This is a genomic window from Kitasatospora sp. NPDC001175 (assembly GCF_053598215.1).
In genome coordinates, this window is record NZ_JBSFJU010000031.1 from 1 (window position 1) to 57671 (window position 57671).

46 protein-coding genes and 1 pseudogene (1 of these 47 running past the window's edge) are annotated in these 57671 nt (G+C 71.3%); 24 read left to right on the plus strand and 23 right to left on the minus strand.

Features of this window, described 5'->3' with window-relative positions; genetic code table 11:
• The 4 genes from ACWDAK_RS22175 to ACWDAK_RS22190 form a co-directional block, all read left to right on the plus strand.
• Positions 1–6740, plus strand: a 6740-nt coding sequence (locus ACWDAK_RS22175; RefSeq protein WP_427394839.1) for an amino acid adenylation domain-containing protein, incomplete at its 5' end; no start/stop codon positions are given.
• A complete protein-coding gene (locus ACWDAK_RS22180; protein WP_427394840.1) occupies positions 6737–10651 on the plus strand; it encodes an amino acid adenylation domain-containing protein in 3915 nt (1304 codons plus the stop codon). The genes ACWDAK_RS22175 and ACWDAK_RS22180, both read left to right, overlap by 4 nt.
• 18 nt (positions 10652–10669) lie before the next feature.
• A complete protein-coding gene (locus tag ACWDAK_RS22185; RefSeq protein ID WP_344639874.1) occupies positions 10670–10891 on the plus strand; it encodes an MbtH family protein in 222 nt (73 codons plus the stop codon).
• Positions 10892–10915: 24 nt separating this feature from the next.
• Positions 10916–12262 (plus strand): tryptophan 2,3-dioxygenase, encoded by a 1347-nt coding sequence (locus tag ACWDAK_RS22190; protein ID WP_427394841.1) that lies wholly within the window; start codon positions 10916–10918, stop codon positions 12260–12262.
• A gap of 61 nt (positions 12263–12323) precedes the next feature.
• Here the strand turns inward: ACWDAK_RS22190 and ACWDAK_RS22195 are convergent, their stop codons facing one another.
• The 3 genes from ACWDAK_RS22195 to ACWDAK_RS22205 are packed head-to-tail and all read right to left on the minus strand — an operon-like array spanning position 12324 to position 15854.
• On the minus strand, positions 12324–13430 hold the full coding sequence (locus ACWDAK_RS22195) for an alpha-hydroxy acid oxidase (protein WP_427394842.1): 1107 nt from the start codon (positions 13428–13430) through the stop codon (positions 12324–12326).
• Positions 13427–14509: a 4-hydroxyphenylpyruvate dioxygenase gene (gene hppD, locus ACWDAK_RS22200; RefSeq protein WP_427394843.1), complete on the minus strand. Its 1083-nt coding sequence runs from the start codon at positions 14507–14509 to the stop codon at positions 13427–13429. The genes ACWDAK_RS22195 and hppD overlap by 4 nt, the downstream gene beginning before the upstream one ends.
• A 19-nt stretch (positions 14510–14528) precedes the next feature.
• Positions 14529–15854: an aminotransferase-like domain-containing protein gene (locus ACWDAK_RS22205; protein WP_344639878.1), complete on the minus strand. Its 1326-nt coding sequence runs from the start codon at positions 15852–15854 to the stop codon at positions 14529–14531.
• Positions 15855–16764: 910 nt separating this feature from the next.
• Here ACWDAK_RS22205 and ACWDAK_RS22210 point away from each other — a divergent pair.
• From ACWDAK_RS22210 to ACWDAK_RS22225, 4 genes and pseudogenes are all read left to right on the plus strand, one after another.
• Positions 16765–17982: a 4-hydroxybenzoate 3-monooxygenase gene (locus ACWDAK_RS22210; protein WP_427394844.1), complete on the plus strand. Its 1218-nt coding sequence runs from the start codon at positions 16765–16767 to the stop codon at positions 17980–17982.
• A gap of 183 nt (positions 17983–18165) precedes the next feature.
• Positions 18166–19047, plus strand: a complete 882-nt coding sequence (locus ACWDAK_RS22215; protein ID WP_427394845.1) for a carbon-nitrogen hydrolase family protein — start codon at positions 18166–18168, stop codon at positions 19045–19047.
• A 129-nt stretch (positions 19048–19176) separates the two neighbouring features.
• Positions 19177–19656 carry a hypothetical protein gene (locus ACWDAK_RS22220; protein ID WP_427394846.1) on the plus strand — a complete coding sequence of 160 codons (480 nt, stop codon included), beginning with the start codon at positions 19177–19179 and terminating at the stop codon, positions 19654–19656.
• 223 nt (positions 19657–19879) lie between these two features.
• Positions 19880–20050: pseudogene (locus ACWDAK_RS22225) on the plus strand (IS630 family transposase); the annotation flags it as partial.
• Between the two features lie 34 nt (positions 20051–20084).
• Here ACWDAK_RS22225 and ACWDAK_RS22230 read toward each other — a convergent pair.
• Entirely contained in the window at positions 20085–20828 is a 744-nt protein-coding gene (locus tag ACWDAK_RS22230; protein WP_344639883.1) for an SDR family oxidoreductase, read from the minus strand.
• Between the two features lie 99 nt (positions 20829–20927).
• Between ACWDAK_RS22230 and ACWDAK_RS22235 the strand changes: the two genes are divergently transcribed.
• Positions 20928–21830: a LysR family transcriptional regulator gene (locus ACWDAK_RS22235; RefSeq protein ID WP_344639884.1), complete on the plus strand. Its 903-nt coding sequence runs from the start codon at positions 20928–20930 to the stop codon at positions 21828–21830.
• A 244-nt stretch (positions 21831–22074) separates the two neighbouring features.
• On the opposite strand, the gene ACWDAK_RS22240 is transcribed toward ACWDAK_RS22235, so the two are convergent.
• Positions 22075–22677: a DUF4291 domain-containing protein gene (locus tag ACWDAK_RS22240; RefSeq protein ID WP_427394847.1), complete on the minus strand. Its 603-nt coding sequence runs from the start codon at positions 22675–22677 to the stop codon at positions 22075–22077.
• A 697-nt stretch (positions 22678–23374) separates the two neighbouring features.
• Here ACWDAK_RS22240 and ACWDAK_RS22245 point away from each other — a divergent pair.
• From ACWDAK_RS22245 to ACWDAK_RS22255, 3 genes are all read left to right on the plus strand, one after another.
• Positions 23375–23956, plus strand: a complete 582-nt coding sequence (locus ACWDAK_RS22245) for a hypothetical protein (protein WP_344639886.1) — start codon at positions 23375–23377, stop codon at positions 23954–23956.
• Between the two features lie 65 nt (positions 23957–24021).
• On the plus strand, positions 24022–24714 hold the full coding sequence (locus ACWDAK_RS22250) for a hypothetical protein (protein ID WP_427394848.1): 693 nt from the start codon (positions 24022–24024) through the stop codon (positions 24712–24714).
• Entirely contained in the window at positions 24692–25480 is a 789-nt protein-coding gene (locus ACWDAK_RS22255; RefSeq protein ID WP_427394849.1) for a DUF2785 domain-containing protein, read from the plus strand. Before ACWDAK_RS22250 ends, ACWDAK_RS22255 begins: the two co-directional genes overlap by 23 nt.
• Positions 25481–25556: 76 nt before the next feature.
• Here ACWDAK_RS22255 and ACWDAK_RS22260 read toward each other — a convergent pair whose 3' ends face one another.
• The 5 genes from ACWDAK_RS22260 to ACWDAK_RS22280 all read right to left on the minus strand — a co-directional run bounded on the left by ACWDAK_RS22260 (position 25557) and on the right by ACWDAK_RS22280 (position 31979).
• A complete protein-coding gene (locus ACWDAK_RS22260; RefSeq protein ID WP_344639889.1) occupies positions 25557–27002 on the minus strand; it encodes a glyceraldehyde-3-phosphate dehydrogenase in 1446 nt (481 codons plus the stop codon).
• 277 nt (positions 27003–27279) lie between these two features.
• The gene (locus tag ACWDAK_RS22265) at positions 27280–29055 is read right to left on the minus strand and encodes an ABC transporter ATP-binding protein (protein ID WP_427394850.1); all 1776 of its coding nucleotides are present in this window, start codon (positions 29053–29055) and stop codon (positions 27280–27282) included.
• Between the two features lie 112 nt (positions 29056–29167).
• The gene (locus ACWDAK_RS22270) at positions 29168–30328 is read right to left on the minus strand and encodes a cupin domain-containing protein (RefSeq protein ID WP_344639891.1); all 1161 of its coding nucleotides are present in this window, start codon (positions 30326–30328) and stop codon (positions 29168–29170) included.
• Positions 30329–30553: 225 nt separating this feature from the next.
• A complete protein-coding gene (locus tag ACWDAK_RS22275; protein WP_344639892.1) occupies positions 30554–30715 on the minus strand; it encodes a hypothetical protein in 162 nt (53 codons plus the stop codon).
• Positions 30716–30887: 172 nt separating this feature from the next.
• Complete coding sequence (locus ACWDAK_RS22280) at positions 30888–31979, minus strand: transposase domain-containing protein (protein ID WP_427394851.1); 1092 nt, start codon at positions 31977–31979, stop codon at positions 30888–30890.
• A gap of 663 nt (positions 31980–32642) precedes the next feature.
• Here ACWDAK_RS22280 and ACWDAK_RS22285 point away from each other — a divergent pair.
• The gene (locus ACWDAK_RS22285; RefSeq protein ID WP_427394872.1) at positions 32643–33764 is read left to right on the plus strand and encodes a serine hydrolase domain-containing protein; all 1122 of its coding nucleotides are present in this window, start codon (positions 32643–32645) and stop codon (positions 33762–33764) included.
• Positions 33765–33882: 118 nt separating this feature from the next.
• Here ACWDAK_RS22285 and ACWDAK_RS22290 read toward each other — a convergent pair whose 3' ends face one another.
• Genes ACWDAK_RS22290 through ACWDAK_RS22305 form a run of 4 tightly spaced genes read right to left on the minus strand, consistent with a single transcriptional unit; the run spans position 33883 to position 34953 of the window.
• Positions 33883–34092, minus strand: a complete 210-nt coding sequence (locus tag ACWDAK_RS22290; protein ID WP_427394852.1) for a hypothetical protein — start codon at positions 34090–34092, stop codon at positions 33883–33885.
• Positions 34089–34322 (minus strand): hypothetical protein, encoded by a 234-nt coding sequence (locus tag ACWDAK_RS22295; protein ID WP_427394853.1) that lies wholly within the window; start codon positions 34320–34322, stop codon positions 34089–34091. The genes ACWDAK_RS22290 and ACWDAK_RS22295 overlap by 4 nt, the downstream gene beginning before the upstream one ends.
• A complete protein-coding gene (locus ACWDAK_RS22300; RefSeq protein ID WP_427394854.1) occupies positions 34310–34525 on the minus strand; it encodes a hypothetical protein in 216 nt (71 codons plus the stop codon). The genes ACWDAK_RS22295 and ACWDAK_RS22300 overlap by 13 nt, the downstream gene beginning before the upstream one ends.
• Positions 34526–34563: 38 nt before the next feature.
• A complete protein-coding gene (locus ACWDAK_RS22305; protein WP_344639897.1) occupies positions 34564–34953 on the minus strand; it encodes an ATP-binding protein in 390 nt (129 codons plus the stop codon).
• Positions 34954–35249: 296 nt separating this feature from the next.
• Between ACWDAK_RS22305 and ACWDAK_RS22310 the strand changes: the two genes are divergently transcribed.
• From ACWDAK_RS22310 to ACWDAK_RS22335, 6 genes are all read left to right on the plus strand, one after another.
• Complete coding sequence (locus ACWDAK_RS22310; protein ID WP_427394855.1) at positions 35250–36116, plus strand: helix-turn-helix domain-containing protein; 867 nt, start codon at positions 35250–35252, stop codon at positions 36114–36116.
• A complete protein-coding gene (locus ACWDAK_RS22315) occupies positions 36109–36312 on the plus strand; it encodes a DUF397 domain-containing protein (RefSeq protein WP_427394856.1) in 204 nt (67 codons plus the stop codon). Before ACWDAK_RS22310 ends, ACWDAK_RS22315 begins: the two co-directional genes overlap by 8 nt.
• A 460-nt stretch (positions 36313–36772) precedes the next feature.
• Complete coding sequence (locus ACWDAK_RS22320; protein ID WP_427394857.1) at positions 36773–38002, plus strand: S53 family peptidase; 1230 nt, start codon at positions 36773–36775, stop codon at positions 38000–38002.
• 515 nt (positions 38003–38517) lie between these two features.
• Positions 38518–38970: a hypothetical protein gene (locus ACWDAK_RS22325; protein WP_427394858.1), complete on the plus strand. Its 453-nt coding sequence runs from the start codon at positions 38518–38520 to the stop codon at positions 38968–38970.
• A complete protein-coding gene (locus ACWDAK_RS22330; RefSeq protein ID WP_427394859.1) occupies positions 38970–39272 on the plus strand; it encodes a transcriptional regulator in 303 nt (100 codons plus the stop codon). The genes ACWDAK_RS22325 and ACWDAK_RS22330 overlap by 1 nt, the downstream gene beginning before the upstream one ends.
• A gap of 470 nt (positions 39273–39742) precedes the next feature.
• The gene (locus ACWDAK_RS22335) at positions 39743–40687 is read left to right on the plus strand and encodes an EamA family transporter (protein ID WP_427394860.1); all 945 of its coding nucleotides are present in this window, start codon (positions 39743–39745) and stop codon (positions 40685–40687) included.
• Between the two features lie 247 nt (positions 40688–40934).
• On the opposite strand, the gene ACWDAK_RS22340 is transcribed toward ACWDAK_RS22335, so the two are convergent.
• The 4 genes from ACWDAK_RS22340 to ACWDAK_RS22355 form a co-directional block, all read right to left on the minus strand.
• Entirely contained in the window at positions 40935–41537 is a 603-nt protein-coding gene (locus tag ACWDAK_RS22340; protein ID WP_344639904.1) for a DUF1707 domain-containing protein, read from the minus strand.
• A complete protein-coding gene (locus ACWDAK_RS22345; protein ID WP_344639905.1) occupies positions 41537–42760 on the minus strand; it encodes a cytochrome P450 in 1224 nt (407 codons plus the stop codon). The genes ACWDAK_RS22340 and ACWDAK_RS22345 overlap by 1 nt, the downstream gene beginning before the upstream one ends.
• A gap of 547 nt (positions 42761–43307) precedes the next feature.
• Positions 43308–43817, minus strand: a complete 510-nt coding sequence (locus tag ACWDAK_RS22350; protein WP_344639906.1) for an RICIN domain-containing protein — start codon at positions 43815–43817, stop codon at positions 43308–43310.
• Between the two features lie 263 nt (positions 43818–44080).
• Positions 44081–44542, minus strand: a complete 462-nt coding sequence (locus ACWDAK_RS22355) for an SRPBCC family protein (protein ID WP_344639907.1) — start codon at positions 44540–44542, stop codon at positions 44081–44083.
• Between the two features lie 392 nt (positions 44543–44934).
• Here ACWDAK_RS22355 and ACWDAK_RS22360 point away from each other — a divergent pair, with 392 nt between their 5' ends.
• From ACWDAK_RS22360 to ACWDAK_RS22370, 3 genes are all read left to right on the plus strand, one after another.
• Positions 44935–45816, plus strand: a complete 882-nt coding sequence (locus ACWDAK_RS22360) for an endo alpha-1,4 polygalactosaminidase (protein ID WP_427394862.1) — start codon at positions 44935–44937, stop codon at positions 45814–45816.
• 712 nt (positions 45817–46528) lie between these two features.
• Complete coding sequence (locus tag ACWDAK_RS22365) at positions 46529–49273, plus strand: ATP-binding protein (protein WP_427394863.1); 2745 nt, start codon at positions 46529–46531, stop codon at positions 49271–49273.
• A gap of 84 nt (positions 49274–49357) precedes the next feature.
• A complete protein-coding gene (locus ACWDAK_RS22370; protein WP_427394864.1) occupies positions 49358–50206 on the plus strand; it encodes a sulfurtransferase in 849 nt (282 codons plus the stop codon).
• Between the two features lie 94 nt (positions 50207–50300).
• Here the strand turns inward: ACWDAK_RS22370 and ACWDAK_RS22375 are convergent, their stop codons facing one another.
• Positions 50301–51233, minus strand: a complete 933-nt coding sequence (locus ACWDAK_RS22375) for a LysR family transcriptional regulator (protein ID WP_344639911.1) — start codon at positions 51231–51233, stop codon at positions 50301–50303.
• Between the two features lie 71 nt (positions 51234–51304).
• Here ACWDAK_RS22375 and ACWDAK_RS22380 point away from each other — a divergent pair, with 71 nt between their 5' ends.
• Together ACWDAK_RS22380 and ACWDAK_RS22385 are read left to right on the plus strand one after the other, a co-directional pair.
• On the plus strand, positions 51305–52723 hold the full coding sequence (locus ACWDAK_RS22380; RefSeq protein ID WP_427394865.1) for an FAD-binding oxidoreductase: 1419 nt from the start codon (positions 51305–51307) through the stop codon (positions 52721–52723).
• A gap of 64 nt (positions 52724–52787) precedes the next feature.
• Positions 52788–53405 carry a maleylpyruvate isomerase family mycothiol-dependent enzyme gene (locus ACWDAK_RS22385; protein ID WP_344639913.1) on the plus strand — a complete coding sequence of 206 codons (618 nt, stop codon included), beginning with the start codon at positions 52788–52790 and terminating at the stop codon, positions 53403–53405.
• 176 nt (positions 53406–53581) lie between these two features.
• Here ACWDAK_RS22385 and ACWDAK_RS22390 read toward each other — a convergent pair whose 3' ends face one another.
• From ACWDAK_RS22390 to ACWDAK_RS22405, 4 genes are all read right to left on the minus strand, one after another.
• A complete protein-coding gene (locus tag ACWDAK_RS22390) occupies positions 53582–54586 on the minus strand; it encodes a cytochrome d ubiquinol oxidase subunit II (protein ID WP_427394866.1) in 1005 nt (334 codons plus the stop codon).
• Positions 54587–54622: 36 nt separating this feature from the next.
• Positions 54623–55954, minus strand: a complete 1332-nt coding sequence (locus ACWDAK_RS22395) for a cytochrome ubiquinol oxidase subunit I (protein ID WP_344639915.1) — start codon at positions 55952–55954, stop codon at positions 54623–54625.
• 100 nt (positions 55955–56054) lie between these two features.
• Positions 56055–56936, minus strand: coding sequence for a LysR family transcriptional regulator (locus tag ACWDAK_RS22400; RefSeq protein WP_344639916.1), 882 nt, complete (start codon positions 56934–56936; stop codon positions 56055–56057).
• A 132-nt stretch (positions 56937–57068) separates the two neighbouring features.
• Positions 57069–57671 carry the final stretch of a fatty acyl-AMP ligase gene (locus ACWDAK_RS22405; protein WP_427394867.1) on the minus strand. The gene runs 1161 nt beyond the window's last position, so 603 of the gene's 1764 nt are visible here — the last part of the coding sequence; its start codon lies beyond the right edge, outside the window; its stop codon occupies positions 57069–57071.

Below are 57671 nucleotides of genomic sequence, written 5' to 3' on the forward strand. Positions count from 1 at the left end.
TCGCCTTCCAGAACACCCCCCACGTCACCCTCGACCTCCCCGACCTCACCTTCCAACTCCAGCCCGTCGACCTCGACATCGCCAAGTTCGACCTGCTGTGGAGTCTGCGGGAGCGGCCGGACGGCCAGGGGATCACCGGACTCCTGGAGTTCAACGGCGACCTCTTCGACCGGGAGACCGCCGAAACCCTGGCCACCCGGCTGGAGCGGGTACTGCGCGCACTGGTCGCCGACCCCGACCGCCGGATCAGCCGCATCGACCTGCTCGACCACCACGAGCGGCAGCAGATCCTGCTCGACGGGAGCAGTGCGGCCACCGCCCGGCCCGCCTGCCTCCCCGCCCTGTTCGAGGCCCAGAGCGCCCGCACCCCCGAGGCCACCGCCGTACTCGACGGCGACCTCGCCCTGAGCTACGCCGAGCTGAACGCCAGGGCGAACCGGCTGGCCCGGTTCCTGGTCGCCCGGGGGGCCGGTCCGGAGTCGGTGGTGGCCCTGGCCCTGCCGCGCTCGGCGGAGTTGATCACCGCGGTGCTGGCCGTGCTGAAGGCCGGTGCGGCCTATCTGTCCATCGACCCGGACTACCCGGCCCAGCGGGCCGGCTTCATGTGCGCCGACGCCGCACCGCTCGGCGTGCTCACCGCGGGTGACGCGGCCGGGCGGATGCCCGACACGGTGACCCGCTGGCGGCTGGACGACCAGAGCACGGCCGAGGAACTGGCCGGGTACTCCCCGGCGGACCTGTCCGACGCCGAACGCAAGGCGCCGCTGCGCATCGGCCACCCAGCCTACGTGGTCTATACCTCTGGCTCCACCGGGCAGCCCAAGGGCGTCCTGGTCAGCCACCGCGGCCTGGCGGCGCTGGCGCTCTCCCACCAGGAGGCGCTCGGGGTGGACGGCGACTCCCGGGTCCTGCAGTTCGCCTCGCTCAGCTTCGACGCCTCGGCCTGCGAACTCGTGATGACGCTGCTGGCCGGCGCCACCCTGGTGGTCCCGCGCCGTGAACAGGCCATCGGCGACGGGGTCGTGGCGCTGATCGCCGAGGCCGGAGTGACGCACGCGATGCTCCCGCCCGCCTTCGTCGCCACCCTCGACCCGGCCCAGGTGCCGACGCTGCGCGGCCTGATCACGGGCGGCGAGGCCTGCCCGCCGGAGGTCACCGCCCGCTGGTCGGCCGGCCGGACGATGCTGAACGCGTACGGCCCCACCGAGTCCACGGTGTGCGCGACCCTGAGCCGGCCGCTGACCGGCGCGGTCAACGCGCCGATCGGCCGCCCGATCACGGGCACCCGCGCGTACGTGCTCGGCCCCGGGCTGCAGCCGGTCCCGGCCGGGGTCCCGGGTGAGCTGTACCTGGCCGGCGACGGTCTGGCGCGGGGCTACCTCGGCCGGTCGGGCCTCACCGCCGAGCGCTTCCTGGCCGACCCGTTCGGCGAGCCGGGCTCCCGGATGTACCGCACCGGCGACCTGGCCCGCTGGAACCGCGACGGCGAGCTGGTCTTCGCCGGCCGCGCCGACGACCAGGTCAAGGTGCGCGGCTACCGCATCGAACTCGGCGAGATCGAGGCGGCCCTCACCCGCCACCCCGCCGTCGCCCGCGCCACCGTGGTGGTCCGCGAGGACCGTCCCGGCGACAAGCGCCTCGTCGGCTACGCCGTCCCCGAGGACACCGCCACCGCCGACCCCGCCGAACTGCGCGCCCACCTCGCGGCCGCCCTGCCCGAGTACATGGTGCCCGCGGCGGTCGTGCTGCTGGAGGCGATCCCGCTGTCGCGCACCGGCAAGGTGGACCGTGCCGTCCTGCCCGCGCCCCGGTTCGACTCGATCAGCTCGGGCCGCGGACCGCGCACCGCGCGCGAAGAGGTGCTGTGCGCGCTCTTCGCCGAGGTGCTCGGTGTGGAGCAGGTGGGCGTCGACGACAGCTTCTTCGACCTCGGCGGACACTCCCTGCTCGCCACCCGCCTGGTCAGCCGGATCCGCACCACCCTGGGCATCGAACTGCCGCTCGCCGCGCTGTTCGAGGCCCCGACGGTGGCGGCGGTCGCGACCCACGGCGGCGGCACCGGACCGTCCCGGCCCGCACTGGAGCGCAGGCCCCGGCCGGACGTGCTGCCGCTGTCCTTCGCCCAGCACCGGCTCTGGTTCCTCGGCCGGCTGCACGAGGCGGACGCCGTCTACAACATGCCCCTCCCGCTGGCCCTGACCGGCACCGTGGACCGCACCGCACTGCAGGCGGCGCTGGACGACCTGCTGACCCGGCACGAGTCGCTGCGCACGCTCCTGGTGGAGACCGAGGGGCGCGCGGAGCAGCGGGTGCTGCCGCCCGGCGAGGCCGCGTTCCCGCTGGCCTTCGTGGACGCCGAAGGGGCGGACCTGCCCGATCTGGTCACCGCCGCGGCGCGGGCCGGCTTCGACCTGGCCACCGAACTGCCCGTGCGCGCCTCGCTGTTCAGCTACGGTGCGACCGAGCACGTGCTGCTGCTCTCCCTGCACCACAGCGCCGCGGACGGCTGGTCGCTGGCGCCGCTCGCCCGCGACCTGGGCACCGCGTACGCGGCACGGCTGGAGGGGGCCGCCCCCGGCTGGGAGCCACTGCCCGTGCAGTACGCGGACTACGCCCTGTGGCAGCGCGAGCTGCTCGGGGACGAGGACGACCCCGAGAGCCTGGCCCACCGCCAACTCGCCTTCTGGCGCGACACCTTGGCCGGCCTGCCCGAGGAGCTCGCGCTTCCGGTGGACCGGCCACGGCCGGCCGTGGCCGGCCACCGGGGCGGGCGGGTCGCGGTGTCCTGGGACGCCGCTCTGCACCGGGCCGCCACGGCGCTGGCCCGCCAGACCTCGGCCAGCGTGTTCATGGTGGTGCAGGCGGCACTGGCCGCGCTGCTCACCAGGCTCGGCGCCGGCGAGGACATCCCGGTCGGCAGCCCGATCGCCGGACGCACCGACGAGGCGCTCGACGACCTCATCGGGTGCTTCACCAACACGGTGGTGCTGCGTACCGACACCTCCGGCGACCCCGGCTTCCGGGAGCTGCTGGCCCGGGTGCGGGCCGCCGACCTCGCCGCCTATGCCCACCAGGACCTGCCGTTCGAGCGCCTGGTGGAGGTGCTCAACCCGGTGCGCTCGCTCTCCAGGCAGCCGCTGTTCCAGGTCCTGCTGGCCTTCCAGAACACCCCCGAGGTGTCGCTGCGGCTGCCCGGCCTGGAGATCGGGCCGGCGCCGGTCGAAGTGGGCGTGGCCAAGTTCGACCTGTCGCTGAGCCTGCGGGAGACCGGGAGCGGCTCCGGCATCGAGGGCATGCTGGAGTACCGCACCGACCTGTTCGACCACGCGAGCGCGAAGCTGCTCGTCGCCCGGCTGACCCGGCTGCTGCGCGAGGCGCTGACCGATCCGGACCGTCCGATCAGCCGGATCGACGTCCTCGGCGACGCCGAACGGCACCGGGTGCTGCGGGAGTGGAACGACACCTCGGTGGCGCTTCCCGGGTCCGGCTCCACCGTGCACCAGCTCTTCGCCGAGCAGGCGCGCCGGCAGCCGGACGCGGTCGCCGTCCGGTGCGGGGAGCGGGAGCTGACCTTCGACGAACTGGACCGCCGGGCCGGCCGGCTGGCCCGGCACCTGGTGGAGCTGGGCGTCCGGCCCGAGGACCGGGTCGCGGTACTGATGGAGCGCTCGCCCGAGCTGGTGGTCGCCCTGCTCGGCGTCCTCAAGGCGGGTGCCGCCTACGCGCCGCTGCACGAGGGCTACCCCGCCGAGCGGATGCGGGAGGTGCTGCGCCGGTCCGGGGCCGAGGTCCTGCTCACCGACCGGGCCTGGCACGAGCGCGGCGTGCCCGAGGCGGCCCGTACCGTGCTGGTCGGCGCGGACGACCTGCCGGCGGCCGGCGAAGGGTCCGGCCCCGACGTGCCGGTGCACGCCGAGCAGGCAGTGTACGTGATGCACACCTCGGGCTCCACCGGCGAGCCCAAGGGCATCACCATCACCCACCGCGGGCTGCTGGAACTGGTGCTCGACCCGTGCTGGGAGTCCGGCCACCAGGACCGGGTGCTGATGCACGCGCCGTACGCCTTCGACATCGCCAACTACGAGCTGTGGATCCCGCTGCTGACCGGCGGCCAGGTCGTGCTGGCGCCGCCCGGCGACCTCGATGTCGCCGAGCTCAAGCGGCTGATCACCGAGTACGGCATCACGGGGGTGCACTTCACCGCCGGGCTGTTCCGGGCCGTCGCGGACGACCTGGCGGACGCGCTCGGCGGGGTCAGGGAGATCCTCACCGGTGGCGACGTGGTCTCGCCTGCCGCGGTGGAGAGCGTGCTGCGCGCCGCACCGCACCTGGTGGTCCGGCACCTGTACGGGCCCACCGAGATCACCCTCTGCGCCACCCAGCACCGGGTCACCGCCCCGGCCGGACCCGGTGACCGGCTGCCGATCGGCCGGCCGATGGCCAACACCCGGGTGTACGTGCTGGACGGCACCCTGTCCCCGGTACCGGTGGGGGTCGTGGGCGAGCTGTACATCGCCGGCGCAGGCCTGGGCCGGGGCTACCTCGGCCGGCCGGGGCTCACCGGCGAGCGCTTCGTGGCCGACCCGTTCGGCGAGCCGGGCTCGCGGATGTACCGCACCGGCGACCTGGTCCGCTGGAACGGCGCGGGCGAGCTGGTCTTCGCCGGCCGGGCCGACGATCAGGTGAAGATCCGCGGCTTCCGGGTCGAACCGGGTGAGGTCGAGGCGGTGCTGAGCCGGCACCCGGCCCTCGCCCGGAACACGGTGGTGGTCCGCGAGGACCGGCCGGGTGACCAGCGCCTGGTGGCCTACGTGGTGGCGGCCGATCCGGTGGTGGGCGTCGACCCCGCCGAGCTGCGCGAGTACGTCGGCTCGGTGCTGCCGGACTACATGGTCCCGGCCGCGGTGGTGCCGCTGCCTCAGCTGCCGCTGACTCCCAACGGGAAGCTGGACCGGGCCGCCCTGCCCGCTCCCGCCGCACCGGCGGCCGGGTCCGGGACGCCCCGGAACGCGCGGGAGGAGTTGCTGTGCGCCCTGGTCGCCGAGGTGCTCGGCCTCGACCTGGTCGGCGTGCACGACAACTTCTTCGAACTCGGCGGGGACAGCATCGGCTCGATCCAGCTGGTCGGCAAGGCCAGGGCGGCCGGTCTGGCACTGACCCCGAAGGACGTCTTCCAGGCCCGCACGGTGGCCCAACTGGCCCTCGCCGCAGGGACGGTGACCTTGCAGGCCACCGCCGACGACGGTGTCGGGGAGATCCCGCTCACCCCGGTGATGCACGATCTGCGGGCGCGCGGCGGCACGCTGGACGGCCTGTACCAGTCGGTGCTGCTGCGGGTCCCCGCCGAGCTGACCGAGGACTCGCTGGCCGCGGTGCTGCAGGCGGTGCTGGACCAGCACGACGTGTTGCGGCTGGAGGTCCAGGACTCCTCCTGGCGCCTGCGGACCCGTCCCGTCGGCGCGGTCGCCGCGGCGTCCTGCCTACGGCGGGTGGACGTGGCCGGGCTGGACGACGCGGCGGCCCGCGCGGTGATGGCCGCCGAGGCCGCCGGGGCGGGCGACCGGCTGTCCCCCGCGGACGGCGCGGTGCTCCAGGCGGTCTGGTTCGACGCGGGCGGCGCACGCCCCGGCCGGCTGCTGCTCGCCGTCCACCACCTGGCGGTGGACGGGGTCTCCTGGCGGATCCTGCTGCCCGACCTGGCGGCGGCCTGGAGCGCGGTCTCGGCCGGCCGCACCCCGAAGCTGGAGCCGGTGAGCACCTCGTTCCGGCGCTGGGCCAAGACCCTGGCCGAGCAGGCCGGGCTGGCGTCCAGGACGGACGAGCTCGGGTTCTGGGCCGCTCCGGGCGCCGGTGACGAGCCACTGCTCGGCACCCGTCGCCTCGACCCGGCCCGGGACACCACCGAGACGGCGCGCTCGCTCTCGGTGGCGCTGTCCGCCGCCGTCACCGAGGCCGTGCTCACCCGGGTCCCGGCGGCGTTCAACGCCGGCGTCGACGACGTACTGCTGACCGCGCTGGCGCTGGCGGCGTCGGCCGCCCGGGAGCGCCCGCAAGACGCGCCGGTGCTGGTGGAGGTCGAGGGGCACGGTCGGCAGGAGGACCTGGTGCCCGGTCTGGACCTGTCCCGCACCATGGGCTGGTTCACCACGGTCCACCCGGTACGGCTCGACCCGGGCCAGGTGGACTGGGACGAGCTGTGGTCGGCCGGGCCGGTGGTCGGCACCGTCCTCAAGGGGATCAAGGAGCAGCTGCGCGCCGTGCCGGACCACGGCCTCGGCTACGGGATGCTGCGGTACCTGAACACCGCCACCGCACCCTCGTTGGCGTCCTCCCCCGAGCCGCAGATCGGCTTCAACTACCTCGGCCGCTTCGACACCGCGGGTCCGGACGCCGACTGGGGCCTGGCCCCGGAGAGCGCCCAAGGCGACGCGGCCGGCCCGCCGCCGGGCCCGGCGGCGCCGCTGCGGCACGTGCTGGCGGTCAACGCGATGGCCCGGCCCGGGGCGGACGGCGTCGAACTGCGCGCCGTGTGGACCTGGCCCAAGGACGTACTGCCCGAGCGGGACGCCGAATTGCTGGCCGACACCTGGGTGCGGGTGCTGGAGGCGATGGCCCGCCACGTCGAGCGCGCCGACGCCGGCGGCGCCACCACGTCCGACTTCGACCTGGTGCAGCTGGACCAGGACGAGATCGACGAGTTCGAGAGCGAGTTCATGAGCGAGGACGGGGACCTGCTGTGAAGCGTGCGCGGATCGAGGACGTACTGCCGCTGACGGCGCTGCAGGAGGGCTTCCTCTTCCACTCCCTCTACGACGAGGACGCCTGTGACGTCTACCATCTGCAGTTCGCCTTCGACCTGCGCGGCGGCCTGGACGCCGAGGCGATGCACCGGGCGGCCGACGGCCTGCTGCGCCGGCACGCCAACCTGCGGGCCGCGTTCCGCCAGCGCCGCAACGGAGAGACGGTGCAGGTGGTGCCGGGCGAGGTGGCGATGCCCTGGGTCGAGGTCGACCTCTCCGCGCTGCCGCCCGACCGGCAGGAGGAGGAGCTCGCTTCGATCCTCGCGGCGGACCGGGCCCAGCGCTTCGACCTCAGGAAGGCGCCGCTGGTCCGGTGCCAGCTGATCCGGCTCGGCGCACAGGCGCATCGACTGGTGCTGACCAGCCATCACATCCTGCTGGACGGCTGGTCGCTGCCGCTGATGCTGCGCGAGCTGTTCACCATGTACAGCGACGGCGGCGACCACGCGCTCCCGGCGGTCCGGCCCTACCGCGACTACCTGCGCTGGCTCGGCGGGCAGGACCGGGAGCGGGCCCTGGCCGCATGGCGCGGGCACCTCGCCGGCCTGGAGGAGGCGACGCTGCTCGGCCCGGCCGGCGCCGGCCGCGAGACGGTGGTGCCCGAGGAGGCCGTGGTCGAGCTGGGCGCGGAGCTGACCTCGGGGCTCACCGCCGCCGCCCGCCGGTACGGACTGACCCTCAACACGGCGGTCCAGGGGGCCTGGGCGCTGGTCCTCTCCCGGCTGACCGGCCGCGCCGACGTGGTGTTCGGCGCCACGGTCTCCGGCCGCCCGGCCTCCCTCCCCGGGGTCGAGTCGATGATCGGCCTGTTCGCCAACACCGTCCCGGTCCGGCTGCGGATCGACCCGGCCGAGTCCCTGCGGGGCCTGCTGACCCGGCTGCAGGACGAACGCTCGGCCCTGGCGGACCACGAGTACCTCGGCCTCGGCGAACTGCAGCAGCTCTCCGGGATCCGCGCGGAGTTGTTCGACTCGCTGTACGTGTTCGAGAACTTCCCGGCCCCGGCCGAGCGGGGCGGACCCTCCTTCCAGGGCCTGACGCTGGCCGGCGCCGAGGGCAAGGCCGCCGCCCACTACCCGCTGACGCTGACCGTCCTGCCCGGGGCCGCGCTGCGGCTGCGGCTGGACTACCGCGCCGACCTGTTCAGCCGCGCCACGGTGCTCGGCTGGGCCGACTGCCTGCGCGTGGCGCTGGAGGCGCTGCTCGCCGATCCGGACGCACCCACCGCGAGCGTGGACGTCCTCGACGAGGCGCAGCGGCGGCGGCTGCTGGTCGACTGGAACGGCACCGCGGCAGCGCCGGCGAAGCAGTGCCTCCCGGAGCTGTTCGAGGCCCAGGTGCGCCGCACCCCGAAGGCCCCGGCACTGTGGCGGGACGACGCTGCCGTCGGCTATGCCGAGCTGAACGCCGAGGCCAACCGGCTGGCCCGGTTCCTGGTCGTCCAGGGGGCGGGCCCGGAGTCGGTGGTCGCGCTGGCCCTGCCGCGCTCCCCGGAGCTGCTGGTGGCGCTGCTGGCCGTGCTCAAGTCCGGTGCCGCCTATCTCCCGCTCGACCTCGGCCATCCGCGCGAGCGGATCGAGATGATCATGGCCGGCGCGCGCCCGGCGGTGGTGCTGACCACGCTGGACGGCCTCTCCCGGGTCCCGGCCGGGGACAACCGCTGGTGCCTGGACGGCGCCGACTTCCGGGCGGCCCTGGCGGAGTACGCCGCCGAGGACCTGAGCGATGGGGACCGCAGGGCCGCGCTGCGGCCGGAGCACCCGGCTTACGTGATCTACACCTCCGGGTCCACCGGCACCCCCAAGGGCGTGGTGGTGCCGCACCGCGCCCTCGCCAACTTCCTTGCGGCGATGGCGGAGCTGGTCCCGATGAGCCCGGCGGACCGGCTGCTCGCGGTGACCACGGTGGCCTTCGACATCCATGTCCTGGAGCTGTACCTGCCGCTGCTGGCCGGCGCGGGCGTGGTGGTCGCCGACCGCGACGAGGTCCGTGACCCGGCACTGCTGGCCGCCCTGCTCCGCCGCAGCCGGGCGACGCTGATGCAGGCCACCCCGACGCTGTGGCAGGCCCTGCTCTCCGAGCACCGGGAGGACGCCCGGGACTTGCGGATGCTGGTCGGCGGCGAGGCGCTGCCCGCCGCCCTGGCCGAGCGGATGCGGGAGGTCGCCGAGGAGGTCACCAACCTCTACGGGCCCACCGAGACGACCGTGTGGTCGACCGCTGCGGAGCTCGATCCGTCCCGGGTCGGTGCGCCCGCCATCGGCCGGCCGGTCCTGAACACCCGGGCGTACGTCCTGGACGAGCGGCTGCGCCTCGCGCCGCCCGGGGCGGCCGGCGAGCTGTACCTGGCGGGCGAGGGGCTGGCCCGGGGGTACCTGGACCGGCCCGCGCTGACCGCCGGGCGGTTCACGGCCGATCCGTACGGCCCGCCCGGGTCGCGGATGTACCGCACCGGCGACCTGGCCCGCTGGGGCGGGGACGGCCGGCTGGAGTACCTCGGCCGGACCGACCACCAGGTCAAGATCCGCGGCTTCCGGCTGGAACTCGGCGAGGTGGAGGCCGCGCTGACCTCGTACCCGGGGGTGGTGCAGGCGGTGGCGGTGGTCCGCGAGGACCGGCCCGGGGACCGGCGGCTGGTCGGCTACGCCGTGCCGGCCCCGTCGGGTCTCGACCAGGCGGAGCTGGGCGCGCACCTGCGCCGGCGACTGCCCGAGTACATGGTGCCCTCGGCGGTGGTACCGCTCCGGGCCCTGCCGGTGACGCCCAACGGGAAGCTGGACCGCGGGGCGCTGCCCGCGCCCGACCCCGTCGCCCGGGTGACCGGGCGCGGCCCGCGCACCACACGGGAGGAGGTGCTGTGCGCCCTGTTCGCGGAGGTGCTGGGGTTGGAACACGTCGGTGTCGACGAGGACTTCTTCGAACTCGGCGGCCACTCCGTGCTGGCGACCCGGCTGGTGACCCGGGTCCGTGCGGAGCTGGGCACCGCCATCTCGATCCGCGGCCTCTTCGAGGCGCCGACCGTGGCGGCCCTGGCCCGGCGGCTGCACCGGGACGACGACCCCTTCGAGACCCTGCTGCGGCTCCGCGCCGGCCGCCGGGGCACGCCGTACTTCCTCATCCATCCCGTGGTCGGGCTCGGCTGGTGCTACACGGGCTTCATCACCCGGCTCGGCGCCGACTCGCCGGTCTACGCCCTGCAGGCGGCCGGCCTCACCGGGGACGGACAACTCCCGCGCAGCGTACGGGAGATGGCAGAGGACTACGCCGCGCGGATCCGCGCGGCGCATCCGCGCGGCCCCTACCGCCTGATCGGCTGGTCCTTCGGCGGTCTGGTGGCGCACGAGATCGCGACGCTGCTGCAGGCCGAGGGCGCCGAGGTGGAACTGCTGGCGCTGCTCGACTCCTACCCGGCGGCGGACGGCGCCGTCCCCTCCGGCGCCGAGCTCGAACAGGAGATCCTGGCCGCTCTGGCGGCCGGTCCCGGCGGCGGGCCGTCTCAGCCGCCGGTACCGCTGACCGCGGCCGCGGTGGCCGAGCTGCTCGGACGGCAGGAGGGACCGCTGGCGGGCCTGGGCGTACAGGGCGTCGAGGCGCTGAAGCGGGTCGCCGCCAACAACACCCTGATCGCCCGCGACTTCACGCCCGGCAGCTTCCGGGGCGACCTGCTGGCCTTCCGCGCCGGGCGGCACGGCGGCGAGCAGCCACCTTCGGCCAAGGCCTGGGCCGCCCATGCGACGGGCCGGATCCACGAGTTCGACCTGGACTGCACCCACCAGGAGATGACCGCACCGGCCGCGCTGGACGTGATCGCCGGTGTGCTGAACGACCGGATGTCGCCGACATCCGGGTGACCCAAGAGGAGAGAACTGATGGCGACCAACCCCTTCGAGGACGAGAACGGGACCTACCTGGTGCTGGTCAACCACGAGGGCCAGCACTCGCTCTGGCCCGCGTTCACGGAGATACCCGCCGGCTGGGAGAAGGTCCACGGCGAGGACACCCGCCGGTCCTGCCTCGACTACATCGAGGCGAACTGGACCGACATGCGTCCCAAGAGCCTGATCGAGGCCATGGACGCGGAACGCGCCTAGGGTCTGCAAAGGAGCGGCGAGAGCGTGCACATGACTGAGTTGGGCTTGGCAGGGCGTCCCGGCGGGCCGCAGGGCTCCGGCGAGGACCGGCCGATCGGCGTCGGCGGGGCCGCACTCGCGGTGGGGACGCCGTCGGACGGAATGCGGGCACTGCGCCGGGCCCACGAGGCGGTCTGCGACTGGTCCCACCGGATGGTCGGGTCCGGGTCCTTCGGCAGCTTCCCCTACCGCGCGGTCGTCGACTACTACCGCCAGGTGGGCAAGGCGCGGGTGTCCCCGGAGCTGGTCGCCCTGCTGCGCGGCCTCTCGGTCCGGATCGGCTGCTCCGGCCGGGGCCGCCCGTGGTCCTCCCCCGACGCCTGGCTGTTCGACAGCTGGCTGCCGCTGACCCTCACCGACCGGCCGATGGCCTACGACACCTATGCCGGCCACGAGTTGCTGCAGGTGGCGCACTGGGAGGCGGGCGACCCCGAGCGCTCCGAGGACCTGCTGATGGCCGCCCTGCTCGCGGACCTCGCGCAGATCGAGCTGGAGGCCCTGGGGTTCGAGCCGAACGCCCGTCAGCGGACCAGAACCGTCTCGGTGCTGCAGGCGCTGGCCAGGCTCACCGAGTACGCGCCGGCCACCGGGGTGGACACCGCGCCGCTGGCGGCCGTCCGGGAGGTGCTCGCGGCCAGGGGCGGGGACGAGGTGCTGCTGCGGGCCGGGGCCGCCGCCGCGGCGGCGGTCCGGGACCGGGTGCCGGAGCCGCTGGCGCGGGCGGTGGGCATCGGGCTGCTCCCGGTCACCACCATGCACGACGAGCAGATGTTCATCCGCTGCATCCAGCTGTTCGAGCGCCTGTTCGCCCGACTGGCGAGCGCGCTGACGGACGCGGTCGAGGCGGTCCGCCTGGGGCGGCCGGCGGAGGCGGCCGCCGGGCTGTCCGCTGCGGCCGACCGGCTGGCCGGCGCCACGGCGCCGCTGTACCGGATCCTGACCACGATGCCGCCCGAGGCGTTCGCGGTGATTCGGGACCACACCCACGGCGCCAGCGCGATCCAGTCGCGGCCCTACCAGATGATCGAGCTGGTCAGCGCCAAACGCGAGGACGGGCCGTACTCCGCCGAGAAGGGGCCGCGGTTCACGGTGGTCGCCACGCTGCAGGAGGAGTTCCTGCAGTACTCCGGCGGCTGGCGGACGGAGGAGACCCGCCTGCTCCAGGAGGCCATGGTCCGCCTCGACGGCGCCTGGCGGGCGATGAAGCGCACCCACTGGGGCGTGACCCTGAAGATCATCGGCAAGGTCCCCGGCACCGGCGGCACCGCCGGCGCCGAGTACCTGAAGGCGGCGGCGAGCGTACCGCTCTTCCCGCTGCTCGCCACCGTCTGAGGGACGGCGCGGACCCGGTGCGGCCGATCCCGCGCACCCGGCAGGATCGGCCGCACCGGGCCTAACCGAGCACGGTGGTGAGGCCGCGGGCGGCGGCGAGGTCGGGGCAGCCGGACAGCAGGAGGGCTTCTTGCAGTTCAGTGCGCAGCAGGTCGAGGACGAGCCCGGCCCCGGCCTCGCCGTCCGCCGCCAGGCCCCACAGCACCGGCCGCCCGTACATCACGCCGTCCGCACCGCAGGCCAGGGCGCGCAGTACGTCCGTCCCGGAGCGGATCCCGCTGTCCAGCAGCACCTCGCAGCGCCCGGCCACCGCGTCGACCACCGACGGCAGCGCGGTGATGCTGGCCACCGCGCCCGCGAACTGGCGTCCGCCGTGGTTGGAGACGACCACCGCGGCGGCGCCCAGCTCCGCCGCCCGGGCGGCGTCCCGCGGATCCAGCACGCCCTTGAGGACCAGCGGCAGCGTGGTGTTCTCCCGCAGCCAGGCCAGGTCCCCCCAGCCGAGCGCGGGGTCGAAGGCCAACCCGGTGTGGGTGGCCACGGCCGAGGCCCCGGCCTGCCGGGTGTGCGTGGCCGTCAGCGGTTCGGCGCCGAAGTTCGCCGCGGTCACCGACCGGGGCAGCGCGAACCCGTTGCGCATGTCCCGCAGCCGGCGGCCCATCACCGGGACGTCGACGGTGACCACCAGGGCCTCGCAGCCGGCGCCCTCCGCCCTGCGGACCAGGTCGAGCACCTGGCCGCGGTCGCGCGACCAGTACAGCTGGAACCAGGTGGTCCCGCCGATGGCGGCGATGTCCTCCAGCGGGAAGCTGCTCAACGTGCAGATCGTGTAAGGGACTTGGGCCTTGGCGGCGGCTCGGGCGGCGGCGAGTTCGCCGTCCGGGTGCAGCAGCCGCTGGTAGGCCATCGGCGCGACCACGGCCGGCATCGCCGCGGTGCTGCCCAGCAGGGGGCCGGAGAGGTCCGCCTCGCCCGTTCCGGACAGGATCCGCGGCAGCAGCCGGACGCGGTCGAGTGCCGCCCGGTTGGCGGCCTGGACCGACTCGTCGCCGCTGCCGCCCGCGACGAAGTCCCAGACCTCGGCGGGCACCCTGGCGGCGGCCAGCCGTTCCACGTCGGCCGCGCACACCGGCGGGCACGCCCCGGACTCCGGCCCGGCGGCGCTCATCGGGCCGCCCCGTTCCTGGTCTGCTCCAGCTCCACCGCGGTGTACAGCGCCTTGATGTTGCCGCTGCCGAAGGTGCGCGCGCCCAGGCGCTCGATCACCTCGAAGAACAGGGTGCCGCGCGGGTGCACGGACCTGGTGAAGATCTGCAGCAGCTGGCCGTCCTGGTCCTGGTCGACCAGGATGCCGAGCGCCCGCAGCTCGTCGACGGAGTGCCGCAGCAGCTCCAGCCGCTCAGGCACCAGGTCGTAGTAGGCCCCGGGTGTGTTCAGGAAGCCGATGCCGCTCGCGCCGAGCCGGCCCACCTCCCGCACGATGTCGTCGGTGGCGAACGCGATGTGCTGGATTCCCGCGCCACCGTGGCTCTTGATGAACTGGTCGATCTGGCCCGGCTCCCTGGACGGGTCGGGCTCGATCAGGGTGAGTGTCACCTCTCCGGAGCGGCTCTGCACGACCATCGAGTCCATGGCCTGTCCGCCGACGACGATGCGCTCGGTGAAGACCATCTCGAAGTCGAGGACCGTCCGGTAGAACTCCACCGTGGGTATCAGCTGGCCGGCCTCCAGGCAGACCGCGAAGTGGTCGATGGTGCTCAGGCCGGTCTCCGGCGCGCCGGCGGGCACCGGCTCCCCGGCCGCCCCGGGAACGGCGTCCAGCCCTGGTAGCACGGTTGCGTCCACGGCCTGCGGACGCTGGACGAACGTGTGCACCACGTCGCCGAACGCGGCGATGGCGGCGGTGACCACACCGTCCCGCTCCACCGGCCCGCTCACCGGCCGGGCCCCGCGCCGGACGGCCTCGGTGAACGCGGCCGCCGCGTCCGGGGTGCTCAACGCGATGTCGCACACCCCGTCACCGTGCCGCTCCGTGTAGGCGGCCGCGGGGTGGTCGGCCGTCCCGCCCTCGGTCAGCACCAGCCGGATGCCGTGCCGGCCCACCGCGACCGCGCGCACCCCCTCGGCGGACGGCCCGGCGGACCGGGCGTAGACGCCGAACCCGTAGCGCTCCGCGAAGAGTTCGACCGACCGGGTCAGATCGGCGACCGCGAGCCCGACATGGTCCACGCCGAGTCCGTCGAACACGCTCACAATTGTCCCCTCGTCACGATATCGCCTCGTACTGCTCGAAGATGAAGTCCGCCAGCCGGTCGAGACCGACGGTGATCTCATCCGGCGTCAGGTAGCTGAAGGACAGCCGGATCTGGTGGCGCGGCACGCCGTCGCCGTAGAAGTGGTGCATGGGCGTCCACAACACCCGGTGCCGGCGCGCGGAGTGCTCCAGCAGCTCGTCGTCGACCGGGAACGGTACGTCCAGGACGACGAAGAAGCCTCCGCTGGGCGCGTTCCAGGACACCCCCGGGCACCTTCCCGGCGGGAAGCGCTCGGCCAGCCCGTCCAGCACATGGCGCAGGTTCCGCTGGTAGACCTTGTTCTCCTCGGTGTTCGCCGCCCGCAGGCTGCAGTCGTGCTCCAGGAGCTTCCCGCCGATCACGGCCTGCGCGATCGGCGAGGTGTTCACCGTCAGCATGCTCTTGATCTTCGCGAGCTGGTCGGCGAGCGGCTCCGTCGCGCCGTCCCCGGTGCTCACCCGCTGGTCGGCGACGACGTAGCCGACCCGGGCGCCGGGCAGGCCGGTCTTGGCGAACGAACCCAGGTAGACCACCCGGCGGTCGCGGTCGAGCGCCAGAAGCGTCGGCGGCTGCTCGGTGTCCGGGGACGAGAAGATCCCGTACGGGTTGTCCTCCAGGACCAGGAAGTCGTGCTCCTGGGCCAGTCGTAGCAGGCGCTCCCGGGTCTCGCGGCTGAGGCTGATGCCGGACGGGTTCGCGAAGTCGGCGACCACGTAGCACGCGCGGGGCCGCAGACCGGACTCCTTGGCCCGTGCCACCACCGCCGCCAGGTCCTCCAGGTCGATGCCCTCCGAAGAGCCCTTCACCGGCAGCAGCGGCATGTCCACCAGCTCGGCGGCGCCCGCGACCCCCACGTAGCAGGGCAGTACGGTCAGCAGCACGTCGTGCTCGCTCCGGCGCAGGGCCCGCAGCGTGAGGAAGAGGGCCTCCTGGCAGCCGACCGTGACCACGATCGACTCCGGGTCGACCACCACGTTCTCGTCCACCGCGAGGTTCCTCGCGATCAGGTCGTGGATGATCCCCTTCGTCCGGCCGTACTGCAGCATGGTGCGGCGCACCTGCACGACGTCGCCGTCGAACCGCTCCATCAGGTGGTCGGTGTACCGGCGCAGGTACCGGTGGACCGCCTCGGTGTCGAACAGCCCCTCGTAGGGGCGGCCCGCGGCGAGTGAGACGGCGTCCGGAAAGCGCTGCGAGACCTCATTGAGGAAGTTCATCGACTCGATGACCGGCGACGCCAGCGATTCGTGCAGACCGAGCAGGTCCAGCTCCGCCGATGCGCGATCGATGCCGGACATTCGCATCCCCCTGTCGACTGAATCACCCTGTGAACGCGGCAGATAACTCTTCTCCCCGAACTGCCGAACAACAGGAAACCCTGCGATGAAGTGACCTGCACCGCACTCAATAACGCATACGGAGAAAAACCGCGGCGATTCAACCACAGCGCTCAACAGGGCGTCAACCATTGCATTTCAGCGCCGAGTTGGTGAAAACTGACCCGAACTACCCGAAGCCGAACGGCACCGGGCTGACGGGTCGTCCGCTCGCGCGAAATCCGCCGCCACCACACGTTGCGCCGCGAGCCCAATTGCCGGTCGGTCTTGGACCGACCGGCGCGGAGCGGCCGCTGCCGCCGCCTCGGCCCCACTCGCCTGCTCGACGGAGCGCCGCGCGACGGCCCCCTGGCCGCCGAACGCCAACTCGAAGAGGTGGGCGGACATCGCGAGGGGGTGCACGGCCGTGGCCGGGCAGACGATTTCGATGGACAGGCCGGCCGATCGGAGGTCAACCGCCGAGGCGAGCTTCACCGCGAACTCCTTTGGGCTCAGGCTTCAATGGAGTGGTCCCGCCCACTCTACGGGGGGCGATTCGCCCGGCCCGCGCCAGGTCCGAGTGGAGGTGCGGACAGCCGGTCCAGTCGGCTGATGGGGCACGATCCCTTGCACCACGGTCATCTTGACGGACACTCCGGACGGCAGCAGAGGCCAGCGCCGCCGCGACCCCTCGAAACACGCGGTGGCGAAGGCTATTTGACCTGACCTCATAATTGCTGAGCGGGACCGGCGTTCGACATTCGACGGCTTCCGCACCGGCCGTCCTGGAGACAGCGCACACCGAGGTCCGCCAGTATTGCCGACACGACAACCGAGCGGCCTTGAGCGGGACGGACCAGTCCTGCCGAGCACGGCCTGAACAGGGGGAACAATGCGTCTTCGGACCCGGGTGGCAGTCGTCGGCGCCGGACCGGCCGGCCTCGTCCTGGCGAACGTGCTGCAGCAGGCCGGCATCGACAGCGTCGTGGTCGAGCGGCAGTCCCGCCCGTACGTGGAGGCGCGCGCCCGGGCCGGCGTGCTCGAGCACCGCACGGTGGAGATCCTCGACGCCCACGGGCTCGCCGACCGGCTGCTCGCCGAGGGCGGCCGGCACGGCAGCTGTGAGTTCCGCCACCAGGGCGAGCGGTTCTCCGTCCGCTACCAGGAACTCGCCGGAGACCGGGCGCACTACGTCTACCCGCAGCAGTTCCTGGTCCGCGACCTCATCGCGGCCTACCTGTCCGGCGGCGGGCAACTGCTCTTCTCCCACTCGGCCGTCGCCCTGGACGGCCTGGACGGCGACCGGCCGGTGCTGCGCTGCGAGCCGGACGGCGACGCGGAGTCGGTGGAGATCGAGTGCGACTTCATCGCGGGCTGCGACGGCTTCTACGGCGCCTCGCGTCCGGCAGTGCCTGCGGGCCGGCTCCGCGCCTACGGCAGGCAGCACGAGTTCGGCTGGCTCGCCGTACTGGCCGAGACCCCGCCGGCCGGCGAGGAGATCATCTACGCCCTGCACGAGGACGGCTTCGCCGGACACATGCTGCGCACGCCGTCCATCACCCGCTTCTACCTCCAGTGCCCGGTCGGCGACCAGCCGGAGAACTGGCCGGACGAGCGGATCTGGTCCTCGCTGCACCGCCGACTGGGCATGACAGCGGCCGAGTTGAAGCCCGGGCCGATCACCGAGAAGAACGTCCTGGACATGCGCAGCTTCGTGGTCGAGCCGATGCAGTACGGCCGGCTCTTCCTGGTCGGCGACGCGGCCCACATCATCACCCCGGCCGGCGGCAAGGGCATGAACCTGGCCATCGCCGACGCCGAGGAGCTGGCGACCAGGCTGCTCGCCCACTACCGCGGCGCAGGCGCCCGGGCGCTCGACGGCTACTCCGCCGCCTGCCTGCCGCGGATCTGGCAGGCCCAGGAGTTCTCCCACTGGATGCTCCACCTGCTGCACAGCCCGGCGGCCGACCAGGACGACTCCGCCTTCCTGCACCGCCTCCAGCTCTCCCGCCTGGCCCAGCTGCGGGATTCGGCGGCGTACGCGACGAACTTCTCGGACAGCTACGTGGGTCGCGCGGTCAGTCCCGGTTCGGACGCCTCGGGCCGGTAGTGCCGTGAACCCGGCGAGCGCGGTGTTCCGCGCGGGCCGCCGGTCGAATCGCGTGCCGCACCTCCCGGCGGGAGCCGTGTCCCGCCGGGGCCGAAGCACGAGCCGGTCACCCCGTGCGGAGCGGGGTCGCCGGATGCCTTCGGCCGCGAGCTGCGCCGTGAACGTCCGGTATGGTGGCGGAGCATGACTTCCAGTGGGGCCTCGAACCCTCTGCACCCGAACCCCGTCCGCCCGATCCGGATAGCGGCCGCACAGGCCCGGGCGGTCGCCGGTGACATCGACGCCAACGTGGCCACGGTGGCCGGCATGATCCGGCAGGCGGGAGCCGACGGCGCCGCGCTGGTCGTCTTCCCGGAGAAGTTCCTCAACGGCTACGAACCGGACCTCATCAAGTCCGACCCGCTGCGCTACGCGGTGCAGCCCGAGGACTCGCGCCTCGCTCCGATCGCGGCGGCCTGCCGGGAAGCCGGAACCGCGGCGGTCGTGGGCGCGGCGGTGCTGGAGCAGGACGAGCTGTACGTCTCGGCGCTGGTGTTCGGGCGGGACGGGGCCTTCGCCGCCCGGTACGACAAGCAGGTGCTGTTCAAGTCGGAGCGCAGCTTCTACCGCACCGGGTCGACCGGTTGCACCCTCGAACTGGACGGCTGGCGACTCGGTCTCGGGATCTGCTACGACTCGGGCTTCCCCGAGCACGCCCGGGCCGCGGCCCTCGACGGCTGCCACGCGTACCTCGTCGGTGCGCTGTTCGGCGTCGGGAGCGGCCACCACGAGTCGCGCACCTGGTTCCCGGCCCGCGCCATGGACAACACCTGCTACGCCGTGCTGGCCAACCACATCGGCGTGACCGGCGGCTGGAACACCTGCGGCGGCAGCGCCGTCTGGGGCCCGACCGGCCGCCTGCTCGCCGAGGCCGGCCAGGACCTCCCCGAGCTGGTGATCGCCGACCTCGAACCCGAAGCGCTGCTGGCCGCCCGGGAGTCGGAGCCCATGCTCCGCGACCTCTCCGAACTCGTCGGCACCGCCACCGCCGCTCGGCCCCGGCGCGACCAGGTCCGCCTGGCCTGAGCCCGGCCGTACTCATCCGCGCCCGGCGGGGAAGCCGTGCGCACGGGCACCGACGATGACGAGGAGGACGGGCGAGTTGGAACGCCTCACCAGCGACGGGGCGGCCACCCGGTTCGATGTGGTGACCGCATGACGGCGGCGAACCCGTTCGGGCACCCGCGCTGGGGGCTGCAGTTCCACTGGTGGGCCGTCGACCCGGCGGGCCGGGTGGGCCTGTTCTACTCCGCCTTCGGTCCCGTCCCCACGGCGGCCCGCCGCCACGCACCGGCCCTCGACCGGGCCACGGCCGCCGCGCGGGCCCGCCACCCCGAGTGGTTCGACACCGTCTGCCACGCCGACTTCGAGGACTGCCCCGTCACCCACTGCGTCGTCCGACTGGGCCACGCGCCCTACCTGTTCACCTGGGACGAGGAGTTCGACGACCGCTACACCCGCTTCGGCGTCCCCAGCCGGCCGGTCCATCTCGCCGAGCTCCCGGAGGAGTTGGCCCGGGCCGCGCTGCTGGTACCGGTCGGCTTCCCGCTGAGCGACGCGGTCCGGGTCGACCTGGCCTACCCGGACGGCCGGGAGCGGCTGTCGGCCACTGCCTCGGACGGTGGTCCGCGCTAGTGCTGTGACCGCATAGGTTCACCGAGTTGGCGGCGACGGCGCCTGAACCGGTTGCATGTGGACCGACATCCGATTCGGTGTGGGGAGGCGTGGTGGCGGAGCCGGTCAGGGTCCGGGGGCTGACCGATCAGGAGGGCCGCAGTTACAGCGGACCGTGCGTCGGGGCAGCACGAACACGGTGCGCTACCGGCGGGCGATGATGCTGCTGGCGTCGGCTGGCGGGAACCGCCACCCCAACCACACGACTCAGACCCGGGCCCTGCACGCCTACCTGCGCTGGCGCGACGCCGACGCCCGCCACCGCGACGTCCTGGCCGCCGAACGCAAGGAACGCGCCCGCATCCGCAGCGAGAAGAGCATCCGCTGGGGCGGACGCCCCCTCGCGACCGCGGCCCGAACGACCCGGCGAACCCATGCGGTCAGAGCACCTAGAGTTGCGAACCTCCTCCGTCGACAGGGAACTCCGCTCCCGTCGTGAAGGTCGCACCGAACGCCAAGTACGCCACCGCGGCGGCCACTTCCTCGGACGCCCCCAGCCGCTGCATCGGGATCACGCTCCGGTAGGTGTCCTCCATCATCTCGACGACGTCGGCAGGCAAGGAGCGGTTCAGGATGCCCGTGTCGATCGGCCCGGGGCTCACGGCATTGACGCGCACCTTGCGTGGCAGCAGCTCACGGGCCAGGGTGCGCGTCATCGACCGCAGGGCTGCCTTGCTCGCCGAGTAGACACTGAGCGCGTCCAGGCCCAGGACGTTCACCACCGACGTGGTGAGGACCACGCCGCTTCCCTCGCGCAACAGCGGCGCCAACGCCTGCACCGTGAAGTACGGGCCCTTGGTGTTGACGCCGAACAGCGCGTCGTACATCTCCTCCGTCGTTGCCTCGAACGGCGCGGACGCAGTGACGCCGGCGTTGACGAACAGCGCGTCCACCATGCCGAACCGCTCCTGGACCGTGCCGGCCAGCGCCTTGATGTCCTTCAGGGACGCGGCATCGCTGCAGACGGCGATCGCCTTGTCCCCCAACTGCTCCAGCGCGGCGTCCAGGGTGGATCGGGTACGGCCGGTGATCAGTACGTGCGCCCCACCGTCCACGAACAACCGGGCCGCGGCCAGGCCGATACCGCTGCTCCCGCCCGTGATCACGATCTTCTTGCCGTCATAAGTGGTCATGTCCTCAAGTCAAATATCCACCCGCACACCCTGTCCAAGACCTGTTCCGCATGCCGTCATGTCCCAGGCGTATGACGGCGCACGACGTACCCTGGGCGGATGGACCTCGACCTGCGACTCGTGCGCTACTTCACGGTCGTGGCGGAGTGCGGCAACTTCGGCCGGGCCGCCACCAGGCTCCACCTGGCGCAGCCGTCGCTGAGCCGTCAGATCCAGCGGCTGGAGGCTCAGCTCGGTGTCCGGCTGTTCGACCGCTCGCCGCAAGGCAGCAGCCTCACCGACGCCGGTCAGGCCTTCCTTCCCGGGGCCCGGATACTGCTCCAGGAGGCCGAGCAAGCCGCGCACACGGCCAGAGCCGCCGTCCAGCCCCGTACCATCACCGTCGGTTGCGCCGAAGGACTGGTCATCACCGCCTGTGTGCAGGAACTGCGCCGCCGGCACCCTGACGGCCAGTTCCGCACCAGGCACCTCGACTGGCGGGACGCACACGCCCTCGCCGAGGGGCGGGTCGACGCCCTCGTCGCGTACCGGCCCCTGCCCTTGCCCACGGCCGGCTTCCGGGTGACCAAACTCCATGAGGAGTCGCGGGTACTGGTCACGTCGGCAAGTCATCATCTGGCGAACGAGAAAACCGTCAGCCTGCGGGCCCTGTCGGACGAGGAACTGGTCGCCTGCGCCAGCACTCCGGTCCTCTGGGGCACGCCCAAGCCCGTCGGCGACCGCCCGGCACCACCCCCGCCCGCGATCGACGACAGCTACGAGGACAAGCTGGAACTCATCGCCACCGGCCACTGTGTCGCGATCTTCCCTGCAGGCGATCGACGCGCTGCTGTGCGCGAGGACATCGCCCTGGTGCCCGTCATCGACATCGATCCCTGCGAGCTCGTGCTCGTCACCCGCGCTGACGACCCCAACCCGCTGGTCGGATCGCTGGAAGACGTCGCACGTACATTGCTCGGCACAGCCTCCCGACGGGAGAACGACGAACTGCCGGTCAACTGAACCCATTGCCTCTGCGATGTGTTCCAGATGGCTGTCGCCGCGCTGCACAGTCCTGACGCACCGAACTGGTGCTGCCCCGGCGCACGATCCGCTGCAGCTTCTGCCCCTCCTGGTCAGTCAGTCGGCGCACACGGACAGGCCCGTCCACCGCAGCACCTCCAGCAGTCGGATCGGACGTCAGCGCACGTCCAACCGCCACCACGGTCAACCCGGCGAACCTATGCGGTCAGGGCACTGGGCCCGGTCAGCCGGTGGCGGTGATCCGGGCGGCCAGGCGGGCGGGAAGCGGGTAGGGGGTTTCGGCGGCGAGCCTGGCCTCGGCCTCGGCCGGCCGGCCCGCGCGGACCAGGGCATGGGCCTGGTGAGCCAGGGCGGTCACATCGGTGATGCCGAGGATCCACTCGTCGACATAGCGATCGACGGCCTCGCCGGACAGCCCGATCTGGATGGCCCGGTGGGGCAGCGCGGCGAGCTCGGTCGAGCGCTCGGGATCCCACTGGATGCGCACGGGACTGGCGGCCAGCTCCTCCTTCCAGGCGGCGGCCGAGGAGTGCACGTCGCGGTCGTAGTGGCTCAGGCAGGAGTGGGCCAGGGCCCATTCGAAGCCCTCCCGGCTGATCCGGACGGCCAGTACCCGTTCCTGCCCGGCCTTGACGCCCCAGCCGGAGCGGTACATCATCCAGCGGAAGGACGGCTTGATCCAGGTCATCCGCTCACGCTTGAACGGCGGCACGAAGGTGCCCGCCGCGAGCGCGGCCTCGGCGATCGGGGCGGGGTACGCCTGGTAGACGGTGAGGCCGTGCTCGTCGTGGGCGGCTCGGATCTGCCGGAGCAGTGGTTCGGTCATCGGTACTCCAGGATGGTCGGTTCGGTGGTCGGACGCCCGTTCTCGCTGCCGCCGGGAGAGCGCCCCGCCGGCCTTCCCGGCCGGCGACAGGGGGTTGGGAGTTCTCGGCACCCGACGGAACGATGGCGCTTTCCCGAATGCCCTTCCGCAGTCCGGACGACCGGATTCCAGCCGGCGGTTCTCCGTGCGCGTCCAGTCTTCGTTCACATACGGACGGAGCACGGTCTCGACGGGGCAATTCCGGTTCGACACCCGGCCGATCGAGGTTTCTCCACGCTCGCCGATCGCAGCCCGACAGCTCCCTCAGCCCAGCCCATCCCCTGGGTGACGTGGCATTTTCGGGGCGAGGCCCGGTGGATGCGGCCGGCTCTGCGAGGCGGGTCACGGAACGAAGGACCTACGCCTTCCGGTCGTCACATCCCGATCCCCTTGCGCCGTCCGGGCCGTGACAAGGGAACCGTCGACACTGTCGGGACGTCAAGTGAATTACTTTTCAACGAACATGCGTCCGCGAGCAATCGGACCCGGCGCGGCAACTCACGGACGACCTCCGCTTTGTCGAGTCGCTGACCGGTCGCCGCCCGGTGGGCCAGATTATGAACATGCCAGGCACCACCAACCCCGTGCGGACCAGGCGCCGGCCAGCTACCGCCGGGGCAGTCGACCAAGATCACGCCGCGCCCTTATGCTGCCGCCCATGTCCACCAGCACAGCCCCCACCTTGCTCTTCGTGATCGGCCCGGCCGCCGTCGGGAAAATGACCATCGGCAGCGCCATAGCCGAACGCACCGGACTCAAGCTCTTCCACAACCACCTGACCATCGAGCCGCTGCTCCGGCTCTTCACCTACGAGTCACCGCAGTTCCAGCGCCTCAACCACGGCTTCCGCGAACAGATCTTCGCCGAAGCCGCCGCCAGCGACCTGCCTGGCCTGGTCTTTACTCTCGTCTGGGACTTCGACGACCCCGAGGACGCCGCCCTCGTCGAGCGCTACTCGGCCCCGTTCCGCGCGCGCGGCTCACGCGTGCTGTTCCTGGAGCTCTGCGCCGACCAGAGCGTCCGGCTGGAACGCAACTCCGGCGAGTCCCGTCTCGCGGAGAAGCCGTCCAAGCGTGACCTGGAATGGTCCAACCGCAACCTGGTCGGCATGGATGCCAAGTACCGGCTGAACTCGATCGACGACTTCGCCCACATCCCCGAATCGCACCTGCTGATCGACAACACGCACCTCGAACCCGACCAGGTCGCCCAGCGGGCCATCGAGTACTTCGGGCTCTGATCACATGCGCGAGTTCGCGGACAACATCGATACGGCGCACCGGGGTTCGACGGCTACGAGGCACAATGGGCAACTACACGGACTACACGGCCACCGGCATGGACGAGGAGGACGCGCTGTTCCTCGCCGAACGCGATCGGGTCGACACCCCGCCCGCGCCGACGGACGCGCCCACGCCCGGCTTCAGCCGATTCCTGGTGGAGATCGACGGATCGGCCGAGGAGTACACCGAGCGGCTGCGCTCGCTGCTCGGCGCGGCACTGGACCGGGCGGTGGCCGCGATGGACCTCGACCACCTCGACGATCCCGACTCCCTGGAGCTCGACCTGACGGTACGTCATGTCCCGGAGTGGTTCGCGGCGCTCTGCACCCACTCGGGCACCGAGCAGCCGGCCCCCGACTTCACCCGGGCCGGCGCCGCCCGGTTCACCGCCGCCGGCCACGGCTCCGGTTGGCGCCTGAGCGGCTGGCTGGAGCGGTTCGACTGGGACAGCACCTTCCGCACCTGGGAGTGGTGGGACATCACCCGCACCGACGAGCGCACCCTGAGCATCTGGGTGAACGCCCACGGCGAGGACTTCTTCGCCTGCGACGACCTGCGCTGGGCCGCCTACACCTCCGGAGCCGTCAAGGTCACCGGGCCCGTGCTGGTGGACGCGGCCGAGTGGCGGGCGCAGCGCGGCCGAGCAGGAAGTGGATGGCCGCCGGCAGCGGCCCCCGGTAGCCTCTCCGCCCATGGACGCATCGGAGAGCCGTGACGGCGACATCAGCACGCTTTTCGGACCGTCCCGGGTCGCGGCTCTCGACGCGCTCATCGCGGACCTCCGCTCCCCTGACCCCGTGCTGCGCGACGAGCGGGCCTATTCCAGGGCCACGCGCTGGATTCCCGCCCTCGACTCGGCGGAGCGGCAGTACCTGGGCGACCGCATGGCCGCGCGGTTCAGCGACCCTGCCGTGGCGGCCCGCGCCTTCGCTCCGCTGGTCCTGGCCCGGATCGTCGAGGCGGGCGACTGGAAGCAGGAGTGGTGGAGCGCCTTCGCCGACTGGTACCCGGCCGAGACGGACCTGCGCGGCCATGACCCGGTCCTCGGCTGGCTGCACGCCGTCGCCCACGGCGCCGACCTGCTGGCCGCGCTCTCCCGGCATCCTGGCCAAGACCCCGTGCCACTGGCCGAGTTGGCGGTTGCGCGGCTGCTGGCCGCCACGGACCATCTCTTCGACGCCCAGGAGGACGACCGGCTGGCCCTCGCCCTCGCCCGGATCCTGAGCCACCCGGACCTCACCGCCGCCCAGTCGGCGCGATGGACGGACCCCGTCGCCGCGGCGTTCCGGACCGGAGAGCCGGGCCCGGTTCCGGCCTGGGCCTCCAACACCATGCGAACCCTGCGCATGCTCTACGTCCTGGTCGACCGCGGCCTGCGCGCCCCTGCCCCGGACGGCCCGCCTCGCACGGCCACCCACCGCGAGGCCGTCCTCGGCGCCCTCGCCGACACCCTCGCGGTCGTCGCCCCCTACACCGCATGACGTCAACGGTGAAGGCGTCCCGAAAGGTACGGGCCGTCCCGCCCGCCGGGAAGGCGGACAGGACGGCCCGCCGGGATCAGACCGCCGGGGCCGGGTAGGTCGGGTACTCCACCCCGGAGACGTGCTGGACGACCCGGATGACCTGGCACGAGTAGCCGAACTCGTTGTCGTACCACAGGTAGAGGATCGCGTTGTCGCCCTCGACCTTGGTGGCGCCGGCGTCGACGATCGAGGCGTGGCGCGAGCCGATGAAGTCGCTGGAGACCGCGTCGGGGGCCGTGATGAAGTCGATCTGGCGCTTGAGCGGCGAGGTCAGCGACACGTTGCGGAGGTAGTCGAGGACCTCCTCGCGCGTGGTCTCGCGGGCGAGCTGCAGGTTGAGGATCGCGATCGAGACGTCCGGCACCGGGACGCGGATCGAGCTACCGGTGATCTTCGCGTCGAGGTCGGGCAGCGCCTTGGCCACGGCGGAGGCCGCACCGGTCTCGGTGATGACCATGTTGAGCGGTGCCGAGCGGCCGCGACGGTCGGAGCTGTGGTAGTTGTCCAGCAGGTTCTGGTCGTTGGTGAACGAGTGGACGGTCTCCACGTGGCCGCGCAGCACGCCGTACTCGTCCGCCATCGCCTTCAGCGGCGGGACGATCGCGTTGGTGGTGCAGGACGCGCAGGACAGGATCTGCTCGTCCGGCTTGATCGTGTCGTGGTTGACGCCGTGGACGATGTTGGGGACGTCGCCCTTGCCCGGCGCGGTCAGCACCACCTTGGCGATGCCGGGGCGGAGGTGCTTGGACAGGCCCTCGCGGTCGCGCCACCGGCCGGTGTTGTCGATCAGGATGGCGTCGTTGATGCCGTACGCCGTGTAGTCCACCGTGGTCGGGTCGTCGGAGTAGATGACCTTGATCTCGGTGCCGTTGGCGATGATCTTGTCGTTCGCCTCGTCGACGGTGATGGTGCCCTGGAACTGGCCGTGGATCGAGTCGCGCCGCAGCAGCGAGGCGCGCTTCACGATGTCTTCGCCCTTGCCCTTGCGCACGACGATGGCGCGCAGGCGCAGACCGGTGCCCGAACCGGCCTTCTCGATCAGCAGGCGGGCCAGGAGCCGGCCGATGCGGCCGAAGCCGTACAGGACGACGTCGCGGCCCTCGCGGCGCTCCTGCTTGTTGGCGCCCGTGGCGCCGGCGACGGCCTCGGCGGTGAACTCCGCCACGGAGAGGCCGCGGTCGTCGGTCCGGTACATCGCGGCGAGCATGCCGATGTCGATCTGGGAAGGGCCGAGATCGAGCGTGGTGAGAGCGGTCAGGAACGGCAGCGTCTCGGTGACCGAGAGCTCCTCACCGGCGATCTGGCGAGCGAATCGGTGGGTCTTCAGAATGCTGACCACCGACTTGTTGACCAAGGAGCGGCTGTGCAGCAGGACGGTGACGTCCCGCTCCCGGTGCAGCCTTCCGATGATCGGAATCATCGACTCCGCGATCTCCTCGCGGTTCTTCCAGTCCGTGAACACGTCGTCGTTGACAGTCACAAGTCCATCTTTCGAGCTAGAGGCGGTACTCACATGCTAGCTTTCGGCCATTTCGACCACGCGAGCGGCCCCGCCCGCACGCCCGGCTCCCCGCCGTACCGGCCCCGGCCCGCCCGGGCACACGGCGCCGGACGCCGGGCGCGCCGCGATCGATGAGGGCCATCGGCGTACCCGCCAGGTCGGGTTCGTTCCGGCAGGGTTGTGCCGGGCAGCCCCCGGTGTGCACTCGTTCCTGCGTGCCCCGCCTCCCGTCTGCGCCGCGCCCGGTCCGCAGGGGTCAGGTGTCCGCGGTGGCGGTCCGGGACGCGGCGTTGATCAGGCGGGTGTAGTGGCCCCCGCTGGCCAGGAGGTCGGCGTGCGTGCCGTGCTCCACGATGCGGCCGCGATCGAGGACGATGATCTGGTCCGCGTTGCGGATCGTCGACAGCCGGTGGGCGATGGTGATCGTGGTGCGCCCCCGGGAGAGCGTCTCCAGTGCCTGCTGGACGGCCAGTTCGGTCTGGGTGTCCAGGGCGCTGGTCGCTTCGTCCAGGACGAGCACCCGGGGGTTGCGGAGCATGGTCCGCGCGATCGCCAGGCGCTGTTTCTCGCCGCCCGAGAACCGGTATCCGCGCTCGCCCACGATGGTGTCGTAGCCGTCCGGCAACCCCTCGATGAGGGTGTGGATCTGTGCGGCCTTGGCGGCGGCGACGATCTCCGCCTCGGTCGCGCCGGGCTTCGCGAAGCGCAGGTTGTCGGTGATCGTGGTGTGGAAGAGGTGGGTGTCCTGCGAGACCACGCCCACGGTGTCGGACAGGGTGGCGAAGTCGAGGTCGCGGATGTCGGTCCCGTCGATCGTGATGCGGCCCCGCGTCACGTCGTAGAGGCGCGGGACGAGGTAGCCGAGGGTCGTCTTCCCCGCTCCGGTGGCCCCGACCACGGCCAGGTGGCTGCCCGCCGGGAGATCGAGGCTGATGTCCGACAGCACCTGCGCCGAAGGGCCGTAGGCGAAGCCGACGTCCTCGAACCGCACGTGGCCCGCCGGGTGGGCGATCGATTTCGGCTGCTCGGGCTCGGGGACGTCGACGGGAAGGTCCAGGTACTCGAAGACCCGGTCGAAGAGAGCCAGCGAGCCCTGGACGGCGATCCCGGTCTGCAGCAGCGACACCACCGGGCTGAACAGGCCCTGCTGCAGCGTGGTGAAGGCGATCAGGGTGCCGACCGAGATCGTCGGGCGGCCGTGCTCGCCGAACACGCCGGCCGACCAGTAGATGGCGATCGGCATGGCCGCCATGATGATCGAGATCGTCGACTGCCGCCACCTTCCGGCCATCGAGGAGCGCACCGACAGATCGGTGATGGCACTGGAGTGGCCGGCGAACTCGCGGTTGAGCGTCCCGGTCCGGCCCATGGTCCGGGCCAGCAGGAATCCGCTGACGGACAGGGACTCCTCGATCAGTGCGGTCACGACCGCCAGGAGCTCCTGCCGCCTCGTGGTCAGCTCCCGGCGCTCGGCGCCGACCTTGCGGCTGATCCAGATGAACAGCGGGAGCATGGCCAGCGAGAGCAGCGTCAGCTTCCAGTCGAGCGCCGTCATGGCGACCAGGCTGGCCGCCAGGGTCGTCACGCTGGAGACGACCGAGGTCGCCGTTCCGGTGACGGTCGCCTGCATCGCCCCGATGTCATTGGCGATCCGGGACTGCACCTCTCCGGTCCGGGTCGTGGTGAAGAAGGCGAGGGACATCCGTTGCAGATGCGTGTAGACCGCGTTGCGGAGGTCCTCCATGACCCGCTGGCCCAGGCGGACGGAGAGGTAGGTCTGCAGAACGCTGAGCGCCGTCGCCAGCACCACCAGGGCGAACATCGCGGCGGACAGCGCCGTCAGAAGTCCCGCCCTCCCCTGCGGCAGAGCCACGTCCAGGATCGCCCGCAGCAGGAACGGCGGCACCAGCGCCAGCAGCGCCGAGACGACCACCAGCGACAGCACCGCCAGTAGTTGTCCCCGGTGGGGGGAGAACAGGCCGGCGATTCTGCGCAACGGCGGGCGGTGGCGGTCTGCCTCGGGCGTGGCCATGGTGTTCTACCTTCGGTGGCTGGAAATCACGCAGTGCTGCGCAGCCGGTCGGCGCCGGCTGCGCAGCACGAGGTGGGTGTCTTCGGCGAGGGGCCCAGGGCCTGCCGGCGGGTCAGCTGACGGTGAGGAAGCCCTCGCGCAGCAGGGTCCGCACCAGCACCAGGCGGCCCGGGGCGTCCAGGTCACCGGGGATGGACTCGGCCGTGAGCGGCTCGGCGCTGCGGTCCACCAGGTGGGCGACCTCCTCGGCGACGTGCACCGGCAGCTGCACGGTCTTGTTGTGGAAGTCCAGCCGGACGGATTCGTCGTCCGTGGTGAGCTGCCACTTCAGGTCGGGGCGCCTGCGCACCGGCGTCCGGAGGTCGATGCCGTCCGCCGCCTCGAGGTCGGTCAGGTGGTGGCGCAGCGGCGGCGCGCTGATCGAGACCGCCGTCTTCACGGCTTCCCGCACGGCCTGGTGGACGTCGGTCCTGGCGACGACCTCCTGGAGCAGCTCGGCGAGGGTCTCCTCGGCCTGGCGCTGCAGCGACTCGTCCGAGGCGAAGCCGATCGGCAGACCGGCGCGGAACCGGACGTCCTCGGTGACGATCTTGGCAATGGCCTCGTGCAGGAGAGCGGGCCACAGCACCGGGTGGATTCCCAGGGTGATGTGCAGCGAGGCCGTGTCCGTGGAGGTGGCGGCGTGCACCGTGCCGCGCGGCAGGTAGAGCAGGCTTCCCGGCTGCAGGTCGATCGTCCGATCCACCTCGGGAGCGGTCGTGGAGTGGTGGTCGTAGGGCCGGTCCTGCGTGGGCAGCTCGTAATCGGACTTGTACAGCCGCCACTGCTTGGTCCCATGGATCTGAAGGATGATCACATCATGGGTGTCGTAGTGCGGATTGAAGCCGCGGGCGCTGCCACCCGGCGTGAGGTAGACGTTCGCCTGGATCCGCGCGCTGAGCTCGGTGCTCAGCGCGGCGGACAGCCGGGCTATCGGTGCCCAGCGGCGCTCGAGTGCGTTGAGCACGAGGGTCGAGCCGGTGCGGTAGCGCTCGTAGAGCACCTCGAGCGCGGTGGTCTTCCCGTTCCGCCCCCGCCCGGAACCGAGTTCCGCGACCGGCGTCTCCTTGCCCTCGACCACCACGCGGATGCAGTCGAGCCCGGGACCGGAGAGGAGCAGCAGCTGGTCCACGTCGTCCAGGGTCAGAATGCCGGAATAGAAATCCTGGTCGTTCCGTTCGACCAGCAGCGGTTTCTTCTCCCAGAATTCCTGCTTGAATTCCTCCGGGGCCACCGGGTTGATAAGGCGCGTGAGATCAAGGAGCGGCCGCGCGACGGGCGCAGCGTCTTCTCGATCCGTAAGAATCGTCATGACTTCCGAGTCTCCCTACGGAATGCTTTGCACTGGACCGACCGGAATGCGGCCGGCCGGCACGGCGGGTCCGCGGGTCGATGACCCGCGGACCCGCCGGCCGCGTTGCCGCCGTCAGCTCACCGGCCGCGGCAGTGGACCGACGAATCAGTCCTTGTCGTCGACGTGGGTGGTGAAGCTGTCCCAACCACCGCTGTCGTTGCTGTTGTTGTCATCCAGCGGGCCACGGCTCGTGTCGTGCATCGGGCGCACGGCGCCCGCCGCCGGACGGACGACGACGATGTCGGCGGCGTCAAGGCTCTTCGCCATCGTTTTCTCCCTTCGTCAGAATTCCTCGGATGGCGCACGTTTCGCGCACCACTGGCCCGGGAAGCAAGTCCCGAACCCCGGCGAGGGATCGCCCTTTGCGATCGGTTCGGATTCAAGCACGTCACTCACCGGTGGGCAACGCATTTCAAACGCTTCCTTAAGCGCCGGTCAATCAGCTGCATTTCGCCGGGAATGTCTCCTCGCCGTGCCCGGCCGTGCCGCCCGCGATCGGAGCGACGACGAGCAGCCGCAGCGCCTGGTAGCAGCAGAGCATGCCCCACAACTCCTGGCGCACCAGCTCCGGCGAGCGCGAACGGAACGGCGACCGGAGGTCCGGACGGGACCGGGTGAGCAGTTGGAAGACCGTCTCGGTGCGGAACCGCTCCAGGTGGGCCCGGACCAGCTCCTGGGCGGGCAGCACGTCCGGATCGACCACGGTGGTGGCGAGCCGGTGGGTCACCGGACTCGCTCCGCCCTCGGATGCCGAGCTGAACTCGACCACCCTGAGCGGCGGTTGGCCGGCACCGGCACCGTCGCCCAGGACGGCCAGACAGCTGCCGTCCGCCAGGATGGACAGCGGCGTCCAGACCTCGGAAGCCGCCAGCCGCCAGGCCGCGTCGGCGCCGGCGGAGCGGATCTCGTGCAGAAGGTCCGCCGCCGGAAGGTCCGGGTCGACGAGGACCAGCAGCGGGCCCGGGGTCCGCTCCAGCAGGCTCCGCACCATGCCGCTCTGTTCGGTGCCGGCACCTTCGAAGGCGGCACCCAGCACCGCGCGGCTGGCGTTGTCGCCGAGCATCAGCAGCCGCCCCTGGGGCACCTCCTGATCCGGCGGGACGTCGAACGCGTGCCGGTTGTCGAAAGTGTCGGGCAGGGCCAGCAGCGCCCCGGTGAGCGAGCAGATCCGGCGCCCCGCCCGCACGGGACCGTCGGAGCCGCTCGGCGCGCCGGCCTGCTCCGGCGAGAGCTCGAAGAGCCGGTGCAGGGCCTCGTCCCCCAGTCGTGCCCTGGCCTTCGCTATCGACCCGTCACTCGGGATCTTGATGAACGGCGGCACGGCCGCCCGGGTCCACCGCAGTGCCGTCGCCAGCTTCTCCAGCACCCCCACGTAACCCAGCTGCGGCCAGACGGCCATGGCGATGACGAAGTACGTCACCAGCCGGGCCGGAAGTGCGCGACGTCTGACCTCCTTGCTCCCTACGTCCTCGACGGCGGAGTCGACGAGCTCCGGTGGAAAAATACTGACAATCAGTCCGATGACCGCCATGTCGGCCACGTTCACGCCACAGCCCCCGTTGTGCGTTCAGTGTTCTGACTCCTGCAGCATGGCGCTGCCTAAGGAAGCATCACTCAACGGAGGCAATCTTGGAAGTCTCGGGCTGCACACGGTCCGTGACGGTGCGTTCGGACCGACCTGACCAGGGCCGTTGGGCGGCGCTCGCCAGGGCAGCTGGGACCAGAGGTCGCAGTTGTGCTCCCTGGCGAGAGGTGTCGAAGTCACCGAACTCGTACGCGTGGACCGGAAAGTACTGGCCCATCAGGCGGTCGCCGGCCAGGGTCCGGCAGGACCAGATCCGGTCGGTGGCGACAGCGAGGGAGTCAGGTCGACACGCGGCCCGGCGACGAGTCCGCGAGCCGTGGCGGCAGGCGAGGCTACCGGCCGGTCAGGGTCGGGGCGAGCGGTGGTTCTGCCGGATCAGGCGGGAGGGGTCACTCTGATATGCCCTCAGGGATCGGTGGGGGTCTTGTCGGGGGTGGTCCCTGATGAGTCGTGCACCGGTCGTGCGGCACCGTCGTGGGCATGACTTCCAGGCCCTGTTCTTCCGGCACCAGGACGACTACGACGAAGGTCCGGCCCAGACGGGTGCCGGTGGCGACGCTCGCTTGCGCGGTTCTCACCGCGGTGGCACTGGGCACGGCCGTCCCGGCGATGGCGGCTCCTGCTGCGCGGTCTGTGGCGGCTGCCGAGCGCGCCAGTGGCCGGTTGCCGGACCTGGACCCGCAGATCTTGCAGCGGGCACTCTCGAGTGCGCCTGACCGGGTCACGGGGGTGCTGGCGCGAGTGAGCGGTCCGGACGGCCACTGGGCCGGCACGTACGGGACCGGTGACATTGCGACCGGGGCACCGGTTCCGGTCGACGGCCGGTTCCGTCTCGGCAGCGTCACCAAGACCTTCATCGGCACCGTGGTGCTGCAGCTCGCCGCCGAACACCGCGTCGACCTCGACCAGCCCGTTCAGCGGTACCTGCCGAACGTACTGCCCGGCGGCTACCCGCCGATCCCGGTCCGCACCCTGCTCAACTTCACCAGCAGCCTTCCCGAACTGACACCGGACGACCTGCCCACCACCCCGGACGGCATCGTCGAGCACCGCTTCGACGACCACCCGCTGGCGGAACTGGTCGCGAAAGCGGTCCGCCACGACCGCCTCTTCCAGGAGCCCGGCTCCATGCAGGTCTACGGAGCCACCGGCTACTACGTCGCCGCCATGCTCGTCGAGAACCTCACCGGGCACACCTACCAGCAGGAGATCACCAACCGGATCCTGCGGCCGCTCAACCTGCGTGACACCACCGCTCCGGAAACCGACACCACCATCCCCGGCCCCCACTCCCACGGCTACATCGCCGTCCCCCAGCCGGACGGCGGAACGCGGCTGGTCGACATCACCGAACAGAACCCGGGCGCCGGCGGCATGATCTCCACCACGGCCGACCTCGACCGCTTCCTGACCGCCCTCTTCCGAGGACGGCTCCTGCCGCCGGCCGAGCAGGCGGAGCTGTTCACCGTCCCCGACGTCCCCTACCTCGGCGGCTCCGACAGCGACCCGGGTCACGGCCGCGCCTACTACGGCGCCGGACTGATGCGCGCGACCCTGCCCGACGGAGTGACCGTGTGGGGCAAGACCGGAAGCACCTTCGGCTACACCGACGGCATGTTCGCCACCCGCGACCTGCGTCGGCGCCTGGTGTACTCCTTCAACCCCACCAACGGGGGAGGGAACGATCTCGCCTTGGTCAACCGGATCCTCTCCGCGACCTTCGCCCCATGAGAAGAAACACGGCACACGACCGACAAGGCGACGGCGCTTGATCCCGCGCGCCGAACCTTAGGCCGATTGCCGTGCCGCCGAGCCGAGTTGGGGGGATCGGCTCGGCCGCTCGGCGCGGTCAGATGGGTATGCCCCGGGCCGGATCCAGGTGTTCAGGTGCGGCTACGGCTTCGGAGCGGCTCGGTGGGGGCGGCGGGGCCGCGGTGCACTCGTCGGGCCCGGGCATCCTGAGCGTCGCGATGACGCCGAGGGCCACGATCGCGAGCGCGAGCGCGAGGAGGACCGCGAAGGCCGCGCCGACGGGGAAGTCGGCCGCACCGGATCTCATCGGCGGACTCCGATGACACGGTGGCCGAGGTGGGCGGCGAGGCCGTGGAGGAGTTTCTCGGACTGCTCCCGGGTGAGGGCGAACGCGAGCTGCTCGCCGGGGCTGACGTGGATGTCGAGGTCGACGGCCGCACGGACCTGGACTGCCGCATCGGGAACGGCCTCGACGTCGAGGTAGGCGACGGTGCTCCGTTCGACCTGCGTCGCATTGAAGGGGATCACGACTCCCACGCTTCGCCCCCTTCTTCCGCATCCCGGAGGAGGTCGAGGAGGTTGAGCACGGTGCTGACGGAGGCGTTGCCGAAGTTGACGAGAATGTGGTTGTTGACGACGCCGTTGGTACTGGCGGAACCCCAGAGGACGCCGAACGGGCGCCCGCGCTCATGGAGTTCGCGCAGCAGAGCGGTGACCTGGGAGTCGGTGTAGTCGCGCATCCGGGGGTCATTCGGCGCGATCGGCTCGCGGCGGGGGCTCACGCGGCGGCGTCCAGCTCGAACCAGACCGCCTTGCCCCCGCGCTTGCGCGGGGCGGCACCGAAGCGGTGGGTGAGCGAGCGGACGAGGTGCAGGCCTCTGCCGGAGAGCTCGTAGGGGTCGGCGGAGGCACGCTGTTCGGGCAGGTCGGGGCTGTTGTCGGCGACGGAGACCCGGAGTGTGCGGTCCGCGAGGAGCACGACGACCACGACGGGCGCGGGACTGCCGCCGTGCTTCCACGCGTTGACGAAGAGCTCGTGGAGGGCGAGTTCGGCATCGCGGATCAGGTCGTCGGGCCACCCGGCGGCGGCCATGAGGTCGCGCAACTCCTCGCGGGCGGTGGACCAGTCGGGCGGCTCGGGCGCCTTGGGCGGGGTGAAGGTACACATGAGGGAACCTCCGTGAGGCTGTGATGTGGGTTTCGACCACCGGCGGATGCGTCGCCGTGAGCCAGGCCAGGACGGGACTGGTTGATGCCACGTGTGGCTGCTCTGCGGTGCGAGGGCAGCAGGCGCCTACTGCCCTGGTGACAGGCGTTACTGACGATCCGTTGGATCGATGTGACATTGACCATAGCGCACGGCGCCACAAATTTGTGGCGGCCGCCGGGAACTTCCCCCTACCGTGGCTGCGACCCAGTTGGGCGCTGCGGCAGACTGATCCCATCAGCCGCAGAGAGGACGTCATGGCCCTTCGACCGAACCCGACTCTTCGCCAACGTCGTCTGGGTACCGAACTGCGGAGGATGCGGGAGCAGGCCGGTCTCGGAGGCAGCCAGCTCGCCCGCCTGCTCGGCGTCAACCCTGCCCACGTCACACAGATGGAGAGCGGGAGGACCGGCATCAGCGTGGAGCGCCTGTACACCGTCGCCGAGTTGTGCATGTGCGCCAACCATCCCCTGGTAGACGCGCTGGCCGACATCATCACGGACCGGGGAAAGAGCGGCTGGTGGGAGGAGTGCCGGGGAGTCCTCCCGGTCGACTTCCTTGAGGTGGCAGAGCTGGAAGGTCACGCGAAGGGGATCACCAGCTTCGCCATGACTTTCGTCCCTGGATTGCTTCAGACGCGCTCCTACGCCAACGCTCTATTCACGAAAGGGCTCCTGCCCCTCCCGCCGCAAGAAATCGACCTCAGGACCACCTTCCGCCTGCGCAGGCAGCGGGTAGTACGGTCCGACGGGACGCCCTATCTGGCGCTCCTGCACGAAGCTTCCCTACGCGGCCAGTATGGCGGGCGTAAAGTGCTCATCGACCAACTCGCCTCACTCGTCGAGGACTCCGAGCATCCGGGAATCTCCATCAGAGTCGTGCCGTTCGAGGCAGCCGACTTCCCCGTCCCAAGCGAGGACCTCACCCACCTGGCGGGGCCGGTGCCGGAGTTGGACACGATCCAAGCGGATGCATCTTATGGTTCCCACATCTTCGACTTGCCCGCTCAGCTTGGACGCTATCGCGCGACCCTTGAGCGCATCGGATCCATTTCCCTGCCAGAAGACGAATCACGAGCCTTCATTCGCTCGATCATGAAAGAGATGCAAAACAGGAATGACTAGCTCAGAGTGGCAGAAGTCCAGCTACAGCGCTGCAAACAACGACTGTGTTGAGGTGCGCACGGTCAACGGACTGGTCGAACTCCGCGAGTGCGACGACGGCGAGATCATCGTCCGCACCACCCCCGCCAAGTTCGCCAAGTTCCTCCAGGGCGCCAAAGCAGGCGAGTTCGACCACCACGGCGACTTCGCCAGCTGACCCGAAACGGCCCCTCGCTCCGCTCGCTGAGCAAGGGGCCGCTTCAAGGACGCACGGGGCCTGGACTACAGCCCGGCGGCCGGGGTCGGTTGGTAGTCCAGTTGTAGATCGTGATCTTGCCGGTGCGGCGCTGCAGTGACGACGCGTCACGCTCTCACATGTCGGGCATGCAGAGCCTGGTCTATACGCCCCGTCCGTCGATTGGAGGCCCTTGTCGTCCGTCGCACGGGGTGCGCTCTGCCGCATGGGTGGATTCGGTACGCCGTCCGACGGGTGATCAGGTGGCGCTCGGACTGCGGTGGTGCCCGAACGCGGACAGTGGGCCGCGCGGCAGACGTCGCGACGGGTTGCGGACCGGTGGTGACGCCGCGAGGGACGGGTTGAGGACGCGAACCCGAGTGTGCGGCGGCGGAGATCCGCCGACGAGTTGGGGGCACCCGTCCGGCCCCGGAGGAGTGCCATGCACGGCTTTCGCCCGATCCGATCACTGCTGGCCACGGCCCTGGTGCTGGTGGGTCTGGCCGCCGCTCCGGCCGCCGCCCAGGCTCACGCCTCGCCCACCGGTCAGACTCCGCCGACCGCCGAGCGCGTCTGCTCCCAGCCGGCCGATCCCCTCCAAGCTGCCTGCGGGGCCATGATCCGCACGGACGTGAAGCCCCTCACGTCCCTTCGGCCGGGTGCGACGCCAGCCGGCCTCAGCCCCCTCGACATCAGCCGTGCCTACAACCTGTCCGGCCGGCACGGCGACGGCCGGACGGTGGCGATCACCGTCGCCTTCCACCACCCCAACCTGGAAAGCGACCTGGCCGTCTACCGCCGCCAGTTCCACCTCCCGCCGTGCACCACGGCCAGCGGCTGCCTCCGCGTGATCAACCAGCGCGGCGGCACCACCCTGCCGGCCGCCGTCGCCCCGTCCTGGTCGCTCGAGGAGGCCCTCGACGTGGACGCCGTGAGCGCCGCCTGCCCGGACTGCCGCATCCTGGTCGTCGAAACCGACGACAACTATCTGTCCAACCTGCTCGCCGGGGTCGACCAGGCCGTCGCCCAGGGTGCGAAGTTCCTCTCCAACAGCTGGCTCCTCCGGGAGGTCCCGTTCGAGACCGCCTTCGACTTCCACTTCAGCCGCAACCCCGGCGTCGTCTTCGCCTTCGCCTCGGGTGACGCCGGAGGCGTACCGGTGTACCCGTCCTCCTCCCCCTACGTCACCTCGGTGGGTGGAACCTCGCTGCTCCCCGCGCACAACCAGCGCGGCTTCGTCGAAAGCGCCTGGCGCGGCACCGGATGCGGCTGCTCCGCCTTCGAACCCAAGCCCGCCTTCCAGCACGACTCCATCTGTCCCAACAGTCGCACCACCGCCGATGCCTCCGCGGTCGCGGACCCCGCCACCGGCCTGGCGGTGTACACCACGACCCCCGCCCTCGGCTGGGCCGTCGTCGGCGGCACCAGCCTGTCCACCCCGCTGATGGCGGGGATGTACGCCCTGGCCGGCAAGCCCGCACCCGGCACCTTCCCCAACACCTACCCCTACGCCCATCCGCAGGACTTCCACGACATCACCACCGGCATGGCCGGCGCCTTCTCCGCGGTCCCGGGATACGACGCCCCCACCGGCATCGGCACCCCCGACGGCGTTCGTGGCCTGCAGGATCCCATCGGGCGATGGAACAGCACCGCCGGAGCGAGTAGCTGAGCCACCAGGACCGGTGACGGCGCCGCGCACGCTGCTTGTTGTCCGCTCACCGCTGCTGCGGGCGGGCGGTGGGTGTCAGACCCGACGCCTACCGCCCGCCTCGGCCGTCCGACCCGCTCAGGTGAGTCCGCGAGGTTGGCCACGCGGACTCGATCACGTGAAGGTGATGAGGCAAACGACCCTGTCCGCACCCCGGGTCCCGTTCTTTACCGTGCGGGCGACCTCATCGTTGCAAGCGTAGACGGTCAGAGAGTTCATGCATGGGCCGGACGAGGGCCGTGAACAGCCGCTGCGCCTGATCGCCGATCCGCTGCCGTATCGGGAGAACGCCATCCTGCGCGGACCGGAGCAACTCCCGGTCTCCTTCGAGCGACTGGGACCCGACGAGCTGGCCGCCTCAAACGCCCTCAATGGCCGGGTCCCCCAAGGCACTCACCTTCTTTCCCCCAAGGAAAGAAGGTGGTACTTTCCGTATGAGCAAGTACCTCGGATGACCAGGATGACCAGGGGGACCCATGACCTCGTACGACGCGCGGACCGCGCTCGACGCGATACACCACCACCAGGAGCAGACCCGTGACGCGTATGTGCGCCACGGCTCCTCGCTCCCCTACATGCTCGTCACCGCGTTGTCCGTGTTCGGCTTCAGTGCGGCCGCCGATCTGCAGAACCCCTGGCGCGCCCCCACCCTCCTGGCGGCGGGCGGCCTGATGGCGGGCACGCTGTTCGTGCACCAGCGGCGGGCCCCGGTCCGACGGAAGCCATCCGGCGCGGAGTGGGCGTTCTCCCTATGGCTGGGGGGCGTTGTCATCGTGATCCTGGTGGCGGCGGTGATCGGCGCCCGGCTGCTCAAGCTCCCGGAGCCCGGTGTGATCGCCGGGGCCGTCGCGGCCGTTGCGACCCTGGTGGCCGGGTATGCGACCCGCCCGATCGTCAAGGCCATCACACGCCAGGACGGCCACGTCTGATGGACCCGGACTTCGACGAGTTCCTGCACGCACCGGCCCGGCTCTCGATCGTCGCGCTGCTGACTCCGGCCGACTGGGTGGAGTTCGGCTTCGTACGGGACAAGGTGGGGACGAGCGACTCGGCCCTGTCCAAACAGGTCGCCGCATTGGCGGAGGCCGGGTACGTCGAGGCGCGCAAGACCCGGAACCGTACGGGGCGGCACACTCACGTCCGCCTCACCGCGCACGGCCGGTGGGCGTTCCAGCGGCACGCCGCGGCCCTGCAGAGGATCGTGGCGGCGGCGCGCGAACCACAGGAGTGAGGTGCGCTGCCCGGTCCCAGCGAGAACTTCGTCTACGCCGAGGGATTGCTCCCCGAGCTGGACACCGTACAGATCGACATCAGCTTCGGCTGCCCGCTCTTCGATGCGGGGCCAGTTCGCCCTGCAGGGCTTCGGAGATGCCTTCGATGGCGAACTTCGCGGCGCGGATGGCGTCGCAGTGGCGCGTGATCGTGCACTGGAGATCACCCAGTAGTGCTACCGCGCCAGTTCCGCCAGCCACGGATGACCGGGGTGCACGCGCTCCAGCCACCCGCTGAGGACGTCCGGACGACACGCCCGCCTTCGAGCATGCCATTGCCGCCCTACGCACCGAAGCTCTCCAATCTGCGAATTCCTGCCCGATATCGGGTAGAATTCTTGGCTTCTCGCAACTTCCTCCCGTAACTTCTCGCCGTGTGCGGGAGAAAACGAGAGAGAACGTGAAAGCACGCTTGAGCACGCGGCGACAGGTGGCAAGCACGAAGGCTTCGGCGGGCCTCGAGCAACTTGCCCATCGACCGCAATCGATGTCGGGGATGGCTTGGCTCGCGCTCACAGTCGTCTACATCGTGTGGGGTTCCACCTACCTCGGCATCCGGATCACCGTCGAAACTCTGCCTCCGCTGCTGTCAGCCGGTGCCCGCTTCATCACCGCGGGCGCCCTACTCATCGCCTTGCTGGCGTGGCGGCGAGGTGCCACAGCGCTGCGCGTGGCGCCGCGCCAGCTCGCCTCTGCGGCGCTTGTCGGCCTGCTGCTCCTGACCGGTGGCAACGGCCTCGCCTTCCTCGCGGAGACGCAGTTGCCCTCCGGCCTGACCGCGCTGCTGGTGGCGCTCACGCCGGTGTGGATGACCTTGCTGCGCGTCGGCAGCGGGTACCGGCCCAGCGTCATGGCACTCATCGGCGTTGGACTCGGGGTGTTGGGACTGCTCGTCCTCACCGCGCCAGGCCTGAGCGGCCGGACAGCGGTGACCGGCATCATCGTGATGGTCGCCGGTACGCTGATGTGGGCGCTCGGATCCGTCCTGTCATCCCGACTCCCGCTACCCGGCGATGTGTTCGCGACCAGCGCCTACGAGATGCTGGCCGGCGGCGCAGGTTGTCTACTCCTGGCGATGCTGCACGGTGAGCCAACAGGATTCCACCTGCATGCTGTTTCGGTTCGGTCCTGGGCCGCACTCGCGTACCTTGTCGTATTCGGCTCCATCGGGGCCTTCACCTGCTACGCGTGGTTGCTGCACGCGGCGCCCCTGCCGATCGTGTCGACCTACGCCTACGTCAATCCCGTCGTCGCGGTCATTCTCGGCGCCCTCGTCCTCCGAGAGCCCCTCACCTGGAACATCGTCATTGGCGGCACAGTGATCGTGGCCGCTGTTGCATCGATCGTCAGTGGCGAACGCCATCGCAGCAGGTAGCCAAGAAGGCCCAGGTCCCCCAACGCAACTACAGACCAGCTCGGTTGAGACGACAGGGCCGCATCCGCCCGCACCGGTCCTCCGGCTGACCCGAAGCGGCCCCTCGCTCCGCCGAGCGGGGGGCGCTTCAAGGGTTCCGATGTCGCTCAGGACGGAGACCGGGCCGCCGCGCTCGCGCTGGCGTGCAGCCTGCGTGCGCTCAACGAGGTCTCCAAGGACGTCGGCCCCGGGCCGGCTGCCGCACGGCTCACCGCCGCCCGCTCCACCTCCACCGACCGCCAAGGCCGCGGCGCGAGTAGCGGATGCGGACGCTGCTCATCGAGACCTGGCCCAGCACCCGGAGCACCGGGCTGCCGGGCGCCGGCGCGTCCGTCGCCCGGTTCTTCACCGAGCCGAAGCCCGCCATCACGCCGTGCGTGGTCACCGACCAGCCGCGCGGCACGACCACCTCGACGTTGCCCATGTGCACGTCCACGTCCAGCACCACCTCGCGGTGCCGGCACACGGCCTCGGTGAAGTCGATGACGATGCTGCCCTTGTCGCTGCGGGCGGTCAGCTGCCGGGGCACCTCCCAGTAGCCGTCCTGCTTGAGGCTGCCCGCCAGGGTGGTCAGCTCCAGCGGGCCGCTGAGCCGGGGGTCCGCGGCCGGCAGCAGATCCACCGTCAGCGGCGCCAGTTCGGCGTACGTCTTCGCCGCGTACGCCCGCTCCACCCGCTCCTCGAGCTCCGCCAGATCGATCCGGCCGTCGCCGGCCGCCTCGCCGAGCTGCTCGACGACCTGCTCGCGGTCGTCGTGCGAGGCCCGGTGAACGGGGTCCGGAAGGTGTGCGGGGTGCTGCGGCCCGGTCATCAAGCCGTTTCCGTCCAGGTGACCGGCAGCTCGTGGACGCCGTAGATGTTCATGTCGGTCCTGAGCTTCACCTCGTCGGCGGGGATGGCGAGCTTGAGGGTCGGGAAGCGGCGCAGCAGTCCGTCGAACCCGGCGCGCATCTCGATGCGGGCCAGTTGCTGGCCGAGGCACTGGTGGATGCCGTGGCCGAAGGACAGGTGACCGCGGGCCTCGCGGTGGATGTCCAGGGTGTCGGGGTTGTCGAAGCGCCGGGGGTCGCGGTTGGCGGCCAGCATCGAGACGACGACGGTCGACCCCTCGCGGATCGTTTCACCGCCGAGTTCGATGTCCTCCGCGGCGTAGCGGTAGAGGACGTCGACGACGGACAGGTAGCGCATGAGTTCCTCGACGGCACCGGGCAGGAGTTCCGGGTTGGCGCGCAGTTCGGCCAGCTGCTCGGGGTGCTCCAGGAGCGCGAAGGTGCCCAGCCCCAGCATGTTGGCCGTGGTCTCGTGACCGGCGAGCAGCAGCAGGAAGGCCATGCCGATCAGCTCCTCGATGCTGAGGTCCTCATCGCGGGCCAGGTCGGACAGTATGTCCTCGCCGGGGGCGGCACGCTTGCTCGTGACCAGTTCGGCGAGGTAGGTGGTCATCGCGCCGTACGCGGCCATCTTCTCGTCGACCGGCTGGTCCTTGACCATGAACTTGGCGGTGTTGACCTGGAAGTTCTCCCGGTCCGCGTAGGGGACACCGAGCAGTTCGCAGATCACCAGCGAGGGCACCGGCAGCGCGAACTCCTTGACCAGGTCCACCGGCGGGGTGAGGCGCGCCAGTTCGTCCAGTTGCCGCTCGGCGATGCCGATGATGCCCTCTTCGAGCTGCTTCATCCGCCTGACGGTGAAGGCGCCGGTGAGCTTGCGCCGCAGCCGGGTGTGGTCCGGCGGATCCATGCTGATGAACAGGCCCGGCACCTGCGGGGACGGTTCGGTGATCTCGGACATGCCGGGGACCTCGAACGGCACGTGGAGAAGCCCGAGGTCCTGGCGGGAGCTGAACCGGGTGTCCGCCATGAGCTGGCGGACCGCGTCGTAGCCGGTGACGAGCCAGCCCTCGTGACCGTCGGGAAAGACCATGGGACTGACCGGGCGGGCTTCGCGCAGCCGGGTGATCTGGCGGGGCGGGTCGAAGGGGCCCGCATCGCGCTCCATGGGGAGGCCGTGCGGGATGGGAGCCGTCTGACTCATCGGGTTTCCTTTCGCGGCGGTTGTTACGGCCACACTCGCCGAGGGACCTGACACAGGACTGACACGGCTCTGACACCGACGCCTGGCCGCACCAGTTCAAGCTCCGCATTCGCTATGCCGTCGGGCCGGCCGCGCCTCGGATGACGCGGTGTCCTCACTCTGCAACGATCGGCAAGTCGCATACTCGGCACGGGAAGCGGCTCCGGGGAGACGGGCCACCCCGGCCCCCGGCCACGCGTACGGCCCTTGGCCACAAGCGGACATGCGACCTCGCTCGGGGCTGACCGGGACTCGATACAGGGCCTGGCCAGCAACCACGAGAGCCAAGTAGGCCCCCGCCTGTCGGCGGGGGCCTACTGCTTGCCAAGCCCTACAGGCCAGCCGGCTTGCCCCCGTCCCCGTAGGGTGGGTGACCCACCGAACCAGCCCTGGATCTGCAGAGCCGACTCTGCGCCGAGCTCCTGGCTGACCACTCACTTCCAGGTCCGGGTCCCCGTACCGTGGCCGGAGGTGTCGCGGTGGCGGCCGGGTCAGCCCGTCGCGGTGGTCAGGAGACGTTCCAGAGCTGGTCGGCGACGTCGCTGCACGGCCACTGGATGATCGGGTTGCCCCAGGACATGCTGCCGCCCCGGTCGCTTATGCACATGTTCGAGTTCTTGTTGATCAGGTGGATGGGCCCGGTGTCACTGCCGCTGGTGTACCAGATCTGGTTCGCACCCCCGTGGCAGGTCCACTGCCCGAGCTGGGCCCCCGGGGCGGTGGTCCAGCCGGGCGCCTCCAGGCACATGTGGTTGGCGTTGACGAGCTCGATGCCGTCACCGGACTGCACGAAGTCCCATGCCTGGTCGGAGTTGTGGTTGCACTCCCACTGGATGGCCGGCGTCCCGTTCGCGCTGCCGCCCCCGGATATCCCGAGACAGATCCCCGACTTCTGGTTCTGCAGACCCGGCGCCGCCGCCGAGGCGCTCTGCTGTGACGCCACCGTCGACGAGAGCACCAGCACGAACAGGGCGCCCACGGTCCTGGCGGTCCGTCCGAAACTGAAGGTCTTTTGCATGTCCACTCCCCGATCATGGGCATTCACTCGAATGCGAACTGACACTCTGCCACAACCGGTGGGCCCGGCTCACCGACGTGCGGGGGGTTCAGACGGTGCGCCGCCGGTAGTACGCGAAGGTCACGCGAGCACGATTGGACCCCACGGCATCGCCCCACTCGTGCACGCCCGGGCCGGCGCCGGCCACCAGCCGTTGCGGTACGAGACCTCCTCGAACCCGAAGGTGTGCGTCCAGGTGAGCGGCATGGGTTCGAAGAGCACCACTACATCTGATCGGCGGCCGGGCCGGCCGTGAGTGCGGCGTCGGCAGCGTCCAGGATCTTGCCGAAGGTGTGGGCGATGACGGGTTTGGCGAGTGCGCGGGTGACGGCCGAGCCGAAGGGGAGGCGGACCTGGAAGGTGGTCGTCCATGCGACTTCGGTGCCCCCGGCGACCTCGGTGAAGGTCATGCGGCCGAGCTCGTGCCGGGATGGCGGGAAGCTGCGTTCGACGGTGTAGTCGAAGTCGTACGGCGGGTTGTAGCCGGTGACCCGCTCGCGGAACCAGCCGATCGCCCAGGTGTGCAGCCGGACCGCGCCCACTCCGTACGGCGCACCCGCACCCGGCCGGGCCAGTCGCGCCCTGAGGATGAGCGGGGAGCGGGTGTAGTTGGTGGTCGTGGCGCACCAGTCGAACACGTCCGCGATCGGCGCTGCGATGACACGTCGAACGGTCAAGGTCTCCATCTTCGCTCTTCTCCTGTCCGGTGGTGGCGCGGAACGACGGCCGCGCTCGGCAGGTAGACGGCGCGCCGCCCGGGAACGTGACGACGTCGATGGTGATGCGCGCCACGCTGCGGTGAACTCGGCTGCCGCGCGAGGGGCGTCCCCGAGCGCTACGACCCGGCTGCCACCGCAAGAGCGGTGCGGGAGTCCCTGCCTGCCGAGTAGGCCTCAGGTGGTGGCCGGGATCGTCGGGGGGTGCGCAGCCGATACCCGGTGGTGAAGGACCGCTCCGGGACCCGGTCGGTGACAGCCGCCACCGAGGCCGCGTAGGATCACCGCACGGCACTCGCCTCGTCGAGCCTCCCACACCGCTCCGAGGGCACGACTTCTTACATGATTGATGGAGCATCACTTTGACCGCCAACGACGGCTTCCGCACCCAACGGCGTTGGACGGCATGCCTGGTGGCAGTCGCCGGAATGACCGCGGCCGTGCTGTCCGCCTGCGCCTCCACGGCGACGACCACCACCGCACCGCCCCGTGCCACCGAGACGACAGGTACCGGCGAGTCGGCCGGTGCCGTCAAGGTGAGCCTGCCTCCGGTCCACGCCGGCTTCGACTACCAGATCGGCGGCCCGTACACCCCGCCGCCCGGCGTGGCGATCGTCAGCCGGGACCACACGGCCTCCCCGGCAGCCGGGATGTACAACGTCTGCTACGTGAACGCATTCCAGGCCCAGCCGGACGAGCAGGGCCAGTGGCCCGCCGACCTGTTGCTGCACGACGCGCACGGTCAGGTGGTCGTCGACTCCGACTGGAACGAGGCTCTGCTGGACATCAGCACGACCGACCGGCGCGCCCGCGTGGCGGCCAGGGTCGACCAGTGGATCGACGAATGCGCCGGGAAGGGCTTCAACGCCGTCGAGCTCGACAACTACGACAGCTACACCCGCTCGAACGGCACGCTCACCGCCGCCGACGCCGAGGCGTTCATCACCCTGCCAGCCGCACACGCCCATGCGCGCGGCCTGGCCGTCGGCCAGAAGAACAGCGCGGACCTCGCGGGTGACAGGTCCCGGACCCACCTGGACTTCGCCGTTGCCGAGGAGTGCGCCGAGTACGACGAGTGCGGCACGTACGCTTCCGCGTTCGCCGATCACGTCCTCGTGATCGAGTACACCGACCAGGGCCTGCGCAGCGCGTGCTCCGCCTTCGGCAGCCGGCTCAGCATCGTCCGCCGGGACAAGGGCGTGACCGCGCCGGACCACAACGACTATGTCCGCCGGACGTGTTGAGCCGTCTCTTGAGCTTGATCCGCTTTGACGGACACCCCTGAGTTCGACGCCGGCCAGCCTTCGCCGACACCGAGACCCGCTTCCCTTTGGACACCGGTTTCACCACCCGGAGCGACGAGGCGCCGACCTGTGCCGCATCATGGAGCAACGGTGTTGATGCATGCACGACTTGACGTACAGACATGCACTTCTGCGACACGGCGCGCGTGCGTGTCCACTTTGACTTTCGAACCAGTTCGGCCGCTTCCAGTACCCAGCCCAGAGCTCCCAGGTCCAGCGGGCCGGCCAGGCGCAGGCCGAGCACGACTTCGTCCAGAAGCTGCTGGCGATGAGTTCGTGTAGGCGCCTTCGCCCTCGAAGTCCTGCTGCCAGACCAGGTTTCCGCTGCAGCCGTAGCCTCCTGCGTGGGCGGTGCCCGAGATGCCTGTCACCAGACCGGCCGCCAGCACGGCCGATGCGCCGACCCCGGCCAGGCGCCGCTTCAGCCCGGACTCCCTCATGTCCATCGCCTCCTGCTTCCTCCGCTTCCCCGGAAAGGACGCCTTTCCTGGACGAGAACCATCGTCGACTGCCGCAGCCGCCGATCCCATGGCGTTGACTTGCCGCTCGTCTGGTCTTTCGTCACCGCGATGGTCTACGGTCATGGGTTGACCGGCGGCACGGGAACCACGGGCCGCCGGCCGTGTCTGACGACTGTCGGCGGGGGATGCACATGCCTGGGCAGTTCGGGGAAGCGCTCCGGCGCCACCGGTTGCGGGCCGGTCTCACACAGGAGGAGCTTGCGGAGCGGTCCGGTGTGTCCGTGCACGCGATCAGCGTGCTGGAGGCCGGCCGGCGGAGCCCGCGGCTGTCCTCCGTGTCCAGACTCGCCGCGGGTCTCGGCCTGGAGCCGGCCGACCAGGAGCAGCTGATCGCGGCGGCCCGCAGGCCGGATGCTCCCGCCGCCCCGGCCGCTGGCACCGACAGTCCGGCAGACCGACCGCAGCACCGCACCGCACCCTGCCAACTGCCGTACGACACCCGGCTGTTCACCGGTCGCACCCGGGAGCTGGAGCAGCTGCTCCGGGTGGCCGAAGGAGCACCCGCGGGCAGCCACGCGGGAATGGTGGTGGTCTCCGCGATCGACGGGATGGGAGGCGTCGGAAAGTCCGCGCTGGCCGTCCACACCGCCCACCGGGTTCGCGCCCACTTCCCCGACGGCCAGCTGTTCATCGACCTGCACGGCCACACCCCCGGCACCGCACCGCTCACCGCCGAGGACGCCCTGGGCCTGCTGCTGCGCTCTCTCGGCGTACCTCCGCAGCAGATCCCCCGGGATCCGGGCGAGCGCGCCGCGTTCTACCGTGACCGCCTCGCCGGGACCCGCACCCTGGTCCTCCTGGACAACGCTGCCAACGCTGCCCAGGTCCGGCCCCTGCTGCCCGGCATGCCCGGCTGCCTGGTCCTGATCACCAGCCGCACGCACCTCGCCGGCCTCGACGACGCACACCTCCTCGCGCTCGACGTCCTGCCCGGCCCCGAGGCCATCGCCCTGCTGCACGAGGCCGCCGGCCCCGGCCGCATCCCCGCCGACCACCCGGCGACCGCCGACCTGGTCGACCTCTGTGCCCGCCTCCCCCTGGCCATCCGCATCTCCGGCGCCCGGCTGCGCCACCACCGCGCGCTGCGGGTGGCGGACCTGGTCGAGCAACTACGGGACGAACACAGCCGCCTGGACCACCTCCAGGACGAGGACCGCAATCTGACGGCCGTCTTCGACGCCTCCTACGCCGCCCTGTCCGACGCCGAACAGCAGCTCTTCCTCCACCTGGGCCAGATCCCCGGACCGGACTTCGACCCCTTCGCCGCCGCCAACCTGGCCGGCACCGACCACCGCACCGCCGAACGCCTCCTGGAGTCGCTGCTGGACCACAACCTCCTCATCCAGCACACGCCGGGTCGCTACCGCTTCCACGACCTCGTCGGCCTCTACGCGCGCACCCGGCGCGACCGGCTCGGGAGGGAGGAATCCGAGGCCGCCCTGGAACGGCTGCTGGACTACTACCAGCACACCGCCCGAAGAGCCGACCACCACCTCGCCCGCCGCAGCAGACCCGGATCGCCGGCACTCCCCACGGCGCCCGTCACCGCACCGCAACTGGCCGACCGGGACGCCGCCCTGACCTGGATGCGCGCCGACCGCGACAACCTGACCGCCGCCGTCACCCATGCCACCGCCGACGCCCGGCACTCACACGCCGTCGCGCTCACCGCCGCCCTGGCCACCGTCCTGCTCCTGGACGGCCCCTGGACGCAGGCCGCCGGGCTGCACCAGTCCGCGGCAGCCGCCGCACACGCACTGGGAGACCGCAACGGCGAGGCGGCGGCCCTCTGCGACCTGGGCCGCACGTACCACGCGACCGGGGACTACCACGCCTCGGCCGAACTGTACGAGCGGGCGCTGGCCATCTACCAGGACATCGGCGACCGCCGCGGCGAGGCGGCCGGCCTGCACGAGCTCGGCCGCATCCGCGTCCTGACCGGGGACTACGACGCGGCGGCCGAACTGCACGAGCTGGCCCTGGTGATCTTCCAGGACCTCGGCGACCGCCTCGCCGAAGCACGAACGCTGTGCGATCTGGGCCGCGCGCGCCATTCGACGGGCGACTCCCCTGCAGCCATCTCGCTGATGGAGCGGGTCCTGGCGCTGTACCGGTCATGCGGTGACCGCCGGGGCGAGGCAGGCGCCCTCCACGACCTGGGCTACGTGCTGCACGAGACCGGTGACTACCCGGCCGCCGCGAAGCTGCACCAACAAGCCCTGACGATCTACCGCAGCATCGGCAGCCGCCAAGGCGAGGCCATCATCCTGTGGAACCTCGGCCGCGCCCGGCACGCGACCGGGGACTTCCCGGCAGCCGCCGAACTGCACGAGCAAGCCCTGACGATCTACCGCAGCATCGGCAGCCGCCAGGGCGAGGCCGACGCACTCCAGGGCCTGGGCCGCGTACGGCACGCGACCGGGGACTTCCCGGCAGCCGCCGACCTCTACCGGCAGGCCCTGACGATCTACCAGGGCATCGGCAGCCGCCCCGGCCAGGCCGAACTTCTCACCAACCTGGGCGCGTTGGTCGCGGACACCACCGGCCCTCGCGAAGCCCTGCCTCTCTACCAGGAGGCCATGCGGCTCGCCCGCCAGATCCACAGCCCCCTCGACGAGGCCAGGGCCCTGGAAGGCACCGCCCACTGCTCCGCGCAATTCGGCGACCGCGACACCGCACTCACCGACCTCCGGCGGGCCGTGGCCATCTACCGACGCATCGGCGCCCCCCAAGCCCCGGCCGCCGCCGCCCGCCTCACCGCCTGGGAGACCACCGATCTCCGCGCCGACCCACCCCGAGCGCTCACGGCAACCCTCGCTCAGCCGACCGCCACGTCCCCGCGGTCGAAGCATCGTTCACGGCACCGCCCCGGCTGAGCCCGCACTCCACCGCTGCTCCCGGCCGGCACCTCACCGACCTGCTACCGTGCCGGCGCCCGCGCGAAGACGAAGAGGTGTGCGATGAGTTCCCTGCCCCTGTCCGGCCCGCTGGTCACCGTCGAGTGGCTGGCCGGCCACCTCGGCCACCCCGACCTGGTGGTGCTCGACGCCAGCGTCGGCGCCGCCCGGGGCGCCGGGACGGCGATGGCCGGCGCCCGGGTGTTCGACATCGACGGGGTGATGTCCGACCACGACGACCCGCGCCCGCACACCATGCCCGGTACCGAGCAGTTCGTCCGCGAGATGCGGGCCCTGGGCGTCAACGACCGCTCCACCGTGGTGGTGTACGACGCCGTCGGCGTCTACTCCAGCGCACGGGCCTGGTGGATGCTGCGCTCGATGGGCTTCGACCGGGCCGCCGTCCTCGACGGCGGCCTGCCCGCCTGGACGGCCGCCGGCCACCCGTGCCGCCCGTTCGACCAGGAATCGCCCGCCCCGGGCGACTTCACCGCGCGGCCCCGCACCGGGCTGCTCGTCGACAGCGACACCGTGCGGACGGCACTCGCTGACGAGGCCTCGGCCGTTCTCGACGCCCGCTCCCGGGGCCGGTACGCGGGCACCGAGTCCGAGCCCCGGCCCGGCCTGCGCGGCGGCCACATGCCCGGCGCCGCCAACCTGCCGTTCACCGAACTGCAGGCCGACGGCCGGATGCTGCCCGTCGAGGAGCTCCGCTCCGCCTTCGCCGAGGCGGCCGGCGGCCGCGAGCGGCTGCTGTTCAGCTGCGGCTCCGGCGTCACCGCCTGCGTGCTCGCCCTCGGCGCCGAGCTGGCCGGCTACCGCGACCTCGCGGTGTACGACGGCTCCTGGAGCGAGTGGGGCCTGCCCTCCGATCTGCCGGTCGTGACCGGCACCGATCCCGGCGAGGAGTAGCACCCGGCACCGAGATCCGTTGCATTTGTGATCACCTACCGGGCAGCCGGCTCCGTGAAAGCGCGAGGGCTGTGGTGGCCGCGATGTCACGGCGTCAAAAAGACGTGTGGTTGACCGGTTCGGGGGACGGGAGTTCCGCCCGGAGCCGTTGGAGCAAGGCCCTTGCTGCCGTGCCGGCAGGGCCGTCGCTGCGCCAGGTCAGCGCGATCCGGCCGCGCGGCTGCGGGGCGACCAGTTCCAGCGAGCGCAGGCCCAGCGCAGTCGCCGCGCCGTCCGGGAGGGCCGGCAGCACGGCTACGCCGAGTCCGCGGACGGCCAGTTGGGCGAGCAGGTACGGGGTAGCCGCCTCGAAGGCGATGCGCGGCTGGAAACCCGCGGCGGCGCAGGCCCGGTCGAGGACACCGCGCAGGCCGGTGCCGCGCGGCAGGGTGATCAGCGGGCGGTCGCGCAGGGCGGCCATCGGGATCTCGGTGCCCTCGGTGCACGCGACCAGCGGGTCCTCCGGGGCGAGGACGGCAACCAGCGGGGTGTCGATGATGATCTGGTGCGACAAACCCGGCGATGATTCGGCGTCCGTCAAACCGACCAGCGCGAAGTCGAGTTCGCCGCTGTACAGCGCGGCGTGCATCCGCTCGGAGGTGTCCTCGCTGAGGGTGATCTCGATCTGCGGGTGCTCGTCGTGGAAGTCGGCGAGCACCGAGGCCACGTCGAGCTCGTGGGTGGCGGTGCCGGGAACCAGACCGATTCGGACTCGGCCGCGCAGCAGCCCGGTGAATTCGTCCACCGCCTGCCGGACGCCGTCGAACGCGGCGATCGCGGCACGTGCGTACGGCAGGACGGCCCGCCCGGCCTCGGTGACGGTCACCGAGCGGCCGGAACGATCCAGCAGCTGTTGCCCGAGTTCCCGCTCCAGTTGCCGGATCTGATTGCTGATTCCCGGTTGGGCGAGCCGGAGCCGGGCGGCGGCCCGGGTGAAGTTGGCTTCCTCCACCACGGCAACGAAGTACTGCAGCTGACGGAATTCCATAACTGCTGATTCTAGTTACGAGACCTGCGAAGTATTGGACCTATAGCAGAGCGTGCTGGCATGCTGAAGCCATGGGGAACGCCAACCACCGGAATTCGCAAGAATTACCCACATTCCACGGCCCGGTCTTTCGCCCGGGCGATGCCGGGTACGACGACGAGGTCTCCGGCTTCCAAGCGGCCTACAGCCACCAGCCGTTGCTGGTGGTCGGTGCGGCAGACGCCGACGACGTCCGCGCGGCCGTGTCCTACGCGGCGAGTGAGGACCTGCCGGTCGCGGTCCAGTCGACCGGGCACGGCCTGTCGGTGGCCGGCCAGGACGCGGTGCTGATCAGCACCCGCCGGCTGACCGAGCTGACGATCGACCCGGACAGGGGAACTGCCCGGATCGGTGCCGGAGTTCGGGCCGCCGAGCTGATCGCGGCCGCCGGCGAGCACGGGCTGGCCCCGCTCAACGGCTCCTCGTCGACCGTCGGCGTCGTCGGCTACACCCTCGGCGGCGGAATCGGTCTGATGGCCCGGCAATTCGGCTACGCGGCCGACCACGTGCGGGCGATCGAGATCGTCACCGCCGACGGCGAGCTGCGCCGGCTCGAACCGGGCGACGAGCTGTTCGGCGCGGTCCTGGGCAGCGGCGGCAACTTCGGTGTCGTCACCGCCCTGGAGACCAACCTGGTCCCGGTCCGCACCATCTTCGGCGGCCAGTTGGTCTTCGACACGCCGCTGGTCGAGCAGGCGGTGGAGACCTGGCGGCAGTGGAGCGCCACGGTTCCGGACGAATTGACCTCCTCGGTCACCTTGATCGGCTTCCCCGACATTCCGCCGGTCCCCGCCCCGATGCGCGGCCGGTACGTGGCGTCCGTCCGGATCGTCTACAACGGACCGGCCGAGGAGGGCGAGCGCCTGGTCGCACCGCTGCGCGCGGTCGGCGACCGGATGATCGACGCCCTGCAGACCCTCCCGTACACCCAGTGCGCGGCGATCCACCAGGACCCGGCCGACCCGCACCCGTACGCCGCGACCAACGCGCTGCTCGGGGAGTTCCCGGCGGAGGCGGTGCGCGCGGTGCTGGACGTGGCCGGCCCGACGTCCCCGGTGCCGTGCCTGGTGGACATCCGCCACCTGGGCGGCGCGCTGCGCACCGCCGGGCCGGGCGGGACCGCGGTGGACCACCGCGAGGCGGAGTACGCCGTCCGGGTGATCTCCTCGCCGGGCTTCGGCGGGGTCGGCCCGGACGCGATCCGCGAGCGGCACGCGCTGCTGCGCGAGGCCCTCGCGCCGTGGACGCTCGGTCACAGCCTGGCCTTCCTCTACGGCGACGGCGAGCACGCGGACGAGGCGCAGACCCGCTTCGGCTACCAGGCGACCACCTACGAACGGCTGGCCGCGCTGAAGGCCGCGCACGATCCCCGGAACCTGTTCCGGTTCAACCGCAACATCCGCCCCGAGTCGAAGTCCGCCGAGGCGGACGGCGGCCCCGGCGCCGAGTGACACCGGGCGGTCGGCCGGAGAACCGCCGGTACTCCGGCCGGCCGCCGCACGACAGGAGAGCAGCATGGACATCCGAAGCGCGATCGCGGCCGAGCGCCGGGAGTTGGCCGACGTCCTGGACGGACTGTCGCCCGAGCAGTGGGACGCGCCGACGCTGTGCGAGGGGTGGCGGGTCCGCGAGGTCGCGGCCCACATGTCAGTGGGGTTCCGCTACTCGTTCCCGCAGCTGGCGCTCGACCTGGTGAAGGCCGGAGGCAATCTGAACCGGATGGGCGACCGGGTCGCCCGCCGGGATGCGGCCGCCATGACCGAACGCCAGATGGCCGCCACTGTGCGGGACAACGCGGACCATCCGTGGACTCCCCCGGTCGGCGGGATCACCGCGGCCCTGGGCCACGACGTGATCCACGGCCTGGACATCACGGTGCCGCTGGGCTTGGACCGCAAGGTGCCGCTGGAACGGGTCGAGGCCGTCCTGGCCGGCGTGGGCACCAGGACGCTCAAGTTCTTCGGTGCCAAGCTCGACGGGGTCCGGCTGACCGCCGACGATCTCGACTGGTCCTTCGGGTCCGGCGCCCCGGTGTCCGGCTGCGCGCAGGACCTCCTGCTGGTCGTGTACGGCCGCAAGGTGCCCGCTGGTCGCCTCAGCGGCGAGCTGGCCGCCCGCTTCGCCGCGGCCTGACCCCTCCGGCCGGCCCGCGCCATCCGGGCCGCCGCCACAGACTGACTGTCCGCCAACCCCAGAGGCCGGCAGTCGGGCCGTTCCGCCCGTACGGACCCCCGTGGTACGGGCGGAACGGCTTTTCCGCGTCCGGCGTCAGGCATCCGGGGTGCCACCCGATCAGGACGCCAAGACGTTCAGCCCGCCACCGGCTCCGGTGCCCGTCCGGCCGACCGACCCGGCGCGAAGACCCGCCAGAACCAGGCCTGGGCGAAGGCCACCGCGACCAGCGCCGGCAGCACCGTCACCGCCAGCAGGGTGAGTGTGGAGGAGGCCGCGACGGCGTCGCCGAGGCTCAACTCCCCCACCCCCGAGCGGGTCGCCAGGGCCGTGGTTCCGTTGGCGATGCCGACACTGACCGGCAGCGCGATGAGCGGGGCCGCACCGCGCGCCAGCGCCCGGACGGTCTTCCCGTTGGCGTGGTCCCGTCCGGAGCCGAGCACCGCGATCGCCGGGAAGAGCCCGTTGATCGCCACCGCCACCTTCGCGTCGCAGCTCACCAGGCCGATGACCGCGGTGAGCAGGATCAGTCCGGCCAGCGCCAGGGTGAGCTGCTTGGCCAGCCGGTCCGCCCGCTCGCCGAGCGGGTTGTCGCCCCCGGCTGACAGAGCCGTGAAGAAGATGCCCTGCCGCAGGCTCGCCAGCACCAGGACGGCCGCGCTGCCCAGCGTGAACGGGTGCAGCAGGTCGCCGAGGGTCGCGGTGGGCTGCCCGCCGCCGCCGATGGACAGCCCGCGGATCAACACCGAGAGCACCACGCCCCAGCCGGCCGCCAGCACCAGGCTGGCGACGGGCAGCACGGCGTCCCAGGCCCGACGCCAGCCGGCGCCCGGGTGCGCGCAGCGGAACCAGAGCGCGGCGTCGCGCAGGAACCAGGCGAGCAGCAGCAGGGTCACCGGGATCCGCAGACCGGCCAGCAACTCCCCTTCCAGCAGGGGCAGGGCGCCGAACAGCAGACCGACGAAGGCGACCAGCCACACCTCGTTCGCCAGGAACAGCGGCACGACGAGGCGGCGCATCCGCGCGCGGTCGGCCTCGTCACGGGCGAACGGGATCAGCATGCCGACGCCGAAGTCCGCGCCCTCCAGGGTCAGATAGCCGACCAGGAGCAGGCCGACCAGCACGTACCAGAAGATGTCCATCAGCAAGTCTCCGTCAACCGGGCGTGTGGGGCAGGATCAGTAGGTGTGCGGAACACTCGTCCCCCCTGGTCCGCCCGCTCCGACGGCCACGGGCGTGCCGCCGTCCGGCCGACGTCCGTCCACCGGGAAGAGGTCGTCGGCGGCGAGCAACCCGCCGTCCGGGCCGAGCAGGGCGTAGCGGCGCAGTAGCGAGACGTCGACGACCGCCAGGACGGTCAGGACGACGGTGAAGGCGATGTACGAGGTGAGCATCCCTCCCCACGACACGTCGCCGATCGCCTGCTTGACGGTGAGTTCGCCGGTGACCATCCAGGGCTGGCGGCCGACCTCACGGGTGAGCCAGCCGCAGATCAGGCCCAGCGGGGCGAGCGGCAGCAGGATCACGGCCAGCCGGAGCCGGAAGGTCCTGGCGGGCAGTGGCTTGCCGCCGCCCCGCGCCGCAGTGGCCGGGATCCAGCCGAGCAGCAGCACCAGGACGCCGATCACCATCATCAGGTTGGACGGACCGGTGATCCAGGACGGGGGCGCCCAGTCGCCGACCCCGTGCAGGGCCTCGGCCGCGGCCTTGGCCTTCTCCACCTCGTCGTGCTCGCCGGTGAGGATCCCGAACTTGGCCGGCTGGTAGTCCTTCAGCGGCCCGTAGGACGCGAAGCCAACCACGATCGCCACGAAGGCGCCGATCGTGGCCAGCAGCGAGCCTTGCACCAGGGTCGGGCGGAAGAACTCCACCTCCCGGCCCCGGCGGATGTGGTAGGCGCTGACGGCGGCGAGGAACAGCCCCGCCAGCACGGACACCGCACCTGCGATGTGCGCCAGGGCGATCCAGGTGGCCTCGTTGGTGAGGACCGCGAACCAGTCCGTCACCTCGGCCGCACCGTTGCGCATCTCGTAGCCGACCGGCTTCTGCAGGAAGCCGTTCACCACCATGATCCAGAATGCCGAGGCGTACGCGGTCAGGGCGACCAGCCAGATCAACACGGCGTGCACGCGGGCCGGCAGCCGGTTGAAGCCGAACGCCCACAGGCCCAGGAAGGTCGACTCGAGGAAGAACGCGACAATGGCCTCCACCGCCATCGGCGCCCCGACGATGTTGCCCATGACGTGGGACAACCCGGACCAGTTGAGCCCGAACTGGAATTCCTGGGCCAGGCCGCTGATGATGCCGAGCGCGTAGTTGATGACGTAGAGACCGCCCCAGAAGCGCACCCGGCGCATCCGGGTCGCGCGCAGCTCCGGGTCGGTAGTGCGCAGCCCCCTGGTCTGCATGCACGCAACCACCGTGACCAGCCCGAGGGTGAGGGCGACGAACAGGAAGTGCAAGGTCGCTGTGGTCGCGAACTGCAGTCGCGCCAGATCAACTTCCGTCACGTGTCATTCTCCGATGAACGGGTTCCCACCTGCGAGCGGCGGGCGAACCTGGCCGCGTCGCGCACGAACGTCGTTGCGGCTAATGGTTTTTGAGATCTCGTCATATCAATACGGTACGCGTGTAGGAGACCAGGGCGCGGGCCGCGGGGCCGAGACCGCCGCCGGGCCGCCAGGCGATCGCGAGCCGGGCGCGCAGGTGTGGGCTGGGGATCCGCACCGGGTGCAACTGATCCGCGTTGGCGCTGACGAACGGCTCGGGCAGGATCGCCACCCCGAGACCGCGCGAGGCGAGTTGGGCCAGCACCCGCGGGTCGCTCGCCTCGAAGGCGATCCGGGGGCTGATGCCCGCAGCTGCCCAGGCCGCGTCGGAGGCCGCCCGCAGGCCGCTGCCGGCGGGCAGGCACATCAGCGCGTGGTCCTGCAGCTCGTCCACGGTGACGGTGCTCCGCTGGGCCAGCGGATGGTCGTGGCTGACCGCGCCGACCAGCGGCTCGTCGGCGATGACCTGCACGTCCAGCCCGGGCGGAGGGTCGGCGGACAGGCCGATGATGGCGACGTCGACCCGGCCGGCACGGGTGGCCTCCACCAGTTGCTCGGTGCTGCCCTCGGACAGGGATATCTCGACAGCGGGGTACTTCTCGCTGAAGTCGGCGATCACCTCGGGCAGGCTGAGTGACAGCGAGGAGGCCACCGAGCCGACCGTGACCTGGCCGTGGACCACACCGGTGAGGTCGTCCACGGCGTTGCGCAGGCTGTCGGCGGCGGCCAGCACGACGCGCGCGTGCGGCAGCGCGGCCAGGCCGTACTCGGTCAGCTGCACCGAACGGCCGCTTCGGTCCAGCAGGTTCTGGCCGAGCTCCCGTTCCAGTCTCCGCACCTGCGCGCTCACGCACGGCTGGGTCACGTAGACCCGGGCGGCGGCCTTGGTGAAGCTGCCTTCTTCGGCAACGGCAACGAAGTACTCCAACTGACGCAACTCCATGCCGCGAGTCTAGGCATCCGGTTCGTCAATATCACTGGTTTTTATGGGACTTGAGTTTGATCCGAGTTCGGTGTCGAAAGTCGCGCGTCGCCCGTCCGTGGGAGGACGGGCGACGCGTGCCGCGGGCCGCGGTCAGGACGCGACCGGTTCGAGCCTCCCGCCGAGCCGCTGCAGCCGGCCTGCCAGGTAGAGATCCCGGCAGTACCGGCGGCGCACCTTGCCGCTGGTGGTCTTCGGCAGGTTGCCGCGGCGGATCAGCACCACCTCGTCGAGGTCGATCCGGTGGTTGCGCCGCACCGCCTCGCGCACCGCGGCCACCATCTCGTCCTCGGCCATCCGCTTCAGCACGGCGGTGTCGGCCTCGACCACGACGACCACGGCCTCGCGCTCGCCGTCCTCCACCGGGAACGCGGCAGAGGACGCCGGGCGCAGCAGCGGATGGCTGGATTCCACCGTCCGTTCGATGTCCTGCGGGTAGTGGTTGCGGCCCTTGATGATGATCAGGTCCTTCAGGCGGCCGGTGACGTACAGCTCGTCGCCGCGGACGAAGCCCATGTCCCCGGTGCGCAGGTAGGTCACGGCGCCCTCCTCACCCGTGATCCGGGCGCGGAAGACCCGCTCGGTCTCCTCTTCGCGGCCGATGTAGCCGGCCGTCACGCACGGGCCGTCCACCCAGATCTCGCCCACCCGGTCGGAGCCGACGGCCCGCCCGGTGGCCGGGTCCACGATCCGTAC

What these genes read in the sequence shown, in the direction of transcription:
- ACWDAK_RS22185 (WP_344639874.1), top strand. Translation starts at nt 10,670, where the DNA reads ATGGCGACCAACCCCTTCGAGGACGAGAACGGGACCTACCTGGTGCTG.
- ACWDAK_RS22195 (WP_427394842.1), bottom strand. Translation starts at nt 13,430, where the DNA reads ATGAGCGCCGCCGGGCCGGAGTCCGGGGCGTGCCCGCCGGTGTGCGCG.
- ACWDAK_RS22205 (WP_344639878.1), bottom strand. Translation starts at nt 15,854, where the DNA reads ATGTCCGGCATCGATCGCGCATCGGCGGAGCTGGACCTGCTCGGTCTG.
- ACWDAK_RS22210 (WP_427394844.1), top strand. Translation starts at nt 16,765, where the DNA reads ATGCGTCTTCGGACCCGGGTGGCAGTCGTCGGCGCCGGACCGGCCGGC.
- ACWDAK_RS22215 (WP_427394845.1), top strand. Translation starts at nt 18,166, where the DNA reads ATGACTTCCAGTGGGGCCTCGAACCCTCTGCACCCGAACCCCGTCCGC.
- ACWDAK_RS22220 (WP_427394846.1), top strand. Translation starts at nt 19,177, where the DNA reads ATGACGGCGGCGAACCCGTTCGGGCACCCGCGCTGGGGGCTGCAGTTC.
- ACWDAK_RS22230 (WP_344639883.1), bottom strand. Translation starts at nt 20,828, where the DNA reads ATGACCACTTATGACGGCAAGAAGATCGTGATCACGGGCGGGAGCAGC.
- ACWDAK_RS22235 (WP_344639884.1), top strand. Translation starts at nt 20,928, where the DNA reads ATGGACCTCGACCTGCGACTCGTGCGCTACTTCACGGTCGTGGCGGAG.
- ACWDAK_RS22240 (WP_427394847.1), bottom strand. Translation starts at nt 22,677, where the DNA reads ATGACCGAACCACTGCTCCGGCAGATCCGAGCCGCCCACGACGAGCAC.
- ACWDAK_RS22245 (WP_344639886.1), top strand. Translation starts at nt 23,375, where the DNA reads ATGTCCACCAGCACAGCCCCCACCTTGCTCTTCGTGATCGGCCCGGCC.
- ACWDAK_RS22250 (WP_427394848.1), top strand. Translation starts at nt 24,022, where the DNA reads ATGGGCAACTACACGGACTACACGGCCACCGGCATGGACGAGGAGGAC.
- ACWDAK_RS22255 (WP_427394849.1), top strand. Translation starts at nt 24,692, where the DNA reads ATGGACGCATCGGAGAGCCGTGACGGCGACATCAGCACGCTTTTCGGA.
- ACWDAK_RS22265 (WP_427394850.1), bottom strand. Translation starts at nt 29,055, where the DNA reads ATGGCCACGCCCGAGGCAGACCGCCACCGCCCGCCGTTGCGCAGAATC.
- ACWDAK_RS22275 (WP_344639892.1), bottom strand. Translation starts at nt 30,715, where the DNA reads ATGGCGAAGAGCCTTGACGCCGCCGACATCGTCGTCGTCCGTCCGGCG.
- ACWDAK_RS22280 (WP_427394851.1), bottom strand. Translation starts at nt 31,979, where the DNA reads ATGGCGGTCATCGGACTGATTGTCAGTATTTTTCCACCGGAGCTCGTC.
- ACWDAK_RS22285 (WP_427394872.1), top strand. Translation starts at nt 32,643, where the DNA reads ATGGCGGCTCCTGCTGCGCGGTCTGTGGCGGCTGCCGAGCGCGCCAGT.
- ACWDAK_RS22290 (WP_427394852.1), bottom strand. Translation starts at nt 34,092, where the DNA reads ATGAGATCCGGTGCGGCCGACTTCCCCGTCGGCGCGGCCTTCGCGGTC.
- ACWDAK_RS22300 (WP_427394854.1), bottom strand. Translation starts at nt 34,525, where the DNA reads ATGCGCGACTACACCGACTCCCAGGTCACCGCTCTGCTGCGCGAACTC.
- ACWDAK_RS22305 (WP_344639897.1), bottom strand. Translation starts at nt 34,953, where the DNA reads ATGTGTACCTTCACCCCGCCCAAGGCGCCCGAGCCGCCCGACTGGTCC.
- ACWDAK_RS22310 (WP_427394855.1), top strand. Translation starts at nt 35,250, where the DNA reads ATGGCCCTTCGACCGAACCCGACTCTTCGCCAACGTCGTCTGGGTACC.
- ACWDAK_RS22315 (WP_427394856.1), top strand. Translation starts at nt 36,109, where the DNA reads ATGACTAGCTCAGAGTGGCAGAAGTCCAGCTACAGCGCTGCAAACAAC.
- ACWDAK_RS22320 (WP_427394857.1), top strand. Translation starts at nt 36,773, where the DNA reads ATGCACGGCTTTCGCCCGATCCGATCACTGCTGGCCACGGCCCTGGTG.
- ACWDAK_RS22325 (WP_427394858.1), top strand. Translation starts at nt 38,518, where the DNA reads ATGACCTCGTACGACGCGCGGACCGCGCTCGACGCGATACACCACCAC.
- ACWDAK_RS22330 (WP_427394859.1), top strand. Translation starts at nt 38,970, where the DNA reads ATGGACCCGGACTTCGACGAGTTCCTGCACGCACCGGCCCGGCTCTCG.
- ACWDAK_RS22340 (WP_344639904.1), bottom strand. Translation starts at nt 41,537, where the DNA reads ATGACCGGGCCGCAGCACCCCGCACACCTTCCGGACCCCGTTCACCGG.
- ACWDAK_RS22345 (WP_344639905.1), bottom strand. Translation starts at nt 42,760, where the DNA reads ATGAGTCAGACGGCTCCCATCCCGCACGGCCTCCCCATGGAGCGCGAT.
- ACWDAK_RS22350 (WP_344639906.1), bottom strand. Translation starts at nt 43,817, where the DNA reads ATGCAAAAGACCTTCAGTTTCGGACGGACCGCCAGGACCGTGGGCGCC.
- ACWDAK_RS22355 (WP_344639907.1), bottom strand. Translation starts at nt 44,542, where the DNA reads ATGGAGACCTTGACCGTTCGACGTGTCATCGCAGCGCCGATCGCGGAC.
- ACWDAK_RS22365 (WP_427394863.1), top strand. Translation starts at nt 46,529, where the DNA reads ATGCCTGGGCAGTTCGGGGAAGCGCTCCGGCGCCACCGGTTGCGGGCC.
- ACWDAK_RS22370 (WP_427394864.1), top strand. Translation starts at nt 49,358, where the DNA reads ATGAGTTCCCTGCCCCTGTCCGGCCCGCTGGTCACCGTCGAGTGGCTG.
- ACWDAK_RS22375 (WP_344639911.1), bottom strand. Translation starts at nt 51,233, where the DNA reads ATGGAATTCCGTCAGCTGCAGTACTTCGTTGCCGTGGTGGAGGAAGCC.
- ACWDAK_RS22380 (WP_427394865.1), top strand. Translation starts at nt 51,305, where the DNA reads ATGGGGAACGCCAACCACCGGAATTCGCAAGAATTACCCACATTCCAC.
- ACWDAK_RS22385 (WP_344639913.1), top strand. Translation starts at nt 52,788, where the DNA reads ATGGACATCCGAAGCGCGATCGCGGCCGAGCGCCGGGAGTTGGCCGAC.
- ACWDAK_RS22390 (WP_427394866.1), bottom strand. Translation starts at nt 54,586, where the DNA reads ATGGACATCTTCTGGTACGTGCTGGTCGGCCTGCTCCTGGTCGGCTAT.
- ACWDAK_RS22400 (WP_344639916.1), bottom strand. Translation starts at nt 56,936, where the DNA reads ATGGAGTTGCGTCAGTTGGAGTACTTCGTTGCCGTTGCCGAAGAAGGC.